At 41.8% G+C, this 50706-nt stretch carries 41 protein-coding genes, 1 rRNA gene and 3 pseudogenes; 10 read left to right on the forward strand and 35 right to left on the reverse strand.

The window, feature by feature from the left end:
- The 13 genes from RHS_RS17950 to RHS_RS18010 all read right to left on the reverse strand — a co-directional run.
- A 16S ribosomal RNA gene (locus tag RHS_RS17950) occupies positions 1 to 368 on the reverse strand; the annotation flags it as partial.
- A 1074-nt stretch (positions 369 to 1442) separates the two neighbouring features.
- A complete protein-coding gene (locus RHS_RS31315) occupies positions 1443 to 1565 on the reverse strand; it encodes a hypothetical protein (RefSeq protein ID WP_395022872.1) in 123 nt (40 codons plus the stop codon).
- Between the two features lie 208 nt (positions 1566 to 1773).
- Positions 1774 to 2646, reverse strand: coding sequence for a MerR family transcriptional regulator (locus RHS_RS17960; RefSeq protein ID WP_395022874.1), 873 nt, complete (start codon positions 2644 to 2646; stop codon positions 1774 to 1776).
- A 238-nt stretch (positions 2647 to 2884) separates the two neighbouring features.
- Positions 2885 to 4243 carry a DNA repair protein RadA gene (gene radA, locus RHS_RS17965; protein WP_047833963.1) on the reverse strand — a complete coding sequence of 453 codons (1359 nt, stop codon included), beginning with the start codon at positions 4241 to 4243 and terminating at the stop codon, positions 2885 to 2887.
- 142 nt (positions 4244 to 4385) lie between these two features.
- Complete coding sequence (locus tag RHS_RS17970; RefSeq protein WP_027293427.1) at positions 4386 to 4799, reverse strand: hypothetical protein; 414 nt, start codon at positions 4797 to 4799, stop codon at positions 4386 to 4388.
- Between the two features lie 130 nt (positions 4800 to 4929).
- Positions 4930 to 7383, reverse strand: a complete 2454-nt coding sequence (locus RHS_RS17975) for an ATP-dependent Clp protease ATP-binding subunit (protein WP_047833964.1) — start codon at positions 7381 to 7383, stop codon at positions 4930 to 4932.
- A 17-nt stretch (positions 7384 to 7400) separates the two neighbouring features.
- Positions 7401 to 7769 (reverse strand): GntR family transcriptional regulator, encoded by a 369-nt coding sequence (locus RHS_RS17980; RefSeq protein ID WP_027293425.1) that lies wholly within the window; start codon positions 7767 to 7769, stop codon positions 7401 to 7403.
- 184 nt (positions 7770 to 7953) lie between these two features.
- Positions 7954 to 9348, reverse strand: coding sequence for a cadherin-like beta sandwich domain-containing protein (locus tag RHS_RS17985; protein ID WP_027293424.1), 1395 nt, complete (start codon positions 9346 to 9348; stop codon positions 7954 to 7956).
- Positions 9349 to 9379: 31 nt separating this feature from the next.
- Positions 9380 to 10651, reverse strand: a complete 1272-nt coding sequence (gene purD, locus RHS_RS17990) for a phosphoribosylamine--glycine ligase (protein WP_044293507.1) — start codon at positions 10649 to 10651, stop codon at positions 9380 to 9382.
- A gap of 205 nt (positions 10652 to 10856) precedes the next feature.
- Entirely contained in the window at positions 10857 to 11483 is a 627-nt protein-coding gene (gene purN, locus RHS_RS17995) for a phosphoribosylglycinamide formyltransferase (RefSeq protein ID WP_047833965.1), read from the reverse strand.
- Positions 11477 to 12502 carry a phosphoribosylformylglycinamidine cyclo-ligase gene (gene purM / locus RHS_RS18000; protein WP_027293421.1) on the reverse strand — a complete coding sequence of 342 codons (1026 nt, stop codon included), beginning with the start codon at positions 12500 to 12502 and terminating at the stop codon, positions 11477 to 11479. Before purM ends, purN begins: the two co-directional genes overlap by 7 nt.
- A 93-nt stretch (positions 12503 to 12595) precedes the next feature.
- Positions 12596 to 13099, reverse strand: a complete 504-nt coding sequence (purE, locus tag RHS_RS18005) for a 5-(carboxyamino)imidazole ribonucleotide mutase (protein ID WP_027293420.1) — start codon at positions 13097 to 13099, stop codon at positions 12596 to 12598.
- A gap of 221 nt (positions 13100 to 13320) precedes the next feature.
- Positions 13321 to 14613, reverse strand: a complete 1293-nt coding sequence (locus tag RHS_RS18010) for a galactokinase family protein (protein WP_027293419.1) — start codon at positions 14611 to 14613, stop codon at positions 13321 to 13323.
- Positions 14614 to 14899: 286 nt separating this feature from the next.
- Here RHS_RS18010 and RHS_RS18015 point away from each other — a divergent pair, with 286 nt between their 5' ends.
- Complete coding sequence (locus tag RHS_RS18015) at positions 14900 to 15802, forward strand: AraC family transcriptional regulator (protein ID WP_027293418.1); 903 nt, start codon at positions 14900 to 14902, stop codon at positions 15800 to 15802.
- Here the strand turns inward: RHS_RS18015 and RHS_RS18020 are convergent.
- The 10 genes and pseudogenes from RHS_RS18020 to RHS_RS31320 form a co-directional block, all read right to left on the reverse strand.
- Positions 15795 to 16700, reverse strand: coding sequence for an Rpn family recombination-promoting nuclease/putative transposase (locus RHS_RS18020; protein WP_047833966.1), 906 nt, complete (start codon positions 16698 to 16700; stop codon positions 15795 to 15797). The genes RHS_RS18015 and RHS_RS18020 overlap by 8 nt on opposite strands.
- Before the next feature lie 476 nt (positions 16701 to 17176).
- Complete coding sequence (locus RHS_RS18025) at positions 17177 to 19252, reverse strand: aminopeptidase (RefSeq protein WP_395022886.1); 2076 nt, start codon at positions 19250 to 19252, stop codon at positions 17177 to 17179.
- 43 nt (positions 19253 to 19295) lie between these two features.
- Complete coding sequence (locus RHS_RS18030; RefSeq protein ID WP_047833967.1) at positions 19296 to 19886, reverse strand: HD family hydrolase; 591 nt, start codon at positions 19884 to 19886, stop codon at positions 19296 to 19298.
- Between the two features lie 9 nt (positions 19887 to 19895).
- Positions 19896 to 20216, reverse strand: coding sequence for a DUF6142 family protein (locus RHS_RS18035; protein ID WP_027293415.1), 321 nt, complete (start codon positions 20214 to 20216; stop codon positions 19896 to 19898).
- Positions 20209 to 20670, reverse strand: coding sequence for a VanZ family protein (locus tag RHS_RS18040; protein ID WP_027293414.1), 462 nt, complete (start codon positions 20668 to 20670; stop codon positions 20209 to 20211). The genes RHS_RS18035 and RHS_RS18040 overlap by 8 nt, the downstream gene beginning before the upstream one ends.
- A 15-nt stretch (positions 20671 to 20685) precedes the next feature.
- A complete protein-coding gene (locus tag RHS_RS18045; RefSeq protein ID WP_027293413.1) occupies positions 20686 to 20838 on the reverse strand; it encodes a hypothetical protein in 153 nt (50 codons plus the stop codon).
- A gap of 41 nt (positions 20839 to 20879) precedes the next feature.
- The gene (gene pyrE, locus RHS_RS18050; protein WP_027293412.1) at positions 20880 to 21554 is read right to left on the reverse strand and encodes an orotate phosphoribosyltransferase; all 675 of its coding nucleotides are present in this window, start codon (positions 21552 to 21554) and stop codon (positions 20880 to 20882) included.
- A gap of 31 nt (positions 21555 to 21585) precedes the next feature.
- Complete coding sequence (locus RHS_RS18055; RefSeq protein WP_047833968.1) at positions 21586 to 22491, reverse strand: dihydroorotate dehydrogenase; 906 nt, start codon at positions 22489 to 22491, stop codon at positions 21586 to 21588.
- 40 nt (positions 22492 to 22531) lie between these two features.
- Positions 22532 to 23323, reverse strand: a complete 792-nt coding sequence (locus RHS_RS18060) for a dihydroorotate dehydrogenase electron transfer subunit (RefSeq protein WP_044289265.1) — start codon at positions 23321 to 23323, stop codon at positions 22532 to 22534.
- Between the two features lie 199 nt (positions 23324 to 23522).
- Positions 23523 to 23633: pseudogene (locus RHS_RS31320) on the reverse strand (DUF6783 domain-containing protein); the annotation flags it as partial.
- On the opposite strand from RHS_RS31320, the pseudogene RHS_RS31325 reads away from it, so the two are divergent.
- Positions 23610 to 23864, forward strand: a pseudogene (locus RHS_RS31325) (DUF6783 domain-containing protein); the annotation flags it as partial. The pseudogenes RHS_RS31320 and RHS_RS31325 overlap by 24 nt on opposite strands.
- Here RHS_RS31325 and pyrF read toward each other — a convergent pair.
- From pyrF to RHS_RS18075, 3 genes and pseudogenes are all read right to left on the reverse strand, one after another.
- A pseudogene (pyrF, locus tag RHS_RS18065) lies at positions 23746 to 24669 on the reverse strand (orotidine-5'-phosphate decarboxylase); the annotation flags it as partial. The pseudogenes RHS_RS31325 and pyrF sit on opposite strands and share 119 nt — an antisense overlap.
- 27 nt (positions 24670 to 24696) lie before the next feature.
- On the reverse strand, positions 24697 to 25977 hold the full coding sequence (locus tag RHS_RS18070; RefSeq protein WP_027293408.1) for a dihydroorotase: 1281 nt from the start codon (positions 25975 to 25977) through the stop codon (positions 24697 to 24699).
- Between the two features lie 250 nt (positions 25978 to 26227).
- Positions 26228 to 26467 (reverse strand): hypothetical protein, encoded by a 240-nt coding sequence (locus RHS_RS18075; protein ID WP_047833969.1) that lies wholly within the window; start codon positions 26465 to 26467, stop codon positions 26228 to 26230.
- A gap of 342 nt (positions 26468 to 26809) precedes the next feature.
- Here RHS_RS18075 and RHS_RS18080 point away from each other — a divergent pair, with 342 nt between their 5' ends.
- The 6 genes from RHS_RS18080 to RHS_RS18105 all read left to right on the forward strand — a co-directional run bounded on the left by RHS_RS18080 (position 26810) and on the right by RHS_RS18105 (position 33396).
- On the forward strand, positions 26810 to 27745 hold the full coding sequence (locus RHS_RS18080) for a TIGR01212 family radical SAM protein (RefSeq protein WP_047833970.1): 936 nt from the start codon (positions 26810 to 26812) through the stop codon (positions 27743 to 27745).
- Between the two features lie 39 nt (positions 27746 to 27784).
- Positions 27785 to 28297, forward strand: coding sequence for a DUF4364 family protein (locus tag RHS_RS18085; protein WP_027293405.1), 513 nt, complete (start codon positions 27785 to 27787; stop codon positions 28295 to 28297).
- An 11-nt stretch (positions 28298 to 28308) separates the two neighbouring features.
- Positions 28309 to 29016 carry a response regulator transcription factor gene (locus RHS_RS18090; RefSeq protein ID WP_027293404.1) on the forward strand — a complete coding sequence of 236 codons (708 nt, stop codon included), beginning with the start codon at positions 28309 to 28311 and terminating at the stop codon, positions 29014 to 29016.
- The gene (locus RHS_RS18095; protein WP_047833971.1) at positions 29009 to 29965 is read left to right on the forward strand and encodes an ATP-binding protein; all 957 of its coding nucleotides are present in this window, start codon (positions 29009 to 29011) and stop codon (positions 29963 to 29965) included. The genes RHS_RS18090 and RHS_RS18095 overlap by 8 nt, the downstream gene beginning before the upstream one ends.
- Before the next feature lie 156 nt (positions 29966 to 30121).
- Positions 30122 to 30802: an ABC transporter ATP-binding protein gene (locus tag RHS_RS18100; protein ID WP_027293402.1), complete on the forward strand. Its 681-nt coding sequence runs from the start codon at positions 30122 to 30124 to the stop codon at positions 30800 to 30802.
- Positions 30796 to 33396, forward strand: a complete 2601-nt coding sequence (locus RHS_RS18105) for an FtsX-like permease family protein (protein WP_047833972.1) — start codon at positions 30796 to 30798, stop codon at positions 33394 to 33396. Before RHS_RS18100 ends, RHS_RS18105 begins: the two co-directional genes overlap by 7 nt.
- 19 nt (positions 33397 to 33415) lie before the next feature.
- Here the strand turns inward: RHS_RS18105 and RHS_RS18110 are convergent, their stop codons facing one another.
- From RHS_RS18110 to RHS_RS31330, 7 genes are all read right to left on the reverse strand, one after another.
- Positions 33416 to 35899: an ABC transporter permease gene (locus RHS_RS18110; protein ID WP_047833973.1), complete on the reverse strand. Its 2484-nt coding sequence runs from the start codon at positions 35897 to 35899 to the stop codon at positions 33416 to 33418.
- A 5-nt stretch (positions 35900 to 35904) separates the two neighbouring features.
- A complete protein-coding gene (locus tag RHS_RS18115; RefSeq protein ID WP_027293399.1) occupies positions 35905 to 36570 on the reverse strand; it encodes an ABC transporter ATP-binding protein in 666 nt (221 codons plus the stop codon).
- A gap of 62 nt (positions 36571 to 36632) precedes the next feature.
- Positions 36633 to 37811 carry a HAMP domain-containing sensor histidine kinase gene (locus tag RHS_RS18120; RefSeq protein WP_052377746.1) on the reverse strand — a complete coding sequence of 393 codons (1179 nt, stop codon included), beginning with the start codon at positions 37809 to 37811 and terminating at the stop codon, positions 36633 to 36635.
- Positions 37799 to 38473, reverse strand: coding sequence for a response regulator (locus RHS_RS18125; RefSeq protein WP_047833974.1), 675 nt, complete (start codon positions 38471 to 38473; stop codon positions 37799 to 37801). Before RHS_RS18125 ends, RHS_RS18120 begins: the two co-directional genes overlap by 13 nt.
- A gap of 579 nt (positions 38474 to 39052) precedes the next feature.
- On the reverse strand, positions 39053 to 41188 hold the full coding sequence (locus tag RHS_RS18135; protein ID WP_047833975.1) for a glycoside hydrolase family 3 protein: 2136 nt from the start codon (positions 41186 to 41188) through the stop codon (positions 39053 to 39055).
- A 62-nt stretch (positions 41189 to 41250) separates the two neighbouring features.
- A complete protein-coding gene (gene yicI / locus RHS_RS18140) occupies positions 41251 to 43596 on the reverse strand; it encodes an alpha-xylosidase (protein ID WP_047833976.1) in 2346 nt (781 codons plus the stop codon).
- Positions 43597 to 43611: 15 nt separating this feature from the next.
- A complete protein-coding gene (locus tag RHS_RS31330) occupies positions 43612 to 43791 on the reverse strand; it encodes a DUF6783 domain-containing protein (RefSeq protein WP_138001772.1) in 180 nt (59 codons plus the stop codon).
- A 209-nt stretch (positions 43792 to 44000) separates the two neighbouring features.
- Between RHS_RS31330 and RHS_RS18145 the strand changes: the two genes are divergently transcribed.
- Together RHS_RS18145 and RHS_RS18150 are read left to right on the forward strand one after the other, a co-directional pair.
- Positions 44001 to 45803 (forward strand): sensor histidine kinase, encoded by a 1803-nt coding sequence (locus RHS_RS18145; RefSeq protein ID WP_047833977.1) that lies wholly within the window; start codon positions 44001 to 44003, stop codon positions 45801 to 45803.
- Positions 45804 to 45806: 3 nt separating this feature from the next.
- A complete protein-coding gene (locus RHS_RS18150) occupies positions 45807 to 47351 on the forward strand; it encodes a response regulator transcription factor (protein WP_047833978.1) in 1545 nt (514 codons plus the stop codon).
- Between the two features lie 156 nt (positions 47352 to 47507).
- Here RHS_RS18150 and RHS_RS18155 read toward each other — a convergent pair whose 3' ends face one another.
- Together RHS_RS18155 and RHS_RS18160 are read right to left on the reverse strand one after the other, a co-directional pair.
- On the reverse strand, positions 47508 to 48158 hold the full coding sequence (locus tag RHS_RS18155) for an SGNH/GDSL hydrolase family protein (protein WP_044293200.1): 651 nt from the start codon (positions 48156 to 48158) through the stop codon (positions 47508 to 47510).
- A gap of 58 nt (positions 48159 to 48216) precedes the next feature.
- Positions 48217 to 50235 (reverse strand): beta-galactosidase, encoded by a 2019-nt coding sequence (locus RHS_RS18160; RefSeq protein WP_047833979.1) that lies wholly within the window; start codon positions 50233 to 50235, stop codon positions 48217 to 48219.
- Positions 50236 to 50706: the final 471 nt, after the last annotated feature.

Below are 50706 nucleotides of genomic sequence, written 5' to 3' on the forward strand. Positions count from 1 at the left end.
CTGCCTCCCGTAGGAGTTTGGGCCGTGTCTCAGTCCCAATGTGGCCGTTCACCCTCTCAGGCCGGCTACTGATCGTCGCCTTGGTAAGCCGTTACCTTACCAACTAGCTAATCAGACGCGGGTCCATCTCATACCACCGGAGTTTTTCACACTGTGCCATGCAGCACTGTGCGCTTATGCGGTATTAGCAGACATTTCTGTCTGTTATCCCCCTGTATGAGGCAGGTCACCCACGCGTTACTCACCCGTCCGCCGCTCAGTCATTAAAACTTCTTTCCGAAGAAATCGGTTTTAATGCTTCGCTCGACTTGCATGTGTTAAGCACGCCGCCAGCGTTCATCCTGAGCCAGGATCAAACTCTCAAATAAAGTTTTGATCTTAGTTCAAAAATCAACCACTAGCTAATTTTATCCCTTTATTACTGTTTTAAGGTTGTATCATTTCTGATACGGTTCTTAATTTTGAAATCTCTTTTAATAGAATCTTTCAAGGTTGTTTCACTGTTCAATTATCAAGGTTCTGCTTGCTTTTCTTTGTTGTTGTACTCTTTAGCGCAACTTCTATATCCTATCACACTGCCAAGTCTTTGTCAACAACTTTTTTAAAAAGTTTTTTATGTATCTCGTCGCCATTCTCACAGCAACTTTTATATGATACCATTTTATAAATCATTTGTCAACACTTTTTTTGAGTTTTTTCAACTTTATTCGAGTCGATTTCTCGTGTTACATTCGTGTCGGATTTTGTTCTTTGCTGTCTGTTTGAGACAACTTTGTTATGATACCACCTGGAAACCGATCTGTCAACACTTATTTTGTAATTTTTTCATATTTTTTGCACAATTGATTCAATTTCTATTTATTAGCTTCCCTTTATTACCTTATATCCCACTTTTCTAAAAACCAAGAAATCCTAGAGCGTTTAAAATCGCTTTCTGACAACTGTGCGTCACACATTATGGAGAATTGGTTCTAAAATTACTAGAGCGAACAGTTTCTTGAATTTGGGTTTAGCTGAGGCATGGCGCTTTGTAGATGTAGGTAGTGTACGGAAAGCTGGTTTTCTCAGCATGATGGGATCCTGGGGTTGTGGCATGCCGGACGCGATTGGAGTAAAGCAACTGATCTTGAGGACGGAATTTGTTTTTCATTCTGTCTGTAATCAGAAAAAGGAGCAAACTTCCATCTTCTTTTACGCAAACAGCCGAAACATACTGCGCAGTATCCAATATAGAACAGCCTGCCACAGCCCAGGGGTTCCTGAGAAAACCAGCTTTGAATCAACGAATGCTATCTCGGAAAGATGGGTGTGGGAAACTGGTATGGGCATAGGAAGCGTAGAGCTGAGCTGAGTATTTACTTACCTTTTCGAAGTGTTTTTTGGCGGATAGTATTCGACTGGCTCCCACCGGATACTAAGCGGGTACTGAACCGAGAAATGCATCAGGATTTCTCGGTGATTACCCGCGTGCCGCCAAAAAGCGCTTCGGAAAGGTTAGAAAATACCAGTTCTGTGGCCAGCTGACGGAGCCCATGCCAGTTTCCCACACCCATCTTTCCGTACACTACCTACATCCACAAAGCGTCATTAATCAGCTAAACCAATTTAAGATGAAATTGTTCGCTGTAGTACTAGAACCTTGACATAGTTAATTGTTGCTTTTACAGAACAAATTCCCTGCAAAATGTAATGCACAATATCAGTAATCAATATTCAGACAGGTGATAGAAATTAAAAACCCATGTAAAAGCTAAACTTTATACTTACATATCTTTATACTCCGTAATAATACTGGATTGCCTGCGCGATGTATTTGGCAATTCCTTTCCCATACTGAGCATCGGTCGCTTCCGCCAGATTTTCTCCCTTGGAATACTCTTTCGCTAAATCGAGAAGAATTGATCTGGCATTATCTAACTTAAACAAAATCTTGTATACTTCTGCAAGTTTTGCTACCGCTTCTTGTTCCTGGTCTATATTCCCTGTTTCTCTTGCCATCGAAAATTGTCTATAGATCTCATCATTATTATTTTGCTGAGGTACAAAATCTTCTTTCTTTCCTGTAGACTGTAATGCAGCCTCTACTGCTTTTTCTTTACTTCCATACCATTTGATCAAATCTGCCATAGTATATTCATTTTCAAGGCTATCTTGCAGTTGTTCACGCATTTTTTCTACACTGCCAAATTTTTTAGTTTGTTGTAAAAAATCTTCCCTAGACATGCATTCCAGCATGTGGTCTAAAATTTTTTCTATATCACTATCATTGAATGCTTCAAAACTCATTGTATTAACCCCTTTCATCACATCCGTTATCAGTTCAATAATCCCGTTTAGACTATTTCGCTTCTTTTCCAGCAAATTTTTTTGCGTTAATAGTCCCTGTTCTTTATTAAATCCGGGATTCTCCATGATTTCCTTTATATCAGCCAATGGTACTTCTATTTCCCTGAAGAACATAATCTGCTGCAATTTTTCTAATGCTTTGTTATCATAAAGACGATAACCTGCTTCCGTTAATTGTGTAGGCTTTAACAACCCTATTTCATCATAATACCTGAGCGTTCTGATACTAATCCCTGTTATTTCTGACACATCTTTTACTGTTTTCATTTTTATTTCTTTATCATTATAATTTTCTTTCACCCTTACCTCCTTTCAAACTAATTGTAAACCATTACGCCACGAGAGTGTCAACATCTTATTTTTTAACGTATATCTGAGTATTTGTTAAAATTAGTCTTAAAATTAAAAAACACTCTTCTTCCGCGCCGAACGATAAAAAATAAGGACATAGCAGTTTATTTCCTTTGACTGCCACATCCTTAAGTAATGATGCTATTATCTATTTTGTTATGAAGACCAATCACTGGATGACTATTTACTAAATACAATTAACCGCATCTTTTACCGTCTGTACTCCAACAATGCGTATTCCTTTAATTTTTTCAACACATTTTAGTGAAACCTTAGGCATAATTACTGTCTCAAATCCAAGTTTCTTGGCTTCCTGCACTCTTTGTTCAGGCATATTGACAGCCCTCACCTCGCCGCTCAATCCTACTTCCCCGAAAACAATTGTCTTCTCATCAATTGCCCGATCTTTATAACTGGATACAACTGCCATGATAATTCCAAGGTCAATTGCTGGTTCATTCATTTTGATTCCACCCGCAATATTAACATAGGCATCGCATGCCGAGAGGTGCAAGCCAAGCCTTTTCTCTAATACAGCCATTAATAAATTCACCCTGTTATAATCAGTTCCTGCTGCAGTTCTCCTGGGAATAGCCAAATTGCTCTGACATACCAGTGCCTGTATCTCTATTAATATCGGTCGTGTTCCTTCCATAGAACATGCCACAATCGAACCGGATGCACCTTCCGGTTTACCATTTAGCATAAACTCCGATGGATTTGCTACTTCCACCAATCCAATATCCCTCATCTCGAATACCCCGATTTCATTTGTGGATCCGAACCGGTTCTTTACCCCTCTAAGGATTCGATACGCGGCATGGCGGTCACCTTCAAAATATAATACGGTATCCACCATATGCTCCAGTACTCTGGGGCCGGCTACTACACCTTCTTTGGTAACGTGTCCAACCAAGAATATAGAAATCCCAAGTCCTTTTGCTATTTGCATAAAAACATTCGTAGACTCTCTTACCTGAGAAACACTTCCCGGTGCGGAACTCACCTCATCACGATACATAGTCTGGATCGAGTCTATTACAACAACCTCCGGATTTACTTTTTTGATTACTTCCTGAATAATTTCCAGGTTTGTTTCACACAAAATGAGAAGAGAATCTTTAAATTCTCCAATCCGGCTGGCTCTTAGTTTAATCTGCTGTAAAGATTCTTCCCCGGATATATATAATACTTTGACCGCCTTATCCGTCAGGTTCTTGCACACCTGAAGCAGTAATGTTGACTTTCCAATTCCCGGATCTCCTCCGACCAAAATCAAAGACCCTTGTACCAGCCCTCCCCCCAGCACTCTGTCAAGCTCCATGATTCCAGTCTGCATCCGGTCAGTTTCTTTCATCTGTATACTGGTAAGTTTCATTGGTTCTATCTCATTTGCCTTTTTTACCGCCTTCACGGAAGAAGTCTTTTGAATCACCTCTTCTGTAAATGTATTCCATTCTTTACAGGCGGGACATTGGCCTGACCATTTACTGGATTCATGCCCACAGTTCTGACAAAAAAATACGGTCGTTTTTCCTTTAGCCATAAATTCCTCCTTTAATAATTCTTTTCTATTCGCAAGAAGTCCGGCATCTTCACAGTATTTGTGAAAAGTCCGGACTTCCATTTTACTTTATTTACAAAGCCTTAATACGTCAACGTACCAGAACGTGTTTGAAAAACAGGCTCTAAGCTCTCAAGATTTTAACAAAAGCTTTATCAGTATTATCCAATTCTACGCTTAAAGAAAGCTTACCGCCCAGATTTGTCTGCATCTTTCCGGCATTCTCGTCATCAATAAAGATTTCGTAAGCAGTATCTTCCTCCAGTTCAACTGTGATCTGTGCATCTGTTGGTCCCTCTACTTCAAAACTGACCCCATTTGCATCTGCTGAAAGATGATTTACGGTAGTTCCGGGAACTGATTCATATACGAACATTCCATTTCTTTCTAACTTGGTGATTTCTTTAAATGTTTTTACCTTGTACAAGTCTCCATTATATTCAAAATCAGAAAGCTTTGATTTCTGGTCCAATTCATAATTCCCGAAACTAATTGTTCCGTCATCTTCTGTACGTATTAATTCTTTTACAACTGACATTAGTATGCCCTCCTAGTATTTCGTTGATAGTTATCCTCTATTCTATTGTTCTTAAAATTTTATCATAAAACGAAGAAATATGCTAGTGATTTATTCATTCTTCATGAAAATTTAATGGGTGGCTTCCACTCTATTTTATATAAAATTTAATTTCTTTATTTGACAACCCAACGCTTACCGTATTCCCTGATTTCACTTTTCCTTCCAGGATTTCTTCTGCTAATGCATCTTCTATCTTATTTTGAATTGCCCGCTTTAATGGTCTTGCTCCATACTTATCATCAAATCCCTCTTCCGAAATAAAGCTCTTTACAGAATCCCGTACATTTAAAGTAATATTCATCTGCTCCTTGCATCGTATCGTAAATTCTTTCAGTAAAAGTCCAACAATGCTCTTTATATTTTCTTTGTTTAAAGAATGGAAAACTATAATTTCGTCAATACGGTTTAAGAATTCCGGCTTAAACATCCGGCGAACTTCTTCCATAACATTGCCCTTCATGACATTATAATTATGCTTCTCATCATCAACTGCGGCAAAACCCAGTTTTTTGGGAGAGATAATTGATTGTGCACCTGCATTGGAAGTCATAATCAGAATTGTATTTTTAAAATCTATCTTCCGCCCCTGCGCATCTGTTATATGCCCGTCGTCTAATACCTGAAGCAGGATATTAAACACATCCGGATGAGCCTTTTCAATTTCATCAAATAAGATGACCGAATAAGGGTTACGACGTACTTTTTCACTTAATTGCCCACCCTCTTCATAACCTACATATCCCGGAGGGGAACCTACAAGTTTAGAAACGCTGTGTTTCTCCATGTATTCAGACATATCAACTCGAATCATAGCCTGTTCACTGCCAAAAACAGTCTCTGCAACCGCTTTGGACAACTCAGTCTTACCTACACCGGTTGGTCCCAGAAATAAAAATGAACCGATTGGACGCTTGGGATCTTTTAATCCGACTCTGCCTCTCTTGATGGCCTTGGCAACCGCTGTCACTGCTTCATCCTGTCCAATGACTCTTTGATGCAGTGTCTGTTCCAAGCGGAGCAGACGATGGGTTTCTTTTTCAGCCAGTTTTTGTACCGGAATCTTCGTCCACATAGATACTACTTCCGCAACATCAGGCTCTTCTACCATCAGCTGCTTAGCAGCATTTTTCTTTTCAATTCGATTACGCAGATTGGACAACTTCTTTTCTTTGGCCTCCTGTTCCTTCTTCAGTCTGGCTGCCTCATCAAAATCACCTTCTTTGATTGCCTCTTCCTTTTCCTGGGCAAGATCAAATACTTCATTTTGAAGTTCTTCCAGATTCGCAGGAACCTGATATCCCTTCAGCTGAACTTTGGATGCAGCTTCATCGATCAGGTCTATGGCCTTATCCGGCAGAAATCTGTCGCTTATAAATCTCATAGAATACTTTACAGCTGATTCTATAGCATCATCTGTGATGATGACGCGATGATGTTTCTCATAACTCGGACGCAATCCTTTTAAAATCTCTATTGCTTCTTCTTCTGTTGGTTCCTCTACCGTAACCGGCTGAAATCTACGTTCAAGCGCAGGATCTTTCTCTATATACTTGCGATACTCCTCGATTGTTGTAGCACCGATTAGCTGTATCTCTCCTCTGGAAAGGGATGGTTTTAAAATATTAGAAGCATCCATAGCGCCTTCTGCTCCCCCGGCTCCAATAATTGTATGGAGTTCATCTATGAAAAGAAGAACATCTTTGCAATCCATTACCTCTTTTATAACTTTTTTAATTCGTTCCTCAAATTCACCACGATACTTAGATCCTGCTACCATACTTGCCAGATCCAATGTTACAACACGCTTATCCTGAATAGTCCTGGGGACTGCTCCGGCGACAATTTTCTGCGCTAATCCCTCTGCAATGGCAGTTTTACCTACTCCGGGTTCTCCAATTAAGCAGGGATTATTCTTTGTACGTCTGCTCAGAATCTGAATAATACGTTTTATTTCCTCTTCTCTTCCGATGACCGGATCAAGTTCACCCTGACTCGCCTGTTCTGTCAGATCACGGCTGTACTGATCCAGCATTGGTGTAGCAGAACTTTTCTGACGACCCTTGGACGCCTTAACTTCCTGCAGATAAGCCTTATAGGTTTCCTCATCCGCACCCATAATTCCCATGATTTCCATATACAGTTTCTGGAGCTGTATTCCCATGGTATGAAGCAATCGTGTTGCCACACATTCCACATCCCTTAATAAAGAGAGCAGGATATGTTCTGTTCCAATTTCATCCATCTGAAAGAAAGACGCTTCTTTTTCACTGCTTTCTAAAACTGCCGATGCACGGGGTGTATATCCATCCGGATTAGCTAATGCAATACCGCCCTCCGGAGCAATCAGCTGTTCAATCAAAGCCAACAGCTGTTCTTCTTCTACGCCGCCTTCTTCCAGCACAATATGTGCTGTACCTGTTTTTTCTCTTAACAGTCCCAACAGTAAATGTTCTGAACCAATATAACTCTGTGCACATTCCTTCGCCGCCTGCTTAGCAAGCACTAATGCTGTCTGCGCACTATCTGTAAATTCCTTATGCATAGATACTCCTCCTGCTATTATTCATATTCTGCCAATATCTCGTCCACTAATGCGTGAACTTCCTGGCCTGTAATGCGTTTACATCTGCCTTTTGCAAGCAAAACACGTAAATTTTGTTTCATTTCTTCTAAAGCCTGCAATTTATCGATATCCAGAGATATAATTGCTCCTCTTCTTCTGTCAATCGTCACAAATCCTTCTTGTTTTAATACCGCATATGCTTTATTCACTGTATGCATATTGATCCCGATATCCTCCGCCAGCTGTCTTACAGAAGGTAAAACATCACCTTCCTGGATGCTGGAAGTAGCAATTCCCAATATGATCTGATTTCTAAGTTGAATATATAGTGCCTCTTCACTTTGAAAATCTATTTTTATCATCATAGTATCACCCTTCTATCCTATGTTTGTTATATTTATAATATAACACCTGTCATTATATGTCAACCCAAATTAGCATTCCGGTATGGTGCAGCATTTTCTATCTAAAAATAGAGAGATCCACTTTAGTATTCTTAAGTGACATCTCTCTATTCCCATTTTAAAAACTAATATATTTAAACATATTTTATAAGTCGATCATGGTTACATCTACTTCCGGCGGATTCTCATCTGCTGTCTGCTGAAAATTTGCCTGAGGATTGGAATTTTCTACCGGTGCCTTCTTTGGCGGTCTTTGCTTTTTTACAGGCTGCTGTACATTTCCTGCATTCTGCTGGCCATTCCCCTGCTGTTTTGGCTGAACAGATGGCTTAGACTGCTTCTGTACCTTTGGCTGTGCCTGTGTTGCCTGATCCGGCGCATTAACCTGATTCTGTGGTTTCACCTGGCCTTGAGTTCTTGCCTGATTTTGAGGTCTTGACTGTTCTGGCTGTCTGGTCTGATTCTGCTGTTTAGGCTGACCCTGCTGCGGTCTTCCCTGAGCAGTCTTTTTACCCTGCACCCTTTTTTGTCCCTGGCTTCTCTCTCCTGCCGGCTGTTTCTGTTGATTTTGTGCATTACGCTGGTTATTTACAGGTTTCTGTACGGTACCGGCTGCCGCATTTCTATCCTGCTGTTCCGTAACTTTCTTTACTTTTTTTACTGCTTTTGGAGCCTGATTATTTGTTGGCTTCTCTTCCGCTTTTCTGGTAAGTACATCAGCTTTCACCTGAGCCTGTCCATTTCCAAAAACTTCTTCCGTGGTTTCCTGCACTTTTTCTAATGGCACTCCCGGAGCATCTGTACTTTCAGGCTGCATCTCCTGAACCGGGGCATAATAATAATCAGAACTCAGCGTCTTCTCTTTTCTTGCAAATTCATTTGTATTAAAATCCAAAGTATTTTCCGCTTCCCTTAAATCATCCTTCAGATCTTTATTCTTGAGCGCCAGATTAATAATTATAAAGAGTAAAATCACAGCAAATGCAATCATACCATATAATATTTTCATAGCCAGTTCCAGCTTCTGATTCACCTGATCCATCTGTGTATTTAACATTTTCACAGTATCATTCTGTACTGCCTCTGTCTGTGCTGTCTTTTTCTCAGTTGCCGGCTGTGATTCCGATGCTGCGGCCTGATTGGCTGCTGCTTCTGATTCTGCTTCTGTAGCTGCAGGTGCAGCTGCGTCGGCTGTTACATGAAGCGTATAAACTGCCTTACTCCCATCTTCAGCTGCAACAGTAATTGTTACGGTACCATTTCCATTATCCAGCTGATTTCCATCAATTGATGCAATCTCTGCATTCACATCGGAAGGCTGCGGATCTAACGTCAATGATTTTGTTCCGGCCGGGACTTTCACTTCATATTCTGTTGTAGAATAATAAAATTCCGGTGAAACTTCTGCGTTTTCAATGCCAAGCGTCGCCAGAGAGTTATCCCCGGATGAGCTGGTAGCAAAAACAGTCATGGAAGAAAGCCATAACATCAGCATTGCCAAAACAATCTGGTACTTCCATGTTCCTTTTAAAATCTTCATACTTTACCCCTTTTCATTATTTTGGCAGGCATTATGCCTCATCAATCGCCTTACCAATATCATTTCGGTAATATTTGTTGTCAAATGTTATCCAGTCAACTGCTTTATAGGCATTTGCCCTGGCTTCTTTTAAATCAGTACCTTTTGCAGTTACACCCAGAACTCGTCCTCCATTCGTCACGATTCCCTTTTCGGAAGTTTTCGTGCCCGCATGGAAAACATAGTATCCTTCTTTATCTTTAAAGTTATCAAAACCGCTAATTGGAAGTCCTTTATCGTATTTTACCGGATATCCGTCAGAAGCCAGAACAACACAAACTGCTGCATTATCTTCAAACTGAAGATCAATCTGGTCTAAAGTACCGTCTATACAAGCCTCAAATACATCTACGATGTCATTTTTCATTCTTGGCAATACAACCTGCGCTTCCGGATCTCCAAATCTTGCATTATATTCCAGTACCTTTGGACCGTTATCCGTAAGCATCAATCCAAAGAATATAATGCCTTTGAATTCTCTTCCTTCTGATGCCATAGCGTCTACACTTGCCTGGTAAACATACTGGTTACAGAAATCATCAACCTCTTTCGTATAAAAAGGACTGGGTGAAAATGTTCCCATACCGCCTGTGTTAAGCCCCGTATCCCCGTCACCTGCACGCTTATGGTCCTGGGCACTGGTCATTGTTTTGATCGTTTTGCCATCCACAAAGGAGAGGACAGATACTTCCCGCCCTGTCATAAACTCTTCTACTACCAGGCGGTTTCCGGCACTTCCAAACTGTTTATCCAGCATAATTGCCTTAACGCCCTCTTCTGCTTCTTCCAGTGTATTGCAAATTAAAACTCCCTTGCCAAGAGCTAATCCATCTGCCTTTAAAACGATAGGAAACGCTGCAGTCTTCAGGTAAGCTATCGCTTCCTGAGGGTCATCAAAATTTTCATAACCGGCCGTTGGAATATGATACTTTTTCATCAGATCCTTCGAAAATGCTTTGGAGCCTTCCAGTATAGCAGCATTTTTACGCGGACCAAATACTCTTAATCCTTCTGCTTCAAATGCATCTACTACTCCACCAACAAGGGGATCATCCATGCCGATAATTGTAAGGTCAATTTCTTTCTCTTTGGCAAATGCCACCAGTTTTTCAAATTCCATCGCACCAATATCTACGCATTCTGCATATTCTGCAATTCCTGCATTTCCTGGTGCACAATAAATCTTATCTGCCTTCGGGCTCTGGGCTACTTTCCAGGCGATGGCATGTTCTCTGCCGCCGCTGCCTACGATTAGTATTTTCATGAATTTGTTTCCTTCTTTCATTTTTAATCCCGCTGCATATCGCAAACCTGCCTGCGATACTGCATAAATAAGTAGTGTGAGCAACGTTCATACTGTGAATAACGTTCGCACTGTGAATAACGCTCGCACTGTGAATAACATTCGCACTGTGCATGAAGTTGGCACTGTGCAAGTTCATTTTACACAGGCTATGAAGCATATTGCTCTAATCTGCTATCCAAACCTTGTGGTCTTTTACTGTAATTCTTCCATTGGCTATTAAATTAATTGCTTCCGGCATAATCTTCCATTCAGCTTCCATCATTACACGCTGCTGCAATTTCTCAGGTGTATCATCCTGATGCACATCCACTGCTTTTTGTAAGATGATCGGACCTGTATCGGTACCTTCATCCACAAAATGTACGGTAGCGCCGGTCACCTTTGCACCACGCTCCAATACTGCTTCATGCACCTTTAAACCATAATAACCAGTTCCACAAAACGCCGGTATTAATGCCGGATGTACATTGATGATCTTATTTGGAAATGCCTGAACCATAATTTCCGGTATTACCACCAGACAGCCGGCTAGAACAACCAGATCTGCCCCATGGGATTGTATCGTGTGCAAAAGAGCCTCATTGAATGCGGCGCGGTTATCATAATCTTTTGGGGAAACAGATACATTGGCTATATGATTCTGTTTGGCACGTTCAAGAGCATAGGCATTTTTATTGTTACTTATTACAACGGCAATATTCGTGTTAGTTATGCTTCCATTTGCTATTCCGTCAATAATTGCCTGGAGATTGGTACCGCCTCCAGATACCAATACTGCAATTTTTAGCATAATGTTACTCCTTTTTCACCTGCTTCAATCTGACCTACTACATATGCACTCTCTCCGGATGCTTCAATTGCCTTTACAACTGCTTCTGCATCTGCCGGATCAACTGCAACGATCATGCCAAGACCCATATTATAAGTATTGTACATCATTTCTTCTTCGATTTGTCCTTCTCTGGCCAGCATCTTAAAGATAGCCGGTACGTCGTAACTGTCTTTCTTTATTACAGCACGAACTCCATCCGGAAGCATTCTCGGTACATTTTCATAGAATCCGCCACCTGTAATATGGCTGCATCCCTTAATTGTAACCCCTGCCTCTTTTACATTTCTAAGTGCCTTAACATAAATCTTCGTAGGTGCCAGAAGCGCTTCGCCCAGAGTCTTTCCGAGTTCCTCATGATAAGTTTCTAAAACATCTTTTTCCATTTTAAAGACTTTACGTACCAGTGAAAAACCATTACTATGTACACCGGATGATGCGATACCAATTAATACATCACCTGCTTTTAATTCTTTACCGGTAATCAGATTCTTCTCATCTACTACTCCTACTGCAAAACCTGCAAGATCATATTCATCTTCCGGATAAAAGCCTGGCATTTCTGCAGTTTCACCGCCAATTAATGCCGCATTAGACTGCTCACATCCATTTGCCACACCGCTTACAATTGTCGCAATCTTTTCCGGTACATTTTTACCACATGCGATATAGTCCAGGAAAAATAATGGTTCTCCGCCTGCACACGCAATATCATTTACACACATAGCAACGCAGTCGATACCTACCGTATCATGTTTGTCCAGAATAAACGCCAGCTTCAGCTTTGTACCTACGCCATCCGTTCCTGACACCAATGTAGGCTTCTCCATATTTTTAAATGCACTCATGGAAAACGCACCTGAAAATCCGCCGATATTGGTAAGAACCTCCGGTCTCATAGTTTTCTTAATATGTTCCTTCATAAGTTCTACGGACTTGTATCCCGCTTCTATATCAACGCCTGCTTTCTTGTAATCCATTATTGTTCTTCCTCCTAATGTGGTTTTTCTATTATACTCTCAAATTGTGAATTAGTTGTGTTTGACTGATTACAGCTTTTGTTATAGGTATGACTATTTGTATTCTTTGTAACCGACTTCCTGCAATTTTGCATCTTTTGCCATAACCTGCTCTTTTAATTCAGCTGAATATGCTTTTAATCTTCCTAATAATTCTTCATCTGATGTAGCAAGGATCTTAGCTGCTAAAATTCCCGCATTCGCGCCTCCGTTAATTGCCACTGTCGCAACGGGAATTCCGGATGGCATCTGTACGATAGAGTAAAGTGAATCTCTTCCTCCAAGGGATGATGTATGCATTGGGATACCAATAACAGGCATTGGGAAAATAGCTGCGCACATACCAGGCAGATGAGCTGCCATACCTGCTCCTGCAATAATAACTTTCCAACCTTTTTCTTCTGCAGATTTTGCATATTCGAAAAATACATCTGGCTCTCTGTGAGCTGAAAGGATATTTATTTCATATTCTACACCTAATTTGTCTAAAATATCAGCTGCCTTAGCCATTACCGGCATATCTGAGTCGCTTCCCATTACAATTCCTACTTTTGCCATTGTACATATCTCCTTTTATCGATTGATTTTAATTTTTTATCGAATGCTTCGCTTTTATTCTACTAAGAGATTGGAACATTGTCAACAAAATCGCAAAATCATTTTTGGAATTGCCCCATCAAATAGAAAAAGAACATACAGACGGGTATATTCATAGAGAATAATTCCCGCCGCTCTGTCCTTTTTAAGTAAATTTATATCACTTCCATGATCCCGGTCAATCAGTCTTTATTTAAATCCATATGGATTGCACCATATTTCCTGATATTCATTACATATACACATCCTTCACCCAGCTTCTCTTCCATATACTTTGAGTACTCTGCTGTATATTCCTTAGGAAGCAATGTAAGAATAACACCTGCAAAGCCGCCCCCATGTACACGGCAGGCGCCGCCTTGAATACGATCCAGAAATAGTTCTGTCAAAGCCAGGGCAACGGTAACAGACTGCTCATCATAGTTTTCAATGGAGTAGCAGTTCTGCAGCCATTTCCAGGAAGAATTACCGGATGCTGTAATTAATTTGAGGAATTCCTCATATTGCTGGCTTTTCAATGCTGCTACCTGCGCATCCACTCTCTGGTTTTCTGTAAAGAAATGCAGCGCACGCATAACAGCACGATCTCCTGCACTCTTACGAACTTCTGTGACATTCTTCAGGAATTCTTCCAGAGACACCTCTGATAATGTTTCTTTTCCGAAGAATGCAGCCGCTTTTTTCATTTCTATTGGGACAGAAGAATATTCTGCACTTAAATCCGCATGTCCTTTTCCTGTGTTTACTATAATTAAGTCGTAGTTAATACTGTCAAAACTAAAATCTATTTTTTCAATTACCGGCTGATCCGGATTCTTGAAATCCATTGCAACAATACCACCACAAGCACATGCCATCTGGTCTAAAAGTCCGGACTGTTTATTCCAGTATTTATTTTCGGAATACTTACCGATCTTTGCATAAGCAACTGTATTCAATTTTAAATCATTAAAGAAATAATCTACCATACTGCAGATTAACATTTCAAAAGATGCAGAAGAACTCACTCCCGCTGCTCCAATTACATTGGTTGTAACATAAGCATCAAAGCCACCGATTGCATATCCTTCTTCTAAGAAACCTTTTAAAATTCCTTTCAATAAGTCCGGTGTACCCGCATGTGCTTCCGAAGGCTCCAGGTCATCTAAGCTGATCTGCAAATGCTGATCATAGGTTTCACTAATGATATTTACGATATTGCTGCTATTTTTACTTGCCGCTGCAACACAGTCTAACTGAATACTTCCAGCCAGAACTTTTCCATGATTATGGTCTGTATGATTTCCGCCGATTTCTGTTCTTCCCGGTGCGGAAAAGAATTCAAACTCATCGTTCTTAAATTCCTCTGCAAATTTTTCCGCAACATGCTGATACCTTGCTGCATTCTCTGCGATCTTTTCTTCTCCATATAAATCTCTTAATAGCACTTTTGATGAATTGCTCTCTAATAATGAAGATACATTTTCTAATTTCATCTCTGTTTCATCCCTTCTATTCATTTCATATGTTTTCTGTTGACCTTTGTCTAAACTTCTTTTATACTATGATTATAATGAGAGTTTAAGATAAATACAACAATTATATTTTCCAATTATATAACTATATTGAGATTTCAAATAAGCAGCTTCTAAGTCAAAACCCAAGATGCACCTTCTGAAGCTAAGCTGTGCGTTGGAAAACAGAAATGCATATCAAAAGAGAAATGTATGTTCATCATTGGGTTGAGTTTTTACCGCACTCCCCGGGAAAGGATTTTAAATTATGCAGATTGAGATTAATACTGATCAAAGAGAATTGAAACTTCACGGCAACTATAATTTTCCTATCTATGTTAGTTTTGAAGTTCTTTCACAATATGAGAGCGGCTCTTTTCTCTGGCATTGGCATCCGGAAATTGAAATGACCCTTGTTCTGAAAGGGGAAATGGATTACCAGATCAATGAAACGCTCTATCATATCAAGGCGGGAGAAGGTCTGTTCGGTAATGGGAACACGCTGCACACCGGACATATGCATAATTCTTCGGACTGTACTTATATCTCTACGACTTTTCATCCTCGGGCGCTTTATGGGTATGACTCCAGCCTGATTAACGAAAAGTATGTAGAAACGATATTGAAAGATTCCCTTTTATCTTCGCTCCATTTTACCCGAAATATTAAATGGCACGCTGACATACTGGATGACCTTTCTTTGCTGTATCAGCTTAGCTGTGATAAGCCGCCCGTATGGGAGATGCGTATGCAGATGCTTTTGTATCACATCTGGATTCTTATATGCGAAAATCACAGTCCTGCCCCCAGTACCAGTGCGTCCTCGCAAGTAAAAAATATAGAACGCCTGAAATCTATACTTTCCTTTATTCACAGCCACTATTCAGAAAAAATAACTTTAGAAAATATCGCCTCTTCTGCGGGTTTATGCCGAAGTGAATGCTGCCGTTTTTTTAAAAAGCATATGAATGAATCACTTTTTGATTACCTGCTCTCCTATCGGATTGAACAAAGCCTGCCTATTCTTTTGGAATCAGATCATACGGTAACCGAAGTTTCCGGAATGACTGGCTTTTCTAATCCCTGTTATTTTACAAAAATATTTAAAAAGCAGATGGGGATCTCCCCTACGGATTTCCGAAAGGAAAAATCAAAAGATGCAGCTATATAGCATGGTGTGTTAACACATTTTCATTTCTCCAGGCTTCCACTTGTTCTGTTGACACTCCTGCTGCCAATGCTATCAGATCGACTAAAATATTTTCTTTCAGCAATTTTAATGCCATTTCTTTTTTTCCTTCATTTACTCCCCGCTGAATCCCTCTCTCCAATCCTCTTTTTTCAGCCCAGTACATCTGATGATTATAATCTCTAAGCGCTTTCTCCCGCGCCTCATATTCCATTCGTTTCTTTTCATCTTCACTTAAATGTTTTAATATTTCATAAGCTTCATTAATATATTCATTTTTCTCAGCCATTTCCCTGAATTCCTCCTCACTTTTTCCACTTAAAAACTTTGCCCATTGGTATATTTCACTATCCGGATATTCTCGCTCCCGCAATTTGGTTAATTCCAATACATGAAATTCCAGTTGATCCGTATATAACATTCCGCAGGTATCCTCCCGTAAATGAAAAGAGGAATAGAAATTCTCCATGTTATCAAACAATTTAAAGTCCAGTATTCCAATATGGATACACTTCATGAGGGTTCCGTAAGAATCCCCTTCTTTAATCTGCTCCGTATACATTCTGCATAGGTAAAAAACAGTTCTCTCTGCCCAAAAATCAAATGGGCCCACCTGCATTTCTAGATCTATCTGAGATTCATTGTTGAAAATAACCCGGACATCTAAGATTCCTATCTTATCGTCTTTATACTCTTTCCTTAATATGGTAGGAAGTAGTGTGATTTCTTTGATTTCCTCCGGTTTTTTATCTAATAATGCCGAAATAAAACCTCTGCGGACTTTTTCATTTAACATTAACTCCTTAAAGCAAAAATCTACCGTTGGAAGCATCAACGATTTATGGGACTTCCCATTCAATTCCTTTTTACTACACCCCATCTGCCCTCCGATTCTAAGTGTTTCATTTATAATGGAATTGCAAAAGTAAATCCGGAGCGTTTTTAAATTATCTGGATCAATAAGATTGTGCTCTATATTGAGGAAGAGTTGTGCAGATTGATGGCATAGATTTTAAAACAGACTCTGGTATTTCTTCCGCATTCTACATATAAAAAGACGGCACTTCAAAATTATGCTGCATACCATATGCAATTTTTTCTGTGTGAATTATTGGCTGAATTGCCAGAATTACTTAAGATAAAAGTATAATATCATATTATATCAAAAAAGTCAATCGGTTTTTTATTATACTCATATTGTTTATAATATATATTTAAAAAATCATATGTTTGCGTAGTATGGCACAATAGCCAGAAAAGATTATACCTATGAAGTGATGCGTTTCTCTGCCGAGTGCCTCCTTACAATCCGACTGGCTCCCATCGGATTGTAAGCGGGCAGAGCTGCGAAATGCATCAGGATTTCACAGTGAATTCCCCCAAAGCTTCATTCAGCTCTTGTGTTCCTTCCAGAACAAATTTACCATCCCGTATAATCTCAGTTTTTGTACCGTCATTCTTTACTGCCTCAATAAGCTGTAGTTCATCATATGGTATGGTGATATCGGTATGGCAGCCCAAATAAGCTTTCCCAATATCTTCTTTTCGTAAAAGTGAAACTTCATTGTCTTTGGCGATGATTTCCTTTCCGTCCGGATTGTGGACAGCGATATCTTCAGACCAGCTGTAGCAAGTGTCTCCCACTGCAAAATGCGGACCCATTTTTTCCGCTATGAGAATTGGCAGCTTATCTGAAATCTTATACTTTCTGGCCATTGCGTAAGCAGTAGTATTAGTGCCTATTGCAAATTCTCCCATAGGCAGTGATTCATGATGATATAGTACATTTTCTAAGATATAGCGCTTATTCTCTTCTGCTTTTTCAAAATTACCGCAGGTATATTCTTTGATCATTCCATCTTCAAAGGTAATGGATAAATCTACATACTTAAGTTCATTGAGGTAAACCTCCTTTACCTGAAGCACGCCGGATGTTCCCGCAAGCTTTGGTGAAGTAAATACTTCTCCCACCGGTATATTGACATCTGCCACACAGTTCTCAAAATTCGTCTGTACTGCCGGATCTTTAAGTTCATGAAGCTGTACGGTCAAATCAGTATGATTATCTCCTTTACCTACTATATGAACACAGCTTCCCTGGTCAAGAGCATCTATTATGGTCTGCTGAATTCTTTCATATAAATGATAGTCCAGCGTATTCAGTTTAATTACTTCCCTGAAAATCTCTTCAAACTGCTCCCCAATTTCGGGAATCGGAAATGCTATAATTGTAAAACTCCGCTCCTCACCTTTGATATAACGATTTGTGATCTGTGAAGATTCGTTGTTATAGAATACAGTAAGCTTTTCCTGCTTCTCGGACATATGATAAGCTGCCGGCTTATTCTCCGGTATAAAAGGCTGCTCTCCGAAAATTTCAACACATGCAGGTCCTGCATGACGGTTAGCCAGATCTTTATACTTTTCATAAGCAGTGCGAAGAACCCCCAGCTTACGCTCTACAAATGGCTTATCCAGATAAATTGCATTATCTGCTCTGTGATCGTAGTCAAATTGTTTATTCGGAATTGCGCCATAATATCCTATGCGCAGCTGCTGGCGCTTATTGATGCTATTCACTGCTGAGCGGTAGATTACCGGACGCAGCCCCATTTTCTCAAAGTTTTGGATTGCCTTGCGAATCATTCTTTCAAATCCCAGATTGTAACGGATATTTACAGTTTCTTTTGAGGACAGGTCTATCTTCGCTTTTTCGAAACCAATGCGATATCCTTCCGTATAAGTAGATGCCATCAGATCAATGGTTTTCTGGTCAAGGTAATTCAGATATTCTGCTGTTTTTCTTTCATTCTCTGTTATATATTCGCCGAACTTATAGAGATATCGAAGATCTGACAAATCTTCATTCATAATAAGCTGTACTGCAAAATCCAGATTCGGGTCTACGGACTCCTGAATTCTTCTGGTTACTGTCCTATCGCTGTAATCACTGATAAACCAGTAAAGGATCTGCTGTATTTTCTTGTAAACAGGAAGTTCTTCTTCCTCAAAACAATTATAGATCTCAATAAATACTTCGCATATGATTACCATGTCCCACATTCTGCCCTCAAAGGCAAACGCAATCATTCCGCGCAGTTCTGTGTATAGAAAACTTAGTATTCTGCCGTGAATTTCTCCCAGTTTACTTACCGCATATTCCGGATTTCCGTAACTGTTATCGTAATGCTCAGGAAGTATGTCTTCATATAATGAATGATTCAGTTCCTCCCACTGTTCACAGCTGTATGCATTCAGTTCCCCGCTGCATAATTTTTCAAACAGAACTTTTATTTCCATGATAAAAGACGCCATTTTTTGAAAATAATCAATAAAGGGCGCCGCTACTGTTTCTTCTGCTGCTATTTGAGCGATACGCTCCATGGAAAGATCATAACGCTCCTGATAAATTTTCGCTTCTTCCAGGTCCATAACATCCTCCTTAACTCCATTAATACCTTTCAGATCGGGAATTTTATTTTCCGGACCTGATATTTCCATTCGCAATATTCCGGTCTATAATTTCTTCACAGAAATCCCAAATTGCCTCAGAACCTTTATGGGTATCTTTATTGCGATCCATAATCTGCATTTCTTTTACTTCATGCTCTCTCCAAGCCTTGCCTTTTGATGCATCATTTAACATCACCGGCTGTACTTTATCCAAAGTCAGGGCAAATTTTGCTTCCGGCGTCTTGGCCGACTCAAATTCTTCCCACAACTCCCGCATATAAGCAGCCTGATCTTCAGGAAGGAGGTTGAAGATTCTGTCTGCCGCTTTCACTTCACGCTCACGCTTCGTCTCATTTCCTTTTTCATCATAAGCATAAGTATCGCCGGCATCTATTTCCACGATATCATGTATCAATACCATTGTAATCGTTTTTAAAACATCTATTTCTTCATTGGCATGTTCGCTTAAGACCGCACACATCATAGCTAAGTGCCAGGAGTGCTCCGTATCATTTTCATGCCTGCTGCCATCTGAAATATAACTTTGTCTTGTGATTTTTTTTAATTTATCCACTTCCATTATAAAATTCATCTGGGCTTCTAATCTGTTCATTTCATTCGCCTACTTTCCTACTCCAATCAAAAATATTGCTACCCATCCCAGAAATATTACACCATTCAAGATTGCTCCAAGCTTCGGAAAAAAAGATATGGAATTCTTTTCCGTCAAACTCAAAAATCCAAGAATTAAACCTGCAAAAGACATGATCATAGCGGTAAGTCCAATCGCTCCCAGGTACTGTCCTCCCTGTCCTCTGAAATAAAAGGACAGATAAGCCAGTACACAGAAGATCAAAAAGGATACACCGCCCAGGACTGAAGCTGTAATTCCACGCTTTGAATGTTTTTTTTCAGCAAATGAATACATTGGTTTCCTAGCCATATATATTTCTCCTCACTCTGTTACAAACACAAAACACCAGATAACCAATCATACCACCGATGGTATTCAATAAAAGGTCGTCTACATCAAAACTTCCCACCTTTGAAATAAGCTGGATGCATTCTACAATCAAACTGAACTGAAAACTCAGCAGAACAATTACCACAAAATGTCTCGTTTTTCGGTTCAGCACCGGAAAAATCGCTCCAAATGGCACAAAGCACAGTACATTTCCAATAATATTAGTAAACACCGCAAAAAATCCCAGCTGTTCTCTATATATCCAAAAGCGTTTAATTTCCTTTAAGGGCTGTAAGTTATAACTGTATTCCCGTTCTGATAATACTCTGCCATAACTTTCTGCAAAAAACAGGAAGTATGTCAGTAAGATAAGGTAGATCATAAATAATACTACGCTTATCCACTTAATCTTTCTTTTAGTTTCCTTTTTCACGAAAATACCTCGATACTAGAACATTACATTCTTTTTTGCCCTCAAAAGCTTTGCTCCATGTACAATTAACAAGATTCCACTTGCAATCCCTGTTACCATAACAGTAATGCCAACCACAATATTGCCTGCTCCTACACTGCTCATTGTTTTGTAAATCTTCTCATTCATGGTATAGCCTCCTTTTATATTGCAGCGCTGACCGCGCCTAATTATTCTGCTCCGTACTGTACATAATATGCATCAATTGCAGCTTTTAAGGCGTCATCAATAATAATTTTGCCTTTATATTCTTTGTTGTACAGATGTTCTACTACCTCTGCCATTGTAACAATAGCAGTTGTTTCTAGTCCGTATGTCTCCTGAATTTCCTGAAGAGCGCTTTTGCTTCCCTGTCCTTTTTCCATACGGTCTACAGAAACTACTAATCCCAGCGGCGTTACCGCACCCTGTGCTTTGATGATTGGAAGTGTTTCCTGAATAGACGTACCTGCAGTGGTAACATCTTCGATAATTACGATCTTATCACCATCATTAATCGGACTGCCCAAAAGAATTCCTTTGTCACCATGATCTTTTACTTCTTTACGGTTAGAACAGTATCTGATATCTTTACCATAAAATTCACTAATTGCCATAGTAGTTGCTACGGTAAGCGGGATTCCTTTATATGCCGGTCCAAATAATACGTCAAAGTCAAATCCGAATTTTTCGTTGATGGCTTTTGCATAGTATTCTCCCAGCTTACGAAGCTGTGCGCCTGTCCGGTAAAAACCTGTGTTTACAAAAAACGGGGTTTTTCTTCCACTCTTCGTTACAAAATCACCAAATTTTAATACCTGGCAATCCACCATAAATTCTATAAACTCCTGTTTGTATGCTTCCATTTCATTATTCTCCTGTCTGCCTCTTGGCTTGCTATTTTACTGCTCCTATTAATTCTCGTATATCGTCGATTTTATTTTCAATCAGATACTCCTCAATGCCTTTTACTATCTCTGCAATTGCTGTGGGATTATTAAAATTTGCCGTTCCCACTGATATGGCAGTCGCACCTGCAAGTATAAACTCCAGTGCATCTTCCGCAGTGGCGATTCCTCCCATACCGATGATTGGAAGCTTTACGGCATTTGCTACCTGATAGACCATGCGGACTGCAACTGGTTTTATCGCAGGGCCGGAAAGTCCGCCTGTTTTATTTGCCAGTGCAAAGCATCTTTTTTGTACATTAATCTTCATCCCGGTCAGTGTATTGATCAGGGAAAGTGCATCTGCACCTCCCGCTTCGGCAGCCTTCGCCATCACGGTTATATCTGTAACATTGGGACTTAATTTCATGATAATCGGCTGCTTTGCTCTTTTCTTTACTTCCCTGGTAATGTGTTCAACCGCTTTTGGATCCTGTCCAAATGCAATACCACCTTCTTTTACATTCGGACAGGAGATATTTATCTCCAGAAGGTCAACCGGCTCTTCTGCAAGGCGTTCTACCACCTGGCAATAATCTTCTGTAGTTTTTCCACATACATTTACAATAATCTTTGTTGAAAACTGCTTCAGAAACGGAATATCTCTCTTGCAGAAAGTCTCCATCCCGGGATTCTGCAGCCCTATGGCATTTATCATTCCTCCATAGGTCTCTGCAATACGTGGAGTGGGATTTCCAGCCCATGGCACATTTGCCACACCCTTGGTCACTACCGCTCCCAGGGTATTCAAATCCACAAATTCGCTGTATTCCGAACCGGAACCGAATGTCCCGGATGCAGTCATAACAGGGTTTTTAAATTGCACCCCGGCAATTTCTACACTTGTATTTAACATAATTTCGCTTTTTCCTCCAATGCCGCATTTACTGCGGCTTTTATAAATCTATTTCCGTTGATAAGAATACCGGTCCGTCTTTACAGATACGTTTATTGTGTACCTGGGAGTGTTCATCCAATTCTTTGGACTGGCATACACATGCAAGGCAGGCACCTATTCCACATGCCATTCTCTCTTCTAATGAGAGCCAGCATTCGATACCATTTTCCTCTGCATATGATTTCAGTGCACGCAGCATCGGGGTTGGCCCACATGCGTAGATCACATCTGCCGTCAGTCCATTTTCTTTTATTGCATCCAGAACATTTCCCTTAGTGCCCGCACTTCCATCTTCGGTTGCGATATATACTTCTGCATAAGTATTCAATTCACCGGTTAAGAACAACTCATCCCGGTAACCCACGATGGCTTGTTTTTCCCCTTTTAATTCTTTTGCAAGCTGCACCATTGGAGGAATACCGATACCGCCGCCAATTAAAAAGGCTTTCCTGCCTTCTTCCATACGGTCCAGGGGAAATCCATTTCCCAGAGGCCCCATAATTTCAATCTGGTCGCCTTCTCCTAATCCGGAGAACTCATCAGTGCCTTTTCCCACTACGCGATAGACAATGCGCAGCGCTTTTTTTTCTTTATTTACTTCACAGATACTGATGGGTCTTGGCAGCAGACGGCTCCCATCCCTGCTGAATACCGATATAAACTGTCCTGGTTTCGCGTGTTCCGTAATCTGTTCAGAATCCAGCCACATGCTGTATACATCCCCGGCAATTTTTTCCTGGCTTATAATTCTGCTTTTTTCTTTTATTTTTTCTTTCACTTTTTCTGCCATGTTAACTCCTTTCTGTTCCCTGGTAGTCCATAAAGCTTGAATTCCCAATAAATGCTAGTGCTCCACAGAACAGTAATGATAGTGACAGTGCTGAATATTTTGTAAGCCTGCAAGGCGAAGTATGGAAGCGGAGTGGTTCCTCCGCTAACTGACGACAACGCGGCAAATGGCAAAACAGGCAGTGCTGTTACTATTGTTGCTATTCGGATGGAGTACTAGAGCTTGTTTTAAAATTGCTTTCTGGCAGCTGTGCGTCACAGTTTGTGGGAGATTTGTCCCGGATGAAGGGCGCGTAGCGGGCTACGCAACCTGAATTCGGGGCAAATATGCCTCTAAGTGGGGCGTGCAGATGGCAGGAATGAATTTTCAAACACGCTCTAGAGCTTGTCTGGTATCTTCCTTATTATATGATTGCTTTATCCGCGGTTCTTTAAAGCACCGTCAATGTCTGCTACCATATCTTCTACTGCAGCCCTGGAAGCTTCACCGAAGTTTTCTGCTCCGAATTTCAAATATTGTTCCTGCTTATAAGCAGCTATGATTCCCCTGGAGGAGTTTACGATAGCACCCAGACCATCTTCATTAAAGAAATGTACCAGATCTGCGCCTTTTCCACCTTGTGCTCCGTAACCGGGAACCAGAATATAAGCTTTCGGCATTATTTTACGAAGTACTTTTCCCATTTCAGGATAAGTTGCGCCAACTACAGCTCCAACGTAGCTGTAAGAATCGCCCATGCATTCTTCGCCCCATTGAGCTACTTTTTCGCCCACTAGTTCATAGAGCGGCTTCCCGTCGACCAACTGGTCCTGGAATTCCCCGCTGGATGGATTGGAAGTTTTCACCAAAATGAACAGCCCTTTTTTCTCTTCTTTGCAGACATCGATAAATGGCTTGATTCCATCTGACCCCAGATAAGGATTAACAGTTGCAAAGTCTTCATCAAAGGCTGTATATGTTTTACTTCCCACCTGTACTTTTCCAAGATGACCCACTGCATATGCTGCAGATGTAGAACCGATATCTCCTCTTTTTACATCTCCGATTACAACCAGGTCTTTTTCTTTACAATAATCTACGGTCTTTTTAAATGCTTTTAATCCTTCAATACCAAACTGCTCATACATGGCAATCTGTGGTTTTACAGCAGGTATGATATCATAAGTATGATCTACAATCTCTTTATTAAACTGCCAGATAGCCTCTGCAGCGCCTTCTAAGGTCTCTCCGAATTCTGCATATGCCTTGCTTTTAATATGATCCGGAATATAGCCTAACATCGGGTCTAATCCTACTACAATCGGTGCATGTGTTTTCTGTATTTTGCTTATTAATTTCTGAATCATTTCTTAAAAATCCTCCTGTTTTCCTGATTATTTATCCTTAAATACAATCTCACCGTCACAGATCGTAACTTTTACCCTGCCGGTTACTTTTCTTCCATCAAACGGTGTGTTCTTCCCTTTTGATGCAAATTCTTTTTTATTGATAGTATAAGCTTCATCCGGATCGATTAATACGATATCTGCGGCTTTTCCTTCTGCCAGAGATCCGCGGTCCGTAAGACCCGCTATCCTCGCCGGATTATAACTCATTTTCTCTGCCATCTGCATAGGGGTAATGATATCCTTTTTTACCAGTTCTGTAACCGTTAAGGCTACCGCTGTCTCCAGGCCTGTAATCCCAAATGGCGCACGTTCTATAGATCTGCTCTTTTCTTCTTCACTGTGTGGAGCATGATCTGTGGCAATTACATCCATAATGTCATTCTTTAATCCCAGCAATAATGCTTCCTTATCCTCTTTTGTACGAAGTGGCGGATTCATTTTGTAATTTGCGTCATTTTCCTTAATATCATCGGAAGTAAGGGTGAAATGATGGGGACATACTTCTGCCGTTACCCGGATGCCGTCCGCTTTTGCCTCTTCTACCATTCTCACACTGTCTTTGGTAGAACAATGGCAGAGATGAAGTGCTGCTCCTGTTTCCTTAGCAAGAAAAATATCTCTTGCTACAATAACGTCCTCCACCGCATTTGTAATTCCTTTTAAATGCATTTTTTTGGTATGGCAGTCAGCGTTTACAACGCCTCCTTCTACCAGATCAATATCCTCACAATGAGCAAGTACCGGTATATTTCTAGCTGCAGCAATCTGCATCGCTTTACGGTAAAGTCTGGAATTCATAACTGATTTTCCATCTTCACTGATTGCAGGTGCACCTGCATCAATCATCCCTTCAATATCAGCCAGTTCCGTTCCCTCCTGGCCTTTTGTAATCGCACCTACCTGAAGCACATGGATTACCGAATTCGTTTTTGCTTTATTCATTACATAACGAAGTCTTGTTTTATCGTCGGTTACCGGCTTAGTATTGGGCATGGCAAGCACTGTTGTAAATCCGCCCTTTGCTGCGGCTAATGCTCCTGACTCAACTGTTTCTTTATAAGTATATCCCGGATCTCTTAAATGCACATGCATATCGATTAGTCCGGGCATTACATAATATCCGGCAGCATCAATCGTTGTGTCTGCTTTTTCTTTCAGATCCCTGCCTACTTTTTCAATCTTGTCACCTTTAATCAGGATGTCACACTGGTCATCCAGCTTCGTATCCGGGTCAATCACCCTGCCGTTTTTAATTAATATACTCATCTTGGGATTCCTTTCCTGCAACTATTCGAGCTTTAAAATTCCCGGGACTGATACCGGTCAAATTGAAAACTGACCCATTCCCAGGACAACTGAATAATGACTTTTCTCTTCCTTCTGCCTTTTTATCAAATGATTAACAAAATCGCAGAATTTTCCATGATGGATTTATTTTATCATAATCACCAATAAGCCGCAAGTAGTTACAAAAAAAAGCAAGAACCCCATTATCAGTGTTCTTGCCCCTTTCCCCCTATTTTGTTTTCAGATTTTTGAATTTATTTTTATATTTTCTGGACATTAACTTTTTCTGTAACTTATATTCTTTCTTATGCAGCCTGCCAATCTGCTTTGCATCAGCATCCAGAACCTTCTTCATTTTGTCAGACTGCATCCTGGTACTGTTTCTTACAGACAATGCAATAATCAATACACCAAGAACTGCCTGTATAACAAGCACAAGCTTTTCTTCCATCTCTTCGTTCAGCTTCATAAATAATCTCCTTTGCAAATTATTGTCATATTATAGATATTAGTATACTTACTCCATAGTTTCCTTATGTAATGGATATTCTATTCCTGTTTTCAAACACACTTTTATACTACAGCGAAAAATTTCTTGAAATTGGGTTTTGCTGATTAAGACGCTTTGTAGATGTAGGCAGTGTACTGAAAGAGAAGGGGGCGGACCAGGTCATTGCGTAATTATTTTTCTAAATTTATGATAGCATTTCTTAAATGAAAAAACAAGGGATTGTTATTTTCCTTGAAATCCCTACCTCGCAATGTTATGATAGGGAATAGAAGAATTTAATACACTAAAGGACTATAAATCATGCAAAAATGGGGTGAAAAGCCTTATCGTTCCCTTGATTTTCATTTAAGGGAACTGTTCGGTGAAAAAATATATAAAGTCTCTCTGAACGGAGGGATGACCTGTCCCAACAGGGATGGTACTCTGGGCAGCCATGGATGCATATTCTGCAGTGCCGGTGGCTCCGGTGATTTTGCGGCAGACCGCACACTTTCTATCCGGGAACAAATTGAATCACAGAAAAAGGCTTTGCAGGGTAAGAAACCTGTAAAACGTTATATCGCTTATTTTCAGGCATACACCAATACTTATGCGCCGGCAGATTATCTGGAGAAAATCTTTACAGAGGCCATCACACATCCGGACATTGCTGCACTCTCTATCGGGACCAGACCGGACTGTCTGGGTCCGGATGTACTGGAATTGCTGGGACGATTGAATCAAATCAAACCCGTCTGGGTAGAATTAGGATTACAGACCATTCATCCGAATACTGCCAGGCTCATCCGAAGAGGTTATGAATTATCCTGTTTCGATCAGGCTGTTTTACAGCTACGCCGGTTACATATTGATGTTATCGTGCATACCATTCTGGGCCTGCCCGGTGAAGGAACCGCTCAGGTACTGGAGACTATTTCTTATTTAAACAGAGCCGGGATTCAGGGGATAAAACTGCACCTCCTTCACATACTGAAAGGAACTGAACTTGCAGGGCTATATAAAACAGGCGAATGTTCTGTTATGACACTGGAAGAATATGTGGAACTCATCCTATTATGTTTAGAGCATCTTTCTCCCGAGATCACGATCCACCGCCTGACCGGAGACGGTCCCAAAGACCTGCTTCTGGCTCCCCTTTGGAGCAGTAAAAAGCGAACGGTATTAAACACGATCCATCAGGCATTAAAAATAAAAAGTACCTGGCAGGGGCGCCTGTATCTGCAGGAATCTATATAAGAAATCTATATAAGGAATCTATTTAAGAAGGAGTAATCTATGTCAGAACCGTTAACGTTATACAAATTAATTATTCTGGATATGTTAAAAAAAGTTAATTTTCCCCTGTCCAACAGTCAGATCTCCGAATTTATACTGGACAAGGAATATACGACTTATTTTACGCTTCAGCAGGCTATCTCCGAACTGGTTGATTCCGGACTGGTTCATGTGGAAACCATCCGCAACACTTCCCAGTATCATCTGACTGATACCGGAAGGGAAACCCTGGAATATTTCGAATACAAGATTTCAAAACCTATACAGGATGATATCGATGAGTATTTAAAACAGCATAAAATGGAATTGCGCAATGAAGTATCAATCGTAGCCGATTATTATAAAAATACAAATAATGAATATGAAGCCCATTGCCAGGTAAAAGAGCGCCACTCTGATTTAATCGATATTACCGTTACCGTTCCGCTAAAGGAACAGGCAATTGCCATTTGTGACAACTGGCCGAAAAAGTGTCAAAGTGTCTATGAATTCATTATGAAAGAATTGATGTAACGGAGCGGAACATGTATACTATTTTAATTGTTGAAGACGACAAATCACTGAGTAACGGGATTGCACTTGCACTTCGTGATCCGGAGCTTACTTTTGTTCAGGCATTTGATATTCAAAATGCAGCCGAACTTTACAAAACCCAAAATATTGCCCTTGTCATTCTGGATCTGAATCTTCCGGATGGCAGCGGGCTTGATTTTTTGCGGTCTGTCCGCCAAAGCTCTGATACCCCTGTTCTGATTTTAACTGCAAATGATCTTGAGATGGACATTGTTACCGGACTGGAAAGCGGCGCGGATGATTATATTACAAAGCCTTTCAGCCTCATGGTGCTGCGTGCCAGAGTAAATACACAGATTCGCAGGCTTTCCGCCAAAGAGCCGGGAGATGGCTGCAGGCGATCCTCCTGTATTTCCACTGGAAGTTTCTTTTTTGATTTTGATAACATGATATTTCGAAAGAATCAGGAACGCATTGACCTGAGTAAAACCGAACAGCGCCTGCTGCGCATACTTACTGAAAATAAAGGCCTTACCCTGTCCCGTGCCCAGCTGGTTGATAAAGTCTGGACCGATGGCGCCCAATACGTAGATGAAAACGCTCTCTCGGTCACGATTAAACGTCTTCGTGACAAGCTGGAAGATACCCCGGCTTTCCCACAATATATAAAAACTGTCTATGGGATAGGATATACCTGGCAGGAGGAATCCAATGGATAACCGGTTGATCATTTGTATAATCGCTGCGCTTTCTGCAATTGTGGTATCTGCCTGTCTGGTCATCATGAACAGAATACAGACCCGGCACCTGATCGACCAGTTGAACGAAATGCTGGATGAGGCTGCAAGCGGAAAATTTCAGGAAAAGATCTACGATGAGTCGCTTATGTCCGCACTCAGTGTTAAAATGCATGCATTTCTTACCCAGACCCTTACTTCATCCGGGAATCTGCAAAAAGAAAAAGAGAATATTAATACCCTGATCTCTGACATTTCACACCAGACAAAAACACCGATATCTAATATTCTGCTTTATTCCCAGCTGCTTCAGGAATTGCAGCTGACTTTGGATGCCCGGGAATATTCCGGTCAGATCACTGAGCAGGTAGAAAAGCTGCGTTTTCTGATCGATGCCCTGATACGCACCTCCAGGCTGGAAAATGGAATTATAACGGTAACGCCAGCCATGAATCAAATCCACCCCCTATTTACCCAGACACTCCGCTTCGCTGACCAGTCTCTGTCTGCCAAAAACCTGCAGCTTCTGATCCATCTGGAAAATGAAACGGATACTGCTTTTTTTGATATGAAATGGACCTTGGAAGCACTTCACAATCTGGTTGATAATGCCATTAAGTACACAAAGGAAGGGGATACGATTCTTCTTAGCGGAATGCCGTATGAATTATTTTACCGCATAGACGTTACGGATCACGGAATTGGGATTCGCGAGGAGGAACGCAATAAGATTTTTACACGTTTCTACCGCTCTCCTTTCGTCTCAGACCAGGAAGGCGTAGGGCTGGGCCTTTATCTTTCCAGGGAAATCATTACCGCACAGGGCGGATATATAAAGGTAAAATCCCAGCCTGATTCCGGCACCGTATTTTCCATCTTTCTTCCCAAAGGTCAATCACAGAGCGTGCCTGAAGCTCAGGAACTTGATTGAAAAATCACAGTACAAGTCTCAAATCTTTCCATTCTGTTATATTTCAGAAAGAAAGTGGAAATAACTTCATGCTATAGTCTGTATATAAGAACTCTTATATGCAGGCTGTTTTTATTTAATAGAAATAGCACTGCTCCAATCAGAAAGGAGATTCAAATGAATATACTTGAAACTACCCAGTTAAAAAAGATTTATGGAAAGGGCGAAACAGCCGTCAGAGCTTTAGACGGGGTTGATCTTACCATAGAAAACGCATCATTTACGGCTATTGTCGGCACCTCCGGAAGTGGAAAGTCCACCCTGCTTCATATGCTTGGCGGGCTTGACCGGCCTACCAGCGGAAAAGTGCTGGTGGACGGGAAAGACATTTTTGCCTTGAAGGAAGAAGAGCTCACGATTTTCCGCAGGAGAAAAATCGGTTTTGTTTTTCAGAATTACAATCTGGTCCCCGTGCTGACTGTTCTTGAAAATATTATGCTGCCAATCGAACTGGACGGCAAAAAACCGGACAATGAATATATAGGCAGGATTATTTCCCTGCTGGGCCTGAAATCCAAACTGGATAATCTGCCGAATAACCTCTCCGGCGGACAGCAGCAGCGAGTTGCCATTGCCCGGGCCCTGGCTTCTAAACCAGCTATTATCCTTGCAGACGAACCTACCGGAAATCTGGACAGCAAAACCAGCTCAGATGTACTGGGGCTTTTAAAAATTACCAGCAGCCGGTTCAACCAGACAATTGTTATGATTACCCACAATGAAGAAATTGCCCAGATGGCTGACAATATCATACACATTGAAGACGGTAAGATCGTAAGGGGGCAGCCGGCATGTTAAAAGTCAAAAATAAAAAGGCCGTTCAGAGAATCGCCTGGAAAAGTTATCATTCTAATAAAACCAGGAACATAATAGCGATATTTGCCATCATGCTGACCACGATGCTCTTTAGCGCACTGTTTACCATTGGAATCACCATGAATGCTTCTTCAGAAATGCAAAGTATGCGCCTGACCGGAGGAAAAGCACATGCCAGCTTCAAAAACCTGACCGAGGAGCAATTGAACCAGTTAAAAACGCATCCGCTGATCAAAGAAGCAGCCATAACCAGAATTTTAACCGGACTGCGGACCGATACTTATAAAAAATATCCATATCAGGCTGAACTCCGATACGGGAACGATGCCGCAGCAGATGTATTTTTCAGCAAACCGGAAGTTGGGCATATGCCGGAAACAACAGATGAACTGGCGACCGATACCGCCCTGCTGGATTTCCTTGGCATAGAACATAAGCTTGGTGAAAAGGTAACACTTACCTATCCTCTGGGCAATACCGAGGTGACCCATACTTTTACCCTTTGCGGTTTCTGGGAAAAAGATACATCCATCATGCATACACAGGTCTGGCTGTCAAAGGATTTTGCAGCCCAGTCCATCGCTGAATATCCTGATGCAGCATCTACTGATATGTCAGCTGGTACCTGGTCTCTCGATATATTATTTGCAGACAGCGGTAATATTAAAAAAGATCTGGAAACCGTCGCTAAAGATAACGGCTATACACTGGATGACCCCCAGGCAGCAAATTATCTGGAAACGGGAATTAGTACGGCATTATCGTCTGTCCGGTTGTCAAACAGTGATCTTATTCTTAATGTATCCATTATGGCGCTTGCGGCATTGATCATCCTTTTGACGGGATACTTGATTATTTATAATATTTTTCAAATTTCCATTACCGCTGATATCCGTTTTTATGGACTCTTAAAGACAATCGGCTCTACCCAGAAGCAGATCAGACGCATTGTGCGGATGCAGGCTTTTTATCTCTCTTGTATCGGCATTCCTATTGGGCTGCTGCTGGGATTTATCATTGGTGCCGGGTTATCCGATATGATTATGAATATCTTAAACAGCAGCGTTTACATCAGTCCCAATCCTCTGATCTTCATCGGTTCTGCCCTGTTTTCTATTATAACGGTGTCCATCGCATGCAGGAAGCCAAGCCGCATGGCTGCATCCGTTACACCGGTGGAAGCTACAAGATATACTGATGGAAATAAAAGATCTAAAAATGTGCGAAAATCCAAAATTGGCGCCAAAGTGCCGCGTATGGCAATTGCGAATCTGAATCGAAACCGGAAAAAAACAATTCTGGTTGTATTATCCCTGACACTGAGCCTCCTGCTTTTGAATGCAACCTATACATTTAGCGGAGGATTTAATAAGGACCGCTTTCTAAGCCAGTTTATACTTTCTGATTTCGTTGTCGGCAACGCAGATTATTTTAAAATGAGGTTTAATCAATATGACTCCCAATCCGCTCTGAGCCAGACTGCAAAGGATTCTCTCCTGAGTCAGGAAGGGATTGAAAGTTATGGAGAAGTAGGTATGTCCAGCAAATACGCCATGTTCTCAATGACCGCAGCCGGATTCGAGAAAGTTACCGGCTACCCTTTTTCATCGGAATATGGCGCTGAATCTGAAGCGGTCAGCCCGGAGGAAGAGATAGATGTCAGCCTTCGTATTTATGGAATGGATGATTTTGCAGCCGGTTACCTGAAAGTTGTGGAAGGAACCCTAGACCGCAGCCAGTGGCAGGATCCCCATTCTATCATCCAGGTCATTCCCAAGGACGACTATGGAAACTATAATAAAGAGGATAAAATTTACCAGGTGGGCGATACCATGACGATCGACTATTATGAGGATTTCCCCTGGAATGAAGAAGGGAATATGATCCCTGCGGACAGTCATCCAATATCTTATACAGTAGCTGCCAGCGTACTGATTCCGGAGCCGCTGACCAGTCTGACCTTTGGGACACCTATGTTTGTTCTGTACCAGGATATTCTGAAACAGGATACGAATAACGCATATACACCAATGATCTGCATTGCAAATGCTGACGAAGCACATACCGCAGGTATTGAGTCATTCTTAAAAAATTATACGGAGCAGGTGGAACCTGATATGTCATATAAGTCCAGAACCGGCTATTCAGGCAGCTATACGCTGATCCAGACAGCCATCATTGCTGTAGGCGGCGGGCTCAGCGCAATCATAGCACTGGTGGGGATTCTTAATTTTATCAACGCTGAATTAACAAGTATCATGTCCAGAAAGAGGGAGCTTGCCATGATGCAGAGTATTGGCATGACCGGGCGGCAATTAAAGCAAATGCTGATATTGGAAGGTATCTTCTATGGCATTTTGTCCATTCTGACTGCCTCGGTTTTGAATATCTTTACCAGCCGATTCCTTTTAAGCCCCATAGAACAGATTTACTGGTTCTTCCAATATCACTTCACGATGCTGCCTATACTGATTGTGTTTCCCATTTTCCTGGCATTTGGAATTTTAATCCCTCTGCTGGCTTACCGAAAAGTTTCCCGGCAGACCATTGTAGAAAGGCTGCGAGAGAACGAATAGCAAAACATTTTAATAACAGTTACTCAACACTTTCAATAGATTCTACTATACTCATCCTGGCTATTTTCCGAAGAGGAATGCAGGTAGCTGCCAGACAGGCGATTACAGAAACTGCTGCTGCCTGCAATATAGCCATTACCGGAACTGCTGTAATCTGTATGGTATCTGTGGTGGCTGCATTTATAAAAATAGTGCAAATATAGCCGAGCACTGCCCCTATAACAGAAGCTATGACTGCATAGTAGGCACCTTCCCACAAAAATGTCTTATAAAGGGAACGGCTGCTCATCCCAATGGCGCGCTGAACGCCGATTTCTGTAATCCGGGTATGAATGCTGGTGTATGTGGTATTAATGATATTCAGCAGACCGATCATCCCAATGAAGAAAATCAATCCCCACGCCAGCCATTTCACCTGTGCGTAGCTCTCTTCCAGCTGCTGGTCTGTTTTCTTGTAAGAGATAGAATGGCTTCCGGGATTTTCCTTACAAATTTCATCAATGATCTGATCTGTCTCTGTTTCCTCTACTGTTTTCAAAAACCTGGGATATATCTCGGAATAGCTGCTCTTTCCGGTCAGCTTATCATATACCTGATCAAATACGATAATCTGCACACCATTTGTAAATCCTTCTCCGGACAAGGTTATCTGCTGGCAGTTTCCCTCTACCTGAAGCGATAAATCAGCAATTTTGATCTGATCCCCCGGATTCAGCGCCGTCCCTTCAAAAGTCTTCCCTTCTACTGCAACCGCAATTGGATTTTTAACCAGACACGACTTTCCTTCTTTTAAATCCTCCATCTGTTTATCCGTCATCCCTGGCATTAAACTCTTCAGCCACTCCTCATCAATACCGATAATCTGAAGTGTCTCATAACTTTGTTTTAACTGAAAGCTTGCCGCAATGTCCAGGGAACCATCTTCTTTTTGATTGTAAATACTGTACTTTAAGGTCGAAACAGATTCTATATCCGCTCTTTTTTTCAAGTCATCGATTACTTTCGGGGCAAAACCGATGTTTTCATTTGTTACGGCATAATCTCCGCAGTGCATATCCTGTACACCTTTGGATGCATCTAACAATGACGAAAAACTGGTAAGCGCCACGAAAACGGTAATACTCATTACCAATGATAGTATGGTTATGATCGAACGTCCAGGGCTTCTTTTCAGGTTCAGCCTTGCAAAAAAAGCTTCAAAGCTGCGGATCTTACGTTTTCTTCTGTTTTTTCTCTTTACTTTTGTACAGCTTCCGGCCATTGCCAGGGTAGGCGCAACATTAGCCGCATACCTTGCTGCCGGTATGGCTGCAATACAGGCAAATGCCAGTGTAATAAATATACTGATCAACAGCGGAAGTATTTTACCGGAGCTGTTTTGCCCGATCAGATTGGATAACTCCTCCTGACTCTGGGTCATAAAAACGCTTGGGGAAAACAGGGTCGTTGCTGCCTTCGTAATTCCCCCTGCCGATAAAATGCCGGCAATTGCCCCGATCGGAATTCCCAGTCCGCAAAGAAGTAACAGCTGTCTGGCAACCAGATTGTAGAGCTGTCCCGGTACAGCGCCAATTGCGCGTAAAATCCCATATTCCCGAATCTTTTTATTGATGGATATTTTCAGTATATTGTAGATCACCAGACCTGCTGCCAATAGTACCAGTATTCCCACCATTACGCCGGACATTGCCATGAAAGAAAATCCAGCCGCTTCCCGCGTATTTTCGGCCGTTCCCCGGTAAGAAATGTTAAGGGCATCCAGATATACCCAGTTATATTGAATAAGCTTTTCGTCTGCCTGGTACTTATCTGCCAGCCGATCCAGTACATTTTGAAATTCCTGCCTGGATGCCGTAATAAAATCCACCGAGTACATCTGATATTTTTCCGGCAAAAGCTCTTTAGCCGTTCCGGCTCCTACGGCGCCTGTTGTAGTACCGCTGACATAGCCGGTATAATTCGGTTTTAATATACCGCACAATGTAAATTCAGCCTGATATTGATACGGGGCTTCACTATCCTGTAACAGGGAAATACTTAAATCCAGACGGATGCTGCTGCCTAATTTTCCTTCCAATTCCAGAAGTTCTAAAACATCCGAAGGAAGTGCTATTTCCCCGGCTTTTTCTGGCAGCCTTCCGGATTCCAGACTGAGTGCAGAAGGGTAGGCACCCAGGTCATTCTGATCATACTCCCGTAACTGCAGATTCAGCCCGCTGTTCTCCATCCGGCTTATCCCTATCGTTATATTGGCACCTGCCCAGGATAAATCCGGTTCTTTAAGAAGACTGTCTTTCTCATTCTCCTTCAGGCTATGAAACGAAGCATAGCGGATTCCATTTAACATACTTGCCTGCTGTTCCCGCAATGCCTGCAGAATACCAATGGACTGTCCCACAACCGTTGTCATCATCGTTGATAAAATAATCGCAATCAGAATCAATGCAGAAGTTACTTTCTGCGCTTTTATTTCTTTCCAAGAAAATGAATGATAAGATTTCATCCCGGTTACACCTCCGTAAGCACACCGTCAACAATGGTACACTGACGCTCTGCCATTTTTGCTATTCGGATATCATGAGTGATAATAATCAGGGTTTTTCCCATTTCTCTCCAGATATCGGAAAGAAGTCCCATTACTTCCCCTCCGCTTTTGCTGTCCAGATTACCGGTGGGTTCATCCGCCAGAATAATATCCGGTTTGGCAATCAGGGCCCTGGCTATAGCTACTCTTTGCTGCTGTCCTCCCGAAAGCTCGTTTGGAAGATGGGTAAGCCGCTCTCCGATCCCCAAAAGCTTTGTTAATTCCTTCAGATAATCCTGGTCCAAATGTTTTTTATCCAGCAGCAGAGGCATTTCAATATTCTCCCTTGCGGTCAGTACCGGAAGCAGATTAAACTGCTGGAATATAAATCCGATCTTCCTTCTGCGAAATGCAGATAACTCTTTATCTCCTGTCCGGTAAATATCCTGTCCATCATAGGATACACTGCCCTCACTTGGCTTATCCAGTCCTCCCAGCATATGCAGCAAGGTACTTTTTCCGCTGCCGGAAGGTCCCATAATAGAAATGAAATCCCCCTCCTGAACTTTTAAGTTTACTTTGTTGAGTGCCGTAACCTGATTTTCTCTGACCCCATATACTTTTGACAAGCCTTTTACTTCTATAAACATAAAAACACTCTCCTTTACTTTTCTTTGTAAGGAGAGTGTATCAGGCAAATCTCAAAAATTGCTCAAGGTTTCCATGATGTTTGAAATTTTGTTTCCACCAGCGCACCTGCGGGCTGGTCTTCACTGTTTCCCTTTAGATTCTGAATCGTAAGCTGACCGCCGTGCTTTTCACACAAAAGGCGGCTGATATAAAGACCCATGCCAAAATGTTCCTCGCTGTTTTCTTCTCCGCGCAGAAATGGCTTACCACCCTTTTCCAGTATTTTTTTTGGAAATCCCCCGCCGTCGTCCCGAACTGAAATCACAAGGCAACTGTCCTCTATCGCAATTTGTACCGTGATTTCCTGTCTGGCATAACGTCTGGCATTGGAAACCAGATTTTCCAGTACTTCCTGAATCAAAGATGTATCCAGCCATACGGTCTGTTTTCGGCTGTCCATGTTTTTATTATCCGGATTATTATATTGAAACCGAATATTTGGAACCAGCATCTTCAGTCCCTTTTCCAGCATTTGCGTAAACTGACCCAGATCTGTCTGTTCCGGTTTACAGGCTACCGCTTCCAGTCTCTGGGCTTTGCTCATGGCTTCTACATAGATTTCAATGCGTTGACTGTATTCTTCCATCAAACCGACAGTAGAATCCAGATGCTTCAGATCCGTATTTTGTTGTTCCATCCCCTTGCGCATCAGTTTTGCGCAGCCTTTTAAAACCGTAACCGGATTTCTCAGATCGTGGGCAAATGCAGCATTCAAACGCTTACGCTCTTCCATCTGCCTCCACATTTCCCTGTTGTTCTTCTGAAGTTCTCTGCGCATGGATTCAAAAGCCCCACACAACTGCCCAAGCTCATCCCCTGAAGTCTGCTGCACCTGAAAATCCAGGTCGTTATGCATGATCCGCCTGGCACCATCCTGTAATCTGCCAATAGGATTCTTTAATTTTACCCGGTAGAAAGTGACATCTGCAATAATCAGAGAGGCTATCACAAAAAATACCGGCAGGAAAATCTGAAGAAAATCCCATATCTGAAAAGCAGGCTGCTCAGTACTGTAATTCTCAGTCACTTTTACATCAACGGTTCCCTCCTTCATCTGCGCCACGATATTGTCCCCCTCCTGACGGCGCATTGCAATACATCCCGCAAAGGCAATTCCCCCAAGAATCAGTGCAATGCATAAATAAAATAAGGTAAGGCAGAAAAATGCTTTTTTTAAACCCATTTGTTTTATCCGTTCCATTTATATCCCATCCCCCAAACTGTATCGATATAATTGTGAAGGGAGTACACGCCCAGCTTGGAACGGATTTTTCTCACATGTTCCATAATGGTATCACTGCTGCCCCCGCCTTCCACACCCCAAACCAGCCCATAGATCCGCTCCCGGTCAAATACCTGTCCGGAATTCATGGAAAGAAGCTCAACAATATCAAACTCTTTTTTTGACAGGGAGACTGCATTCTGGTTTACCGTCACTTCCCGTTTGGAATAGTCAATTACCAAATCCGAAAAAAAGCGAACCGTCGACTGTTCCTGTCTTCTCTGCTCTCTTCGTAAATGGGCATTAACCCTGGCACCCAATTCATCCAGGTCAAATGGCTTTAAAATGTAATCATCCGCTCCTGCCCGAAAGCCCATAATCTTATCCTGGCTTTCAATTCTTGCCGTTAAAAATAAGATCGGACAGGAAACATGCTCCCGAATGCGCTGACACACGGTCAAACCATCCAGTCCAGGCATGTTGATATCCAGCAGTATGATATCCGGCTGACAGGATATCTTCTTAAGCGCCTCTTCCCCGTCATAGGCGGTATAGACCAGATATCCGCATAGTTCAAAATAGTTTTTCATCATGGTTACGATGCCTCTTTCGTCATCCACGATTAATATTTTCAAGTTCATTGAAATTCCTCCTTATTGCCTTTATGTCCAGCGCATTTTCTTTATTGTATCCTATAATCCTCAAGATTTTCTCAAAATATGCTGTATCTGTTACAAACAGCCCCCCGGAATACCCGAAGTCTTCTCATATTGCTTTTTTTATATAAATAATTATACTCTATGGATAGGACAATCTCAATCACTTAGATTTTGGTAAAGGTTGAATTTATGAAGTTATTCTAAATCAGCAAAACCCAGAAGAAGGAACCTTTTTATGGGTTCCTCCTACTTTTATCAGCCTGCTGTTTACTCTTTTTTATCCTGAACATCTTCCTTATGATCCGGATATTTCACCGGACAATAAGGTTTACATTCCATACCGTCCCTGTCTGTACAGACACCGGGACAAAGTTTACATTTTGGCAGATTCGGGCAACTGTAGTCCACGTACTTAGGTGTACATTTTCTAGGACACACAGAGCAATTTGGTCTGCATGGTTCTGGTTCCTGTTTGTTCTGCGTAGTAAGCATCGGCATATACCTCTCTGATTTCTTACTATATGTTATTCTGACAGCCATATTCGGTTACGCAGGCACCTGTCATAATACTATTTCTATTTCCTTTTTCAGACAAATATCTCGCGAAGATTTACCGATACATACCTCATATCTGCCCAGTTCCGTACAAAATTTTCTATTATTTTCATCGTAATAATGAAAACTGCTTTCATCCAGCCAAAAGCTTACCTGCTTTTCTTCTCCCGGATTTAATGATACTTTTTCAAATCCTTTTAACTCCTGATACGGTCTCTCCACTTTTGATTCCAGGCATCTGACATATAGCTGCACCACTTCTTTTCCACATTGGGCACCAGTGTTTTTAACATCCATGGAAACAGACATACAGAAAGCGGAATTATTTTGATTGATTTCCAGATTGCTGTATGTGAATTCCGTATAAGACAAGCCATAACCGAAACAAAATTGCGGTTCTGTCTGATAAGTGTCGTAATAGCGGTATCCTACATAAATTCCTTCCCGGTAGTGTACTTTTTCCTTACCCGGAAATTCTCCCAGGCAATGTGCCGGGCAATCCAGGTGGCTTTTGGGAAAGGTTTCTGCAAGCCTGCCGGATGGATTGACTTCTCCAAGCAAAACTTCAGCCAGGGCATTACCTCCCTCTATACCTGCATACCAGTTCCAGACCAGTGCTTTTGCCTGATGGACCCAGGATTTCATTTCCACAGGCGCACCCGCATTCATGATAATCACAGTGTTTGGATTTACTTTCAGCACCTCTTGAATAACCTTGTCCTGTTCATAGGGGAGCTGCATATCTTCCCTGTCATAGCCTTCTACGTCATAATCGTGATTCAGCCCGCCGATAAACAGAACCTCTTCATACGCGGCTGCTGCTTTTACTGCTTCTTCCAGCAGCTTTTTTCTTTTCTCCGACAGACCTGTATTTTCAGCCGCTTTGCCTTTGGTGTTATTGCTGTCATTCAGGCTTGCTTCCTGCCAGTTTACTTCTCCTGTCACGTCTTTTTTCTCTGCATAGTATCCTTTTACATATTTAATTTCTGTATTGCCTCCAAGCCTGCACTTTAAGCCCATAAGAGGCGATATTTCATATAATGCTTTGATTTCCGCACTCCCGCCTCCATTGGAATGAATCCGATCGCCGTTATCACCGATTACCAGCAGCTTTTTCAGATTCTTTCTCTGAATTGGAAGTCGGTGATTATCATTTTTAAGCAGCACAATGGATTCCCTTGCTGTTTCCAGCGCCGTCTGTCTGTGCCCGTGCGTATTATAGCATCCGCTTTTTCTTTCCCCATCCAGCATGTGCAGGCGTTCCATCATCCGGAGAATCCGGCGGACTTTGCTGTCTGCAAAAGATTCCTTAATTCTTCCCTCCTGTATTTCTCGATATAATGGATCTGCAAGGCAGTATTTATCAAATTGATCTGTAACGGACATTTCTATATCGAGACTGCTTTCTGCTGCCTCCCTGGTATCGTGTACGGCTCCCCAGTCAGAGATCACTGTTCCGTCATAGTCCCATTCTTCTCTTAAGACTTCATCCAGAAGATATTTACTCTGGCAGCAATGTTCTCCCCGGACTTTATTATAGGCTCCCATCAAAGAATAAGTACCACCGCGCTTCACTGCATCATAAAATGCCGGAAGATAGATTTCCCGCAGAGGACGCTCCCCGATTTCCACATCCACCCATAATCTTTCGGTCTCCTGGTTGTTAAGTGCAAAATGCTTTACGCAGGCTGCTACATCGGACTCCTGAATTCCCTGTATCAGTGGTACTGCTTCTTCCTTTGTCAGATAAGGATCTTCACTCATGTATTCAAAGTTTCTGCCACAGAGCGGGCTTCTCTTTATATTAATACCAGGCGCCAGTATCACATCTTTGCCTCTGCCTCTGGCTTCTTCCCCCAGTACCTGTCCCATCCGGTAAGCAAGATCACGGTTCCAGGTTGATGCAAGGGCGCTGTTGCATGGAAGATAGGTCACATAGTCGTCTGAATTTCCCACTGCAATCCATTTTTCGTTTTCGAATTCATTGCGCACTCCCATTGGTCCGTCTGACATCTTAAGGGAAGGAATGTTTAGGCGTTCTACACCTTTCGTACAGAATAATCCATTACCGTGAATCATTCCCAGCTTTTCCTCTAGTGTGAGCTGTTTTAGCAATTCTTCTATTTTACTGCCTGTTTTCATTGTTCTTTTCTGACTCCTTATCCCTGAGCGCCGGTCAATCTGCCTCTTGGGATTTCCTTATCTTATTTTATCTGTTCTAAAAATACGAGAATTTCTGCAGCATCTGCCACCGGCATTAATACAGTGTCCCTGCCTTCCAAAAATGCATGTGCCCCTTTTACTTCTTTGACCGCCTGATTAACCAGACGAATGCTGTATGGCTTTGCTGATTCGGTGATGAACTTTATGGTATCCTGATTTTTATCCGCTGTTATTCTTCCATCTAATTTTGCATCTGGTCCATAAACCTCTGCTGATACATGACCTTTTAATGTATATATCTTAAATTCCACGTCCTTGGCATAATCATAATCCGCTCTTGTATCGCAGGCTCCGATCGGAATAATCGAGTTTTCCCGCACCATAAGGGGGATACTCAGATAATCCTGCTTCTCTGTTACCCATCTGCCTCCTGTCACTTCTTCTCCTGTCAGATAATTGGTCCAGGTTCCTTCCGGCAGATAATATTCCGCTATCCCATCTTCCCGAAATACAGGAGCACAAAGCAAATGGCTTCCCAGCATATACTGCCGGTCCAGATAATGGCAGTTCCTGTCATTCGTAAACTCCAGTACCATACTTCTCATAAGAGGTACTCCGCTTCTTGATGTTTCTACCGCCCCCCAAAACAGATATGGCATCAGGCTTGCTTTTAACTTTGTAAAAAACCGAACTACATCTACCGCTTCATCATCATAAGCCCAGGGAACCCGGTAGGATGTACTTCCATGGAGGCGGCTGTGGGTTGACAGCAATCCAAAAGCTGCCCAGCGTTTATAGACATCCGGAGTTGAAGTACTTTCAAATCCACCAATATCATGGCTCCAGTATCCAAAACCGGACATGGTGAGTGACAATCCTCCTCTTAAGCTTTCTTCCATAGACTCATAGTCAGACCAACAGTCTCCTCCCCAGTGTACCGGGAATTTCTGACCTCCAACCGTAGCGGAGCGGGCAAATAAAACAGCTTCGCCTTTTCCTCTTTTTTTCTCCAATAATTCATAAACCGTCTTGTTGTAGAGATAAGTATAATAATTATGCATTTTCTCAGGATCAGATCCATCATAGTAAACAACATCCGTTGGAATTCGTTCTCCAAAATCCGTTTTAAAACAGTCCACTCCCATATCCAATAGATCTTCCAGTTTATCCTGGAACCAGCTGCATGCCATTGGGTTTGTAAAATCCACTGCTGCCATCCCAGGCTGCCACATATCCCACTGCCATACGTCCCCATTTGCGCGCTTAATAAAATATCCCTTTTCCATTCCTTCGTCGAAAAGTGCCGACTCCTGTCCGATATATGGATTAATCCAGACACATATATTTAATCCCTTTTCTTTTATCCGTCCCAGCATTCCTTCCGGATCCGGAAAAACGCTGTGATCCCATATGAAATCCGACCAATGGAATTCTTTCATCCAGAAACAGTCAAAGTGAAATACTCTAAGCGGAATCCCTCTTTCTGACATACCGTCAATAAAACTCATTACAGTCCCTTCATCATAATTTGTGGTAAAGGAGGTAGAAAGCCACAGTCCAAAAGTCCAGGGCGCAGGCAGTGACGGTTTTCCGGTCAGATCTGTATATCGCTTTAGTACTTCTTTCATTTCAGGACCGTTGATTACAAAATAATCCAGAGTCTCGCCGGGTACACTGAATTCTACTTTTGTCACTTGTTCCGTAGCGGTTTCAAAAGAAACTCTTTCTGGATGATTTACAAAAACACCATATCCCTTATTTGTGAGATAAAAAGGAATATTTTTATAAGACTGGTCAGTACTGGTTCCCCCATCCTCATTCCAGATGTCAACAGACTGCCCGTTTTTTACAAAAGGAGTAAAACGCTCACCCATACCGTAGACCAGTTCTCCCACGGACAGGCTTAACTGCTGACGCATATAAGCATCGTCACTCCCCTGATCATAAGCAAATCCATTCCACCGGGTCTTCATATATGCCAGATCTCTGGAGGCGCTCCCGGTAAGCTTTTCCTCATCCCTTATGTATGTCATAGACCAGTTTTCCTTTGTAATCACCAGTCCCAGACTCCCGCTCTTTACAATCAGCTGATCTTCATCTTCAAACACATCCAGTTTCTGCTGATTCTGCAGGTTGAGTTCAAAATCAGGTCCTTTCCTGCATACCCCTTTATGATGCGTTGTCTGTACTCTGAGAATCTCTGGCATAGGGGAAGAAATCTCCACCGTAAGGTTAATTCCACCCAGGGTATCACCTCTGTGATTAATTCTTCCCGTTGGTGCACATATGGTAACCTTCTTATCCTCTTTTTTTATAAAATAAGCCTGTTGCGGAGTAAAACACTCACATCCTTCTTTTTGCAGCCAGCATCCATTACTAAATTTCATAGTCCGTTCTCCTTTTCAACTCTTATCAAGCATGTTAGCGCGTGTTTGAAAAATGCTTTCTGACAGCTGTGCGTCACACATAGTGGGAGATTTGTCCCGAATAAAGGACTGGCAGCGGACTGCGTGACCTGAATTCGAGGCAGATATGCCGCAAAGTGGGGCGGGCAGATGACAGGAATAATTTTTCAAATACACTCTTAGACCACATTATAACGGACTTTTATTTAACCGGATACCATTAGAATTCCAGATAAAACACTCTAAAAATTAGAGTATTTTACCTCCAATAATGACGCTGTACGTGTGTTTTGTTTTGTTGTACAATAAATATAAAGTAATAAATGCCTGTAATTTATAGCAGATACCCCCTTTTTAATGACTTCTCCGGCAGAAAGGATTCACCGATGAAATTAAAAGACAAACTGCAATCCCTGTTTTCAAAAACCAAAGTTCAAAGACAGCTTTACACCATATTCTTTGCCGCGATCCTGATACCGGTTACGGTGATTGGGATTATTCTCCTCCTGAATACCCAGAAGCTGTTGACGAATCATTATGAGAACCAGATTGAATCGGACAATCTGCGTATTAAATCCATTATGTTTGACTTAACAACTAACATTTATAATCTGTCCGAAGATCTCACCTTTGATGCCAATCTGCAAAAACTTCTTGGCACAAATTATCCTTCTCCTGTGGATTCCCGGACGGCATGCGGTAATTATAAGAGAATCCAGTCCATTTTGAAAAATGAAACCTCCTTGGCAGATTTAAAGATCTATACTCTTAACAAGACGATTGAAGACTATGACCGGATTCTGTTTGCATCGGATGAAACCCGGGAAACTGACTGGTTCCAAAAAGCTTCCCGGCAGTCTAATATATTCTGGAAAGTAAAAAAACGCACAGACCAATTCTCCAATGAATACTATGAACTGACTTTATACCGGAAAATTCCCCTTCCGGATACGAAAAGCTATGCTGTTCTTGCCATGACAATAAGTACCAATTACCTGAAAAACAGGATTGAAAACAATACGCTGACTACGATCCTCTCCGTCAATCAGGAGCCTGTATTTTACAGCAGCGACCGCAGCTTAGTAGGCTCTCCCCTTGGTGTACCAGTTGATTACAGCAACGGCTTTTATCAATATCTGGGAGAAAATGAATTAAACGCTGAAATATGCCTGAGCGCAGTTTCCACACTGACTCCCTATCAGTCAGACGATATCCTGTATCTGACTTCATTGAATTTCCAGGCATATCCCTATATTAATAAGGTCACCCTGACTTATGGCATTATCATCCTGCTGATCCTCTTCGTTCCAACAGGGATTATCTATTTATTTACCAAATATTTCAGTGCCCGTGTCGTAATCCTGCGAAGCGCTATGCACCAGGCAAGTAACGGGGACTATGATATTATTGATTCATTTAAAGGGGATGATGAATTATCAGAAGCCTTTCAGGATCTGAAAGTAATGATTGAAAAAATAAAAGACAACGAATCCCAGATGTATGAGGCTCAGATCAAAGAACAGGAAATCACCAACCGGCAGCAGCAAATGGAGTTCAAGATGCTGGCAAGCCAGATCAATCCCCACTTCCTCTACAATACACTGGAGACGATCCGCATGAAGTCCCTGACTGCCGGAAACCGTGAAGTAGCTACGGCTATTAAGCTGTTAGGAAAATCCATGCGCTATGTCCTGGAAAATACCGGTACCTCATCCACCACGCTGAAAAAAGAAATGGACTATATCGAAACCTACCTGTCCATTCAGAAGCTGCGCTTCCATGAACGTGTAAATTACAAAATTCAAATTGAACCGGGAACTGATATTTCAGATTTTCAGATACTGCCGCTGCTATTGCAGCCTATTGTTGAAAACGCCATTTTACATGGTTTAGAAGGAGTAGAAGAAAATGGACAGATTATTATACACATAGGTACAATGGACGACGAATATCTGTGCATTGATATTTTTGATAATGGGGAAGGCATGACTGCACAGGAACTGGAAAAAATGATATCCAATATTAATAACCATGATAAAGCCTCAGCCGACAGCATCGGGCTTTACAATATAAACCAGCGGATTAAGCTTTGCTATGGCTCCTCTTACGGATTAACGGTTAAAAGCCGCAAAACAGAAGGGACCCTGGTCTCTCTTCAGCTTCCGCTCACTAATATACAGGGGGAATGATGTATGAATGTATTAATTGCAGATGATGAATCAGCCGTATTGGAAGGGCTGAAATATATAATTGACTGGCAGGCACTGGGCTTTACCATTTGCGCAGAGGCAAAAAATGGGGAAGAAACATTGGAAAAAATTTTACGGCTTCAGCCGGAACTGGTTCTTTTGGATATCCGTATGCCCAGACTTTCCGGTCTGGAAGTGGTTAAACGCTGCCGGGAACAATCCTACAACGGAAAATTCATCATCTTAAGCGGATATTCTGATTTTTCTTATGCCCAGACAGCAATGCGGCATGGCGTAGACTTCTACCTGACAAAACCAATTGATGAAGATGAACTGGAAAATGCGGTTAAAAGCGTGAGGGATGCCCTACTGGAAGAGCATAAAAATCATACTGTCATGCTGCAATACCGTGAAAAAGCCCGGGATACTATTCTGCGGGATCTCCTTCTTAATCAGGTGGATTATTATTCCATTGACTATTCGGACCTCCATCTGGACTGCAGTGTATACCAGACAATTATCTATGAAAATTATAACCAGGATACGTTTCAAACCGCCTGGGACTTTGCCAGTCTGTTAAGAGTGACGAATCAGGACCATAACTCCTTTGAGCATATTCAGCTGGATGGGCAGGATATTATTCTTTTGAAAGGGGAATTTGCTATAGAACGCTTTGAATATCTGCTTGCCCATTATGATAAAAACCCTCAGAAAGGTTCTCCCCTGGACTCTCTTTTTCTGACCTATGGAAGAAAGGTTTACCGCCTGGAACAAGTCCACCTTTCCTTTGGGGACGCGTTGTCACTCTCAAAGAGACGCTTTTTCTGTGAACAGAACCAGCATGTTCTGGGCTTTTTGCAGCTTCCTCTGGAAGACCAGTTTACCTGGCAGATTAAACCGAAAGAATCTGTATCTTATGATCAGCGCCTTGCCGATTATATTAAATCCCACAACCGGGTGCTAATTGCAGATACTTTAAATGAACTGGAACAAAATCTGTATTATGCCGTGGACGATGTGACCGGTATCAAACATTTTCTGGCTGATATTTACATACAGATTAAATCCATTCTGACCCATACATACAGCAACATCGAAATCCCCTTTCCAACCAATGCCGCTATTATAGAACTCATCGAAAACAAATATTATCTCTATGAGATCATACAATTTTTCTCAGAACAATTTGAAATGTGCATGAACGCCGTAGGAAGCTCTTCCAGCGAGAGTGTCCTGGATGATATCCTGCACTACATCACACATAATTACCGTGAGAACCTGAAGCTGGAATCCATTGCCCCACTCTTCGGCTATAACTCCTCTTATCTGGGAAAAATATTCAATAAAAAAGTCGGGGAAAGCTTCAACTCCTATATCGACCACGTCCGGATCGACTGCTCAAAAAAACTGCTTCTGGAAAATACCCTGAAAGTATATGAAATCGCAGAACAAGTCGGCTACAAAAATGTAGACTACTTCCACAAGAAATTCAAAAAATACGTAGGCATAAGCCCAGCGGAATTCCGAAAAGATCCTGGCAGTTTATAACCGCGGCGCCGTCCCATCCCGGAGCGTGTTTTAAAATTGCTTTCTGACAGCTTTGCTTCATAAACAGAATACCGGAAAGGGTACGGGAAGGGCAGTGACAACGCCCTTTCCGTACCCTTCCTATCTTAACAAAGCGTCTTTCCCAACATTCCCCGCTTACTTCCAGGAAAATCCAATACCGTCTAAAAATGCTTTGGCTACAATCATATGTCCCTGCACATTAGGATGCACACGGTCTCCCGAGATAATGTAGGAAGAGAGTTCTTCCAGGAATGTATCTATTTTTTTCTGAACATCAATAAATAACAGCCCGTGTCTGTCTGCGGTTTCTCTGGCAATTTCAGCATAAGCATCAACCATAGTACGCATTTTATCCTGTCTGTTTGGTTCAATCATAAAAGGGCTCATAATAAAAATTTCTTTTACTTTTGGCTTGGTATCCGTAATTAATTCATCATACACCCTTTTGTATTCCTCCGGATCCACCAGCTCCAGCTGCTGCAACGGTCCATCAAAATGTCTCCACACATCGTTAATTCCAATCATGACAGATACATAATCCGGTTTTAAATCCAGTACATCCTTTTGCCAGCGTTTCTTCAGATCCACGATTGTATTGCCATTGACCCCTTTATTTACAACCATAATGCCGTAAGAAGGTGCAAGTCCTGTCAGACATGCATTTACTAGATTCACATATCCGTCACCAAAGGATCCTCCTCCCGCCGGAGTTGCCTCATAGTTTCTTCCGCAATCTGTTATCGAATCCCCAATCATTACTAATCTGCTTCCTTTTTCCAGTCTCATAAAGTCCTCCTGATTTCCTGTTTTCCTTTTTCCTTTTTCTTGTTCTTTTTATGTGTCACTAATCCTGCCTTTTTAAGATCATAACTTCCCTGCCCGGCAGCAGGATAAATTCCCCTTCATTATAAACCTGTCCGGTGAGTAATTCCAGATATTTTTTCTGGACAGCTATCTTCTCGTCCTCTATACCGTGATTCATCAGGAAGATATAGGATCCGTTCTCATTCCTGCGTTCCGCCGCTTCTACTTCCCCCGGTGTCTCCATTACAGGATGTATTCCCGCTTCCCTGAGTATTCCCCTTAAGAATCGGCTGTAAAATACATTGTCTGATCTGGTTCCTACATAATATGCCATCCCTTGTCCAAAAGAATTCCTGGTCAAAACAGGAGTTCCCCTGTAAAAATCCGATTCATAAACACCAAGTACCTCTGCCCCTTCTGCATGGATGATATCACACAGTATTTTCGCCGGATATATCTCCTGACCAAAAGAAAACATATTTTCCTCGCCAAAAGGAAGTGCATCCGTCTCTTCTACCCAGATTCCTAAAATATCTCTAAGTCTGCCAGGATATCCTCCTGTAATTACCAGGTCATGTTCATCTGCAATACCACTGAAATAAGTTACAATTAATGTTCCTCCTTTGTCGGTAAAGCTACGGAGTTTCTCATCCACTCCCGGTTTTGTCATGTAAAGCAGAGGTGCAATCACAACTTTATAATGACTCAGATCCGTCTCGGTTCCCACAATGTCCGTAGAAATATTCATTTGATGCAGCGCTTCGTAATAGCTGCGGACTTCGTCATAATATTTCAGTTCACAGCTGGGCCCTGCTGAATATTCCAATGCCCACCAGTTTTCCCAGTCAAAGAGTATCGCAGTTTTTGCCGGTGTCCTGCCGCCCAGCAGTTCGCCGCTCAGCTTCGCCAGTTCTTTTCCAAGAACTGCTGCTTCCCTGAACACACGGGTGTGTTCATGCCCTGCATGATCAATCACTGCCCCGTGGAATTTTTCGCATGCCCCGATACTCCTTCTCATCTGAAAGAACATAACTGCATCTGCTCCATGAGCAATCGCCTGATAACTCCAAAGACGCATGATACCCGGTCTTTTCAGCGCATTATATGCCTGCCAGTTAGTAACACTTGGCGTCTGCTCCATAAGCACAAAAGGATTTCCATCCTTCAGCCCTCTCATACAATCATGGGAAAGCGCCATCTGTGCCTTTGAATCCTGATTGGACGGATAGCTGTCCCAGGAGATAAAATCCATTTTTTCAGCCCATTTCCGGTAATCCAGATTCTTATAAAATCCCATTAGGTTTGTTGTAACCGGTATATTCGGTGTATGCTTTTTAACCGCCTGATACTCTGCTTCAAAGCATCGCTGCATACTTTCGGAATTGAACCTGCGGTAATCCAGAGAGATTCCCTGAAACATGGTTCGGTCATCCCCAAAATGTTCACTTAGCAAATTGGGCAGTACAATTTCATCCCAGTCATAAAAAGTATGCCCCCAAAACGAAGTATTCCACGCCTGGTTCAAAGCATCCAGTGTAAAATACTGTTCTTTCAGCCATTCCCGAAATGCCTTCTCGCATTGCCCGCAGTAGCACTCCCCACCGTATTCATTGGATATATGCCATGCCACAATATTCTCATAGCCCTGATATCGTTTTGCCAGTTCCTCAGCCAGACGTACCGAATATTTCCGGTATGTGGGACTATTGGGACAGGAATTATGCCTTCCCCCAAATTTTCGTTTCCTTCCATCCGACTCTGTGCGCAGAATATCCGGATAACGCTTTGCCATCCATGCAGGATGGGCACCGGTAGACGTAGCCAGACACACTTTTATACCATTTTTCCTTACCAGTTCCATTATTTTATCCAGGCTGTCAAAACAATAGCTTTCTTCATCCTTCTGAAGCGACGCCCAGTTAAATACATTTAACGTAACAATATCAATCCCCGCAAGGGCAAACAGGCGCATATCTTCTTCCCAGACAGTTTCCTCCCACTGCTCCGGATTATAGTCACCGCCATACATAATTTTTTCTACTTTATCATTATATGTCATTTTTCCCTCCTAAAATGTAAAATAGTAAGTAAACTTAGTTACAAAATTTGGGGTTTAGCTGAGGAAGGGGACGCTTTGTAGATTTAAGTAGTGCGCGGAAAGAGAAGGGGGCGAGCCAGGACATTGATTTGGAAGGCTTACCGCAGAACTGGCATTTTCTAACCTTCCCAGAGCCCTTTTTGGCGGCACGCGGGCATTCGCTCCGAAATCCTGATGCATTTCGCAGCTCACTGCCCGCTTACAATCCGATGGGAGCCAGTCGAATTGTATCCGCCAAAAAGCACTCTGGGAAGGTAAGTAAATACTCAGCTCTGCTATACGCCTTCCAAATCAATGTCCTGGCTCGCCCCCTTCTCTTTCCGAGATAGCATTCGTTGATACAAAGCTGGTTTTCTCAGCATGATGGGACCCCGGGGTTGTGGCATGCTGTACGCTATTGGCATAGAACACTTAAAAACCAATAAACCAGCT

Origin of the sequence: Robinsoniella sp. RHS (assembly GCF_001029355.1) — a bacterium.
Taxonomy (GTDB): Bacteria; Bacillota; Clostridia; order Lachnospirales; family Lachnospiraceae; genus Robinsoniella; species Robinsoniella peoriensis.

Coding starts and splice junctions, on each gene's coding strand:
- RHS_RS18120 (WP_052377746.1), bottom strand. CDS start 37,811: ATGGAACGGATAAAACAAATGGGTTTAAAAAAAGCATTTTTCTGCCTT.
- RHS_RS18110 (WP_047833973.1), bottom strand. CDS start 35,899: ATGAAATCTTATCATTCATTTTCTTGGAAAGAAATAAAAGCGCAGAAA.
- RHS_RS17975 (WP_047833964.1), bottom strand. CDS start 7,383: ATGCATAAGGAATTTACAGATAGTGCGCAGACAGCATTAGTGCTTGCT.
- RHS_RS18080 (WP_047833970.1), top strand. CDS start 26,810: ATGCAAAAATGGGGTGAAAAGCCTTATCGTTCCCTTGATTTTCATTTA.
- RHS_RS18150 (WP_047833978.1), top strand. CDS start 45,807: ATGAATGTATTAATTGCAGATGATGAATCAGCCGTATTGGAAGGGCTG.
- RHS_RS18125 (WP_047833974.1), bottom strand. CDS start 38,473: ATGAACTTGAAAATATTAATCGTGGATGACGAAAGAGGCATCGTAACC.
- yicI (WP_047833976.1), bottom strand. CDS start 43,596: ATGAAATTTAGTAATGGATGCTGGCTGCAAAAAGAAGGATGTGAGTGT.
- RHS_RS18095 (WP_047833971.1), top strand. CDS start 29,009: ATGGATAACCGGTTGATCATTTGTATAATCGCTGCGCTTTCTGCAATT.
- radA (WP_047833963.1), bottom strand. CDS start 4,243: ATGGCTAAAGGAAAAACGACCGTATTTTTTTGTCAGAACTGTGGGCAT.
- RHS_RS18020 (WP_047833966.1), bottom strand. CDS start 16,700: ATGGGGTGTAGTAAAAAGGAATTGAATGGGAAGTCCCATAAATCGTTG.
- RHS_RS18075 (WP_047833969.1), bottom strand. CDS start 26,467: ATGAAGCTGAACGAAGAGATGGAAGAAAAGCTTGTGCTTGTTATACAG.
- purE (WP_027293420.1), bottom strand. CDS start 13,099: ATGGCAAAAGTAGGAATTGTAATGGGAAGCGACTCAGATATGCCGGTA.
- pyrE (WP_027293412.1), bottom strand. CDS start 21,554: ATGGAAGCATACAAACAGGAGTTTATAGAATTTATGGTGGATTGCCAG.
- RHS_RS18030 (WP_047833967.1), bottom strand. CDS start 19,886: ATGAACAGATTAGAAGCCCAGATGAATTTTATAATGGAAGTGGATAAA.
- RHS_RS17980 (WP_027293425.1), bottom strand. CDS start 7,769: ATGATGATAAAAATAGATTTTCAAAGTGAAGAGGCACTATATATTCAA.
- RHS_RS18055 (WP_047833968.1), bottom strand. CDS start 22,491: ATGTTAAATACAAGTGTAGAAATTGCCGGGGTGCAATTTAAAAACCCT.
- purN (WP_047833965.1), bottom strand. CDS start 11,483: ATGCTAAAAATTGCAGTATTGGTATCTGGAGGCGGTACCAATCTCCAG.
- RHS_RS18060 (WP_044289265.1), bottom strand. CDS start 23,323: ATGGCAGAAAAAGTGAAAGAAAAAATAAAAGAAAAAAGCAGAATTATA.
- RHS_RS18115 (WP_027293399.1), bottom strand. CDS start 36,570: ATGTTTATAGAAGTAAAAGGCTTGTCAAAAGTATATGGGGTCAGAGAA.
- RHS_RS18015 (WP_027293418.1), top strand. CDS start 14,900: ATGCAGATTGAGATTAATACTGATCAAAGAGAATTGAAACTTCACGGC.
- RHS_RS18105 (WP_047833972.1), top strand. CDS start 30,796: ATGTTAAAAGTCAAAAATAAAAAGGCCGTTCAGAGAATCGCCTGGAAA.
- purD (WP_044293507.1), bottom strand. CDS start 10,651: ATGAAAATACTAATCGTAGGCAGCGGCGGCAGAGAACATGCCATCGCC.
- RHS_RS18070 (WP_027293408.1), bottom strand. CDS start 25,977: ATGAGTATATTAATTAAAAACGGCAGGGTGATTGACCCGGATACGAAG.
- RHS_RS18035 (WP_027293415.1), bottom strand. CDS start 20,216: ATGGCTAGGAAACCAATGTATTCATTTGCTGAAAAAAAACATTCAAAG.
- RHS_RS18025 (WP_395022886.1), bottom strand. CDS start 19,252: ATGGACCTGGAAGAAGCGAAAATTTATCAGGAGCGTTATGATCTTTCC.
- RHS_RS18045 (WP_027293413.1), bottom strand. CDS start 20,838: ATGAATGAGAAGATTTACAAAACAATGAGCAGTGTAGGAGCAGGCAAT.
- RHS_RS18155 (WP_044293200.1), bottom strand. CDS start 48,158: ATGAGACTGGAAAAAGGAAGCAGATTAGTAATGATTGGGGATTCGATA.
- RHS_RS17985 (WP_027293424.1), bottom strand. CDS start 9,348: ATGAAGATTTTAAAAGGAACATGGAAGTACCAGATTGTTTTGGCAATG.
- purM (WP_027293421.1), bottom strand. CDS start 12,502: ATGGATTACAAGAAAGCAGGCGTTGATATAGAAGCGGGATACAAGTCC.
- RHS_RS18160 (WP_047833979.1), bottom strand. CDS start 50,235: ATGACATATAATGATAAAGTAGAAAAAATTATGTATGGCGGTGACTAT.
- RHS_RS18085 (WP_027293405.1), top strand. CDS start 27,785: ATGTCAGAACCGTTAACGTTATACAAATTAATTATTCTGGATATGTTA.
- RHS_RS18090 (WP_027293404.1), top strand. CDS start 28,309: ATGTATACTATTTTAATTGTTGAAGACGACAAATCACTGAGTAACGGG.
- RHS_RS18135 (WP_047833975.1), bottom strand. CDS start 41,188: ATGAAAACAGGCAGTAAAATAGAAGAATTGCTAAAACAGCTCACACTA.
- RHS_RS18100 (WP_027293402.1), top strand. CDS start 30,122: ATGAATATACTTGAAACTACCCAGTTAAAAAAGATTTATGGAAAGGGC.
- RHS_RS18010 (WP_027293419.1), bottom strand. CDS start 14,613: ATGAAATTAGAAAATGTATCTTCATTATTAGAGAGCAATTCATCAAAA.
- RHS_RS17970 (WP_027293427.1), bottom strand. CDS start 4,799: ATGTCAGTTGTAAAAGAATTAATACGTACAGAAGATGACGGAACAATT.
- RHS_RS18145 (WP_047833977.1), top strand. CDS start 44,001: ATGAAATTAAAAGACAAACTGCAATCCCTGTTTTCAAAAACCAAAGTT.